Below are 57,671 nucleotides of genomic sequence, written 5' to 3'. Positions count from 1 at the left end.
ACGTAATCTGGTGGGTGGTATCACGGCAAAATTCATTACTTCTTACATTGGTAGTTATAATTCTATGGCGGTGGGCGTAGACCTTGGTCTCAACTGGTATGAACCTGAAAGAGAGTGGTCGGTATCCTTAGTTGCCAAGAACCTCGGTGGACAGATTAAGGCATACGAAGAGGAGTATGGTAAGATGCCGATTGATGTGCAGGTGGGTGTGAGCAAGACTTTTGCTGCCCTCCCTGTCAGAGTGTCTGCTACGCTCGTCGATCTTACGCATTATGACTATCGTTTTATCAATCACCTCAATCTCGGAGCAGAAGTCTTACTGTCTGAAAGTATTTGGGTTGGTGGTGGTTACAACTTCCGTAAGGCAGACGAAATGACCATTGGTAAGGATGAGAACGCCAGTGCGCATGGGGCAGGATTCAGTGTCGGAGCTGGTATCAACCTTGAACAATTCAAACTCAACCTTGCCTACGGTAAGTATCATGCAGCCAGCAACTCAATATTGGTGAACTTGGCGTACTCTTTTTAGAAGGCGTTGGTAATTCAGAATTCATAATTCAAAATTATTCGAACGAAGTTCTCATCAGTACGTCATAATTATGATTACCATATTAGCTTTGAGCTTTGAACTTTGAGCTTTGAGCTTTATGATATGTGCAAACTCTATCTCACTTTTACCTACTACGAATTTCGCTAATTATGCGAATCCTTATTACAAAAGATTTCGTGTCATTTGCGTAATTCGTAGTTGACGAGATAACACGTTACTTGTAGCGATAAACCACAGTTAACATTAGTATTCATAATTATGACGTACTGATGAGAACTTCGTTCGAATAATTGTGAATTATGAATTCTGAATTATTACAGCGTCTATTCTCCCCTCTTATCACATGAATAGCATGCCCACTTGGAAGACCACAGCACTAACGATCCAAGCTAATGCTGTAGTGTAACCTGCAGCAAAGAGAGCCCAACCCCAACTGCCTGTTTCGCCTTTAATAGCTGCTATCGTGGCTACACAAGGGAAGTAAAGCAGTACAAAGAGAAGGAACGAGAAGGCTGTCAGCGTTGCAATAGGCTCTGCTTCCTCGTAGCTGATGTGATGCATAGTTGCTACATCCTTTGTAATCAGATTATGTAGCTTTGAGTATTTGCCTATCTCACTACTATAACCATTGTCGTCAGAGAAGCTATCATCATTAGAATAGAGTACGCCCATTGTTGATGCAACAATCTCTTTTGCACCCATACCAGACAACAAGCCAACATCCAATTTCCAATTGAAACCCTGTGGACGGAACACTGGCTCAACGGCTTTACCGATTCGTCCGATATAGCTTTGTTCCTGTCGTGCTTGATTATCCATGTTCGGATCGTCTGGAAGAGGGAAGTAGCCTAAAGCCCATACGATGATAGAAGCAACAAGGATAATACCTCCCATCTTTTTAAGATACTGCTTACCTTTCTCCCATGTATGGCGACCAATTGCCTTCCATGTTGGGAAACGGTAAGGTGGTAGCTCCATCACAAATGGCGTATCCTCACCTTTGACCACAAAAGCTGAGAACAAACGACTCATTGCCACTGCCATCAATACACCTATTATATATAAGGAGAGCATGGCAAGCGAACGATATTTCAGCGCAAAGAACGAACCCGTAATCATTACGTAGATAGGTAGACGAGCCGAACAACTCATCAAGGGGAGAATCAACATTGTTATCAATCTACTCCTCCGACTCTCAATCGTACGTGTTGCCATCACCGCTGGCACATTACAACCGAAGCCCATGATAAGTGGGATAAATGACTTTCCATGCAGTCCCATCTTGTGCATCAGTCGGTCCATGATGAAGGCGGCACGTGACATATAGCCGCAGTCCTCCATGTAGGAGATAAAGAAGTAAAGTATTAATATCTGAGGAAGAAATACAATAACAGCTCCTACACCGCCGATAACACCATCGACGATCATATCTTTTACTGGTCCGGCAGGCATATTCTTAGAAATAAACTCGCCTAACCAACCCACACCAGCCTCTATCCAATCCATTGGATACTGACCAATGACGAAGGTTGCAGTGAACATTACCAACAGTACAAAGAAAAAGATTGGGAAGCCAAAGTATTTGTTTGTCAAGACATGGTCGATGACATGGGTGGTCTGATAGGTGTCTTTCTTATCACCTGTCGAGAAGTTCGCTTCCTTCAGCGCACCATTAATAAAACCATACTTGGCATCCATGATGGCTGTTTCGCTATCATTACCCGTCTCTTCCTTTACACGAGCAGCTGCTGTATCACGATGATTAAATATCTCAATCGAATCACCTAACGGACTAACGAGTTGTTCTACGTCCTTGTCATGCTCTAACAGCTTGATGGCAAGATAGCGGGTAGAGTAGCGATGGCAGAGTTCAGGGTATTTCTTCAAATGCTCCTGCATCTCTTTAATACCATTCTCTATCTCATGTCCGTGGTTGATATGGATATGGCGGAACTGCAACGACTCGTCTTCTTTTCCTTCATAAACGGCAATAATCTGGCGGAAGAGTTCCTTCACACCTCTACCATTGGTGAATACTGTTGGTATCATCGGCACTCCGAAGAGCTCAGAAAGCTTTTGTGCATCAATATGGTCACCACGCTGTTCTGTCTCATCAAACATATTTAGCGCACAAACCATACGTATGTGCATGTCTATCAGCTGGGTTGTAAGATAGAGGTTGCGCTCAAGGTTAGACGAGTCTATCACATTGATGACTACGTCTGGTGTCTTGTCAACCAACTGCTTACGCACGTAGAGTTCTTCAGGACTATAGGCTGAAAGGCTATAGGTACCAGGGAGGTCTACAAGGTTAAAAACATAGCCATCAAACTCAGCACGTCCCACCTTCGCATCAACCGTCACACCCGAATAATTACCTACTCGTTCGTGTGCTCCCGATGCAAAGTTGAAGAGCGATGTCTTACCGCAATTAGGGTTACCGACAAGTGCCACATTGATTGTATGGTCCTTACGGCGCACAGCATCTGATTGTTTCTCGGGCGTTAGCTCCTTGTCCGTGCTGTCGTATGTGGTTGAATCCATCTCAACCTGATTGTCTTCCTGCTCCTCCTCATTCCCAACAGAGTGAGTCTTCACATCCGACAATACCTCAATCTGGTCAGCCTCGCTATGACGAAGACTAACCTCATAACCCATAATCTTATATTTAACGGGGTCTTGCAAGGGTGCATTGAGCAATACCTCAACGGTCTTACCCTTGATAAATCCCATCTCTATGATTCGTTTACGAAAACCACCGTGTCCCGATACCTTTACGATAACACCAGTTTCTCCAGTCTTTAATTCTGATAGTTTCATATTCTCTATAATTCATAATTCATAATTAAAAATTCATAATTATGATTACTACTATTTGCTGTATTTATTGCTGCAAGCAACTTGCTTACTCGTTAACTCGTTCACTCGTCAACTTTTCAAAGTCCCTTTGTCTTTTTATCAAGCAACTTGTTTACTCGTCTACTCGTTCACTCGTCAACTTGCCCATATCTTAACGAACAAAGGTAATGAAAAAAAATAGAATAGGAAATGTTTATATAGTAAATACCTAATAATGGGGATAGGTAACGGCAAGAAAAAAGGCTATAACAGGTATTTTTCTTCATGTAATAATAACAATACACTTGTCAGAGGTATGAGGTACTAAAAGCTTCCTTACACAAAGAGCTACTATCACCAAACCTACAAGAATAGTTTTGTTTTAGTTTGCTGTCACTTTTAACACTTTGTGTAACAATACTGTAAATTAATGAGTTAAGTGGTGATTGCGGCTGACAGAAGTGACAGCAACTCTGAAATACACAGAAGACAAGATGTCTACTATCAATTTATAAACAAGGCGTTTATCCTCAAAGTTATTAGGAATCTGTACGCTATACCTCCGTCGCTCTTAGTTTCATCGTTCTCTCCGTGCCATTTCCTTATCTCCGTTCTCTCCGTTTCACCGTGTGACTTATTATATAAGTTTGTAAATAAAATTCACTACCTTGAAAATTAAAGAGCATCTTTTAGACTTGAATTAACGCCCTTTTGGCTTGCAAAAGATGCCCTTTAAGAACCTTACTAACGCCCTTTTGAAGTCTAAGTAAGCACCTTTTGCTTTCTTGTTCTGTAACTTGTTGATTATTATAGAGTTGTGAGGGTGATGAGAAATACTGTTTTTTGTGTGAAAAGAGGTGTTTTATGGGGTTGCTTTGTAAATATATTTCTGAGTCTGAAAACGGTAAATGCTATCTTTATTATCTCTTTAGAGACGAGTGCAAAATCATTCTATGCGATGGATTCATTGTTTTACAGATATGAAAAGATAAGAATTGTTGCATAAATAATCGTTGTAAGTCAATACCACATATATGGTATTTTTCGTCGCTTTCGATAAACCTTTTGGGGTATTGTTAGGATAAAATGGGAATTTATCTCTATCTTTGTAATGAATTAAAGATATGACCGCAGTGCTATTCTTCACATAGTCACGCTTATATAATAAGGTAGGGCGACATGGCACCGTAGGTAAAACGTATAAATATAAAAGATTGTAAGATATGAAATGTTTAGAATTACTATTTCCAAAAGCTGAGAGTACAAAGGCATCACTTCTTTTATTGGCATCACGCCTTGTGTTCGGATTGACATTTGCAAGCCACGGACTCGACAAGTTACAGCACTTCTCAGAAACGGCTACACACTTCCCTGCACCCTTCGGAATGAGTGGTGAGGTGGCAGTTGGCTTGAGTATCTTCGGCGAGTTAGTATGCGGTTTGGCTTTCGTTTTTGGTTTCCTCACACGTTTAGCACTCTTGCCAATGATTTTCACCATGATAGTTGCCTTCACAACTGTGTTTGGCGGATCTATCAGTGCAGGTGAATTACCTTTCCTCTATCTTATCATCTTCGTTCTTTCATGGTTTGCTGGTGCTGGCAAGTTCTCAGTTGATGGCATCATCAGAAGCAAGATAAGCCGGGGTAATTGATAATTCACGGTTGTAATTCATAATTCATAATTCACAATTCATAATTATGATTACCATTATTAGCTTTGAACCATTAACTACGAACTTGAGATTTGAACTTTGAGCTTTATGATATGTGCAAACTCTATCTCACTTTTACCGACTACGAATTTCGTTAATGCTTATTGTAATGTAATTCGTGTCATTTGCGTAATTCGTAGTTGGAGAGATAATACGTTACTGTAGCAATAAACCACAGTTAACATTAGTGTTCATAATTATGAATTGTGAATTTTGAATTATGAATTGAGGCTTATAGCCCCCAGCATTCAATATCTTTCTCAATATCGGGCATTGTCTCACGTTTGAAGACAGGGCTCTTCACGCCTGCGCGCTTCTGTTGACGATAGTCATCGAGTAGGCGGAAGGCATATTTACCAAGTGTTAAGATAGCAACGAGGTTACAAATCGTGATGAGAGCCATGAAGAAATCACCAATACTCCATACAAGGTCGAGGCTGGCAATGGCACCAAACATCACCATTACACCACCTGTTATCACACGCAAAGCGAGAATGGCTGAAGGCTTTTGAGTAAGGAATCGTACGTTTGCCTCACCATAATAATAGTTTCCGATAATACTACTAAAAGCAAAGAAGAAGATGGCTATCGCTATAAAGATTGGACCAGCTGCACCCACTTCGCTCTCTAAAGCAACCTGAGTAAGGAGAATTCCTGAGTCAGAATTGTTGACATAAAGTCCACTGATGATAATGATAAAAGCCGTACAGCTACAAACGAGGAGCGTATCTGTGAATACACCGAGCGACTGGATGAGTCCTTGTTTCACGGGATGAGTAGTAGATGCGGTCGCTGCAATATTTGGAGCAGAACCCTCACCCGCCTCATTACTGAATAGTCCACGCTTAATACCGTTCATCATCGTAGCACCTAAGCCACCACCTGCAACCTGTTCAAAGCCAAAAGCGTTCTCAACGATAAGGCGGAAGACGTGTGGAATGAGTTGAATATTCATTACAATAATGACCAAAGCAAGGAGCACGTAACCCACTGCCATCAGCGGAACGAGTACGCTACTGACCTTGGCAATACGCTGAATACCACCGAAAACTATTGCTAAAGAGAGTATAGCGAGGGCGGCACCCATCCATGTCGGATCAATAGAAAATGCCTTTTGCATTGCACCACAAATCGTATTACTCTGTATGGAGATATAAGCCATACAGAAAGTCATCGTAATCAGTACGGCAAAGAGTTTCGCCATCCATTTACAATGCATACCATGTAGAATGTAATAGGCTGGTCCACCAATGAAGGAGTCGGCATGACGACGCTTATAAAGTTGGGCAAGTGTAGACTCTATGAAGGCTGTCGCAGAGCCTAAGAGGGCAATAACCCACATCCAAAAGACAGCACCAGGACCACCAATAGCTATCGCACTTGCCACACCAGCAAGGTTTCCAGTACCTACACGTGAGGCTATTGAGACGGCAAAAGCTTGAAAAGATGATACATGTTTCTCACCTTCGTCATGTGTTCCTGTCGATTCTCCTAATAGGCGAACCATCTCGCCAACCATGCGAAACTGCACAAAGTGCGTCCGCCATGTAAACCACAAAGCACAAATAACGAGTCCTGCTACGAGGATATATGTCCATGTAAAATAATTGATAGATACTATGGCTTGATTCAGCCAGCCGTCTGCGGAAAATAATTCTATCATTTAATATAAGGCTAAAAATTATGCGCAAAAATAATAAAAACATCTGAAAGATATAAGTTTTGTGCGCAAAAATTTTCGCTATTCACTTGACTTTCATAATTATTTCACTAACTTTGCAAAATGCTAATGGTTGACAAACACAATGGTAAGAAAAAGAAAAAACAAGTTTAGAGATGTACGCGAATTCCTGATGATTGCATTGGCAATGATCATCGGCAGCTTTGGCTGGTGTGCATTCTTATTGCCACATCATATTACGATTGGTGGTATTGCGGGTATTGCATCGGTTATTCAGTGGGGTCTTGATATCCCAGTGCAGTATACCTACCTTACTATCAACGGCATACTGCTCTTTGTCGCGTTAAAGATATTGGGTTGGAAGTTCTGTGTCAGGACGATTTTTGCCGTACTGGTGTTCGCCTTTTCGACGTCGGTATTGCGTGAGGTCTTTGCTGGACATCCGTTGTTTTCAGACGAACCTTTCCTCGCCTGCGTTGTAGGTGGTGTGTTATTAGGTGTCGGAGTCAGCATCGCCTTGCAGTATAATGCCAGTTCGGGCGGGTCGGATGTTATTGCAGCCATGATTCACAAGTATCGTGATGTGTCACTCGGACGTGTCATTCTTGCTTGCGACCTATGTATCATTACCTCCAGTTATCTGGTTTTAGCGAATTGGGAAAAGGTTATCTATGGTTACATAGTTCTCTTCGTAATGACCTATGTAGTGGACTACCTTATTAATGGTATGCGTGGTTCGGTGCAGTTCTTTGTTATCTCTGAACACTGGGGAGAGATTGGTTCTGCCATTAACAACGATGTTGATCGTGGCTGTACGGTGATTGAAGCACGCGGATTCTATACAGGTAAGAAGGTGGGAATGCTCTTTGTCATCGCACGCCGTTCTGAAGCCCACTCCATCTATCAAGTGATTGACGAAATAGACCCGAATGCCTTTGTATCACAAGGTGCTGTCAATGGTGTCTATGGCATGGGATTTGATAGAATGAAAGTAGCACATAAGAAGAAAACAGCTGACGAGAAAGTCAGAACAAAAGAATAAGAAAGAAGGAAAGATTGTAAAGATGAATATTCAGGAACTCGAAGGTAAGCGTATTGCCGTTCTCCTCTCTGGCGGTGTTGACAGCTCGGTTGTGGTTTATGAGTTTGCACGATTCGGGCTGCATCCCGACTGTTTCTATATAAAGATAGGACCAGAAGAGAAGGAAGACTGGGACTGTAACTCTGAAGAAGACCTTGAAATGGCTACACTTGTGGCACGCCGCTTTGGCTGTAAGTTGGAAGTCATCGACTGTCATAAGGAATATTGGGACCAGGTGACACGCTATACCATGGAGAAGGTGAAGGCTGGTTTTACGCCTAATCCAGATGTGATGTGCAACCGACTGATAAAGTTTGGGGCTTTTGATGAGAAGATGGGACATGACTATGACCTCATCGCAACGGGCCATTATGCACAGACAGAATGGATTGACGGACGTAAATGGCTCACTACAAGTCCTGATCCAGTCAAAGACCAGACCGACTTTTTAGCACAAATTTACGACTGGCAGCTGAAGAAAGCAATCTTCCCTATTGGCCACTACGAGAAGAATGAGGTGCGAGAGATTGCCGAGCGAGAGAATCTTATCAATGCGCACCGAAAGGATTCGCAGGGAATCTGCTTCCTTGGAAATATCGACTATAATGAGTATGTACGCCGCTATTTAGGCGAAGAAATAGGCGACGTCATCGAACTTGAAACGGGAAAAAAGATTGGCGAACACAAAGGACTATGGTTCCATACCATCGGGCAACGGAAGGGACTCGGTCTTGGCGGTGGCCCTTGGTTCGTTATTAAAAAAGATGTAACTAAAAATATCCTGTATGTAAGTCATGGCTATGACCCTGCTACAGCCTACAAAAAAGATTTCCCGCTCCATGACTTCCACTTCCTAACAGAAGGTATCACAACTTTACCTGAGAAGATTACCTTCAAGATTCGCCACACACCTGAGTACCATCCAGCAACTGTTGAACAGTTGTCGGACGGTAGGTGTATTATTCACTCTACCGAAAATATCCATGGCGTTGCCCCTGGACAATTCTGTGTTGTCTATGATGAACAGCACCATCGCTGCTTTGGTTCTGGAGAAATAACTTTGTAAAGTTGACGAGTCTACGTGTTGACGAGTAAACGAGTTATGTGTTGAGGAGTTGACGAGTTAAGAGTTGACAAGTAGACGAGTTGTGTGTTCTGTTTGTTGAGTTAGCTTGAAGAACTTTTATTTTGCCTTTGCTACAATGATAAACAATCGTTGTCGGGTTGTTTTTTCATACAAAAAGAATTGATAAAGATAGGCTATAACAGCTTTTCTAAGTATTGCCGTCAGGTAAACATTCCCTATATCCGTTAGAAATTAGTGGCTTATTATCTTTATTACCATAATCTTATCGTCCCTTTCTTTTTGTCTTCAAATGATGTGTTGACGCCCCGCACATGTCGTGCTGATGCTTAGCACCAATGGTGCTGAGTACTAATTACGTTGTAATATATTAGCGATTTGAGTTTAATTTGTTGTAAGAAATGGGTCATACTATTTAACCCAAATCGGTCATTAGACCACAATATGTATAATTCTTCTTGTTTACTTCGTTTTCTAATATCTTTTATTTTCTTAAACTAATGTCGTATACTTTTGTCTACTTATTTACATATTCAAATGTGTCCTTTTTACAACCACATCCCGTTCTCTTTTATCTAAATATCTGCTCAACCCTTTTGTAGCTTACAAACTACGAGGTTTTTATAATTATAAGTGTTTTATGTACTCTTTTGTTTGAAATAGAAATTAATAATACATTTTATGATTTAAAGTATAATTTTAATCGAAAAAAGATTGCTTCTTTTATAAATAATATTTATATTTGCACCAGATATGTTATAGAACGAATAACCTGTAAGAGTATTTACTCATCATTCGTCTAAAAAACTCTTCAAATAAGAGTTAAGATACCATAGAGATAAGAGTTGCATCTGATATTTGGTCACTAATAAATATGTATATATGAAGCAGGTTTACTATTTTATTTTCTTAATGCTACTGGCGTTCTCGTCAGTAAACGTAAAGGCTGACACTACTGTAAAAGTCAAAGTTGATGATATCAACAGAGTTTCTGTCAAAGTAAATTACATGCCCGTTGTCAATCTTGCTAACGGAACAAATGAAATAACTGTGCCTCAATATGGTGCCTTAACCATTGAGGCGAAACAGGGTTATTACTTAAAGAGCGTTCTCAAGACGATTGATGATGACAACTCTGCACCACAGACTATTAATAATCTAACCAGTTGCAACATCTATGTTTCGGATGCAGACAATAATAAGCTCTTCACTGTTAAAAGTGCTGATTTAGCTGCTGCTCGCACTGGTTCATGTACTGTAAACGTTGATAATGCCTCAAAAGTGAGGGTATCTCGCTATGAATCACACACGTCGGTAGCGTTGCAAAATGGTGAAAACACGGTTAAATGGATTCCTAATACCGAGAAAACGCTTGTAATTACCAATGCTAATTATGGCGATGCCCCTATATATAAAGTGACCATCGACGGTAATGACGTAGCTTCTTCAGGCGGTCAATACTTTGTAACGTTGACTGCAGGCTGTGTTGTAGATATTAAAGCCGATTATCCAGACGTATCTTATCCAGTGAAGTTCAACTTTTCTAACGAGGCTGCGAAGGGTGTTATCTCAAAGGTAATGGCTGATGGTGTGGAAGTTAAGAACTACAATGACGCTGATTTCAAGCTGAAAGCTGGAACAAAATTGTCATTAACTTTCGACCAAAGTAACTATGCCTTAGATGCTTTTAAGGTCAATGGAACTGCCGTTACGATATATGGTAACTACGAATGTTACGTGAAGGACAATCTTGTCTTTGATATTCAAGCACATAAATATGCTACTGTAAAGGCTGTGTTGACTGTTGATAACGCAGCAAATATTACCGCTTATGAGGGACAAAGCTATAATAATAAGGTGATAACGCTACAGAATGGCAGTAATAATATTGAGTTAGGCGAGAAGAACAACGTTATCCAAATAAAGCCAAACAGCGGTTGTAAGGTTGAATCACTGAAGGTAAATGGAAATCCCGTAACCGCCAATTACGAAGGAGCATACGAGATAAGATTAACCGATGGTATGACGATTGAGGTTAAGACATCAGCCATTGTACGCGACCAAAAGGCAACGGTTTTCATTGACGACATCAGCCTTGCGAACTATGGATTCAACTTCTACCGCTCTGATCACTCAACGGTAAAGATGCAGACAGGCGAAAACACTGTTATGTTCTCAGCCGACGATCATCACTTCATGCTTGGTGCATACGGCAACGACTTGAGTAAGATGGTGGTTAAACTCAATGGAACGAAACTTAACCCATCTTATCCTGGCGGCACAAGCTTTGAGTTTGATTTGAAGAATGGCGACCGTCTGGAGGTCCTTCTCAAGGGCGAAACAAATGGCATTGAAGCCATAGAGTCTGTAAAGCAAGGCAAGGCTGTAGTCTATCGTCTTGATGGGAAGCGCATAGAAGACACACAACTGCCTAATGGAGTATATATTATTAACGGTAAAAAATTTATAGTCAACAAGCGATGAGAAAAATTCTACTCACTGTATTTTGTTTATGTTCGGTAGGATTAGCTTACGGTCAGTCGAAGATTGACCTACAAAGTCAGTTGGAACTGTTCAAACTCCGTAACACTTCCATTCCTACCTACAACAGTCGTACACGTTCGTTTGAACGTCCAAAAAGTGTACCAGAGAACACAATGGCAATGGTCGAACTGAAGGATCAGAACGGCCGTGCAGACTTAGAGGCACAAGGAGTAAGGGTGCTGCGAGTACGTGGTAATATTGCCATTGTCGTAGCTCCAATAAAAGACATTGAGCGTATTGCAGACTTGAAGTGCGTTCGTCGTATGGAACTCCCACGTCGTGTCTATCAGAAGATGGATGTCGTTCGTAAGGAGATTGGTGTGGATAAGATTCACCAAGGTCTCGATCTCCCACAGGCTTACACTGGTAAAGGCGTTGTAACGGGTATTGTTGATGGTGGTATTGACCCTAACCATATCAACTTCCTCAAGCCAGACGGCAGCACACGTTTCGGTTATATCAGTAAGATCACAGCCAGTCAGTCGAATAAGGATGGTTATCAATTTGATAACTATTACCCTCGTGCCGTGCTTGACACCATGACTAACCGTGATAATGCATACGCTATTGAGGACTTTACGACCGATTCCTACACTACGTTCCATGGTACTCACACTACTGGAATCATGGCAGGTGGATATAAAGGCGATATCACCTATGCTAAGACTAACGATAACGACAGGTCTTATAAGGTGATTGGTCCTAATCCTTTCTATGGTTGTGCGACAGAGTCAGAGCTTGTTGCTTCGTGCGGTGATTTGCGTGACCAGTATATTGCATTTGGTGTTGATGATGTCGTACAGTATTCACTACTATCAGGAAAGAAGCCAAAGCCATGTGTTATCAACCTTTCATTAGGTAGTAACATTGGTGTACACGACTCTACAAGTGTAATGAATCGTTTCCTTGCAGAGGAAGGAAAACACGCTATTATCTGTGTTGCTGCAGGTAACGAAGCGAACATGGGCATCGCATTAAAGAAGGATTTTAAGGATGCGGGAGAGATAGTTAAGACTTTTCTCACGCCAATGCAGCCAGATACTTTGCGTTCTGGAGGTAAGACCTACTTTAATCTTCGTAACGGACAGATAGCAGCTTATAGTAATGACTCTACAGAATTCGAGTTACAAATCGTTGTTACTAATGCAAATCGTCGTAATCGTGCTGTAGCCAGAATTCCTATTTTAAAGAATACAAATGGTCAACCTGTGACCTATGCATCAGGTGGTAATGACTATTCAATGTCAGGCGCTGTGATTGACCCAAACTTTGCGAAAGCGTTTGATGGTTACGTCACAGCAGCTTCTGCTATAGATGCTGAAACGGGCCGTTACTATGCTATGGCGCAGATAATGACCAGTGATAACCAGAAAGAAAATCAGGATGGGCACTATAAACTGGCGTTGGAAATAAAGAGTAAGAAGCCTGGACAGCGTGTTGAAGTTTATAGCGATGCACAGTTTATCTACTTCGATAGTAACAAGCAGGAGGGTTTCGTAAGCGGAACACGCAATGGTTCTATCAGCGATATGGCATGTGCTGCAAACATCGTTACTGTTGGTAGCTACAATGTACGCAACCACTGGTCATCTCTCGACGGCTTTGTTTATGGTTACAACAAGCGAGGTGACGAAGATGACTTCCCTGAAGGTGAGGCTTCACGCTTCTCTTCTTTCGGTACATTAGCCGATGGTAGAAACCTTCCACACGTATGTGCTCCAGGTGCATCTATCATCTCTTCTGTCAATACATACGCTGTAGAGAATCAAGAGTTAGGATATAGTGACATGGCATTGCAGGGTAGATTGGAGAAAGGTGGTAAGAAATACTACTGGCATCAATCACTCGGTACATCTATGGCTACGCCTGTTGTGGCTGGTGCTATTGCCCTCTGGCTTGAAGCCAACCCTAATTTGACAGTCAAGGACGTAGTCCGTATCATCCAGCAGACCGCTCGTAAGGATAAGTATGTTACTAATACGGGCGACCCAGTACAGTGGGGTGCAGGTAAGTTTGACGCTTACGCAGGTTTGAAGCAGGTACTAAAAGAAAAGGAAACCAATGGTATTAATGGCGTAAGATACGCTGAGAGTCAAGCAGTACCTGTCATCACAATGACTGGCGAACGCTCTTTCTCAGCCTTCCTTGCTGGTGCAAAGCAGCTGAATCTACGTGCTTACTCACTCAGCGGACAGTTAGTTCACTCGCTCTCTGCACAAGGTGACGAACTTAACGTTAATGCTTCTTCATGGAACAAGGGCGTTTACTTGATTCAAGTAAATGGCGGTAAGGCACAACGTATCGTTATCTATTAAGACTTGATACACATCGAATAATATTCCCAAAGGATAGGACTAACACTCCTAACCTTTGGGAATACGATAAGTAAACATAAGCTATAAAATCAGAACACAATAATATTTATATTTATATGAAGCACAAATTTACTTTTTTTCCATCATTCCTCCTCTTAGTGATGGCTATGTTGTGGAGTTCGCTTGCTGCCCATGCGCAAGACGAAGTTTTGATTCGATTCCACACCAATGTGCCTGAAAAGGCAAAAAAATCTGGTGTGGCAGCACAGGTTTCTTTTGTGTTGGGCTCTAAATCTGACAAGGCCGATGTTTCTATCGACTATGGTTCTGGTGATACCGAAGTTGAGATTAAGAAAGCTATTGTTGAGAATGATAATGGTGAACAGACCATTAAGGGTACTCTCTGTACAAGTGCTGTGACAGATGCAGGCTGGGTAACGATTTCTGGTGACCCAGACGACCTCTATTTCTTCAATGCTTCTGGTAACGAGATCGACCAAATTCAGTTTAATGACAACTTGAAACTCCAAGTCTTGAACTTAGAGCATAACAACTTAAAGTCACTCAACATAGACCGTTTACAGAGTCTGAACATTATCTATTTACAGGATAATCCTTTCTCTGCTACAACTCCATTGATGATTGGTCGTATGCCTAATCTTATGGTGTTGGAGGTTCCACAGATTGGACATATCTCTCCAAACTTCACACTGAAGAACTTCCCTAATCTCCGTTCGTTTGATGCTTACCACACTATCAGTCTCAAGATAGCAGATCCAACAGGCTGTCCATATCTGCAGCGTTTGAGTCTTGACATGACAAGTGTTGAAAGTGTAGACCTCTCAAAGAATCCAGAATTGCAGATTCTCAACGTGGGTGACTCTCGTGTAAAGACACTTGATCTCAGTCATAACCCTAAGATTACACAGCTCTATATCTCTCACTCTTCTGGAACTGTCAATACTGACGTGAAGTTTGAGACCATTGATGTATCTCATTGTCCTGAACTTTACTACTTCTATTGTGGTGGTAATAACTTGAAGGAACTTGATTTAAGAAGCAATCCAAAGCTCTTTACACTCTCTTGTGACCGTAACCTCTTGAGAAAGCTCGACGTTAGTCAGAACCCTGCACTCTATAGTGTCAACGTACGTTATAACTATATGGACTTTGCTACACTGCCAGAGCCAGGCAACTGGTTTGAGTATTACCACGAGCAAAACCCTATGGAGCTGAACGATACATATAAGGTAGGTGATGTTATCGACCTTAGCAAGCGTGTGCTTCGTGCAAATACAACAACTCAGGCAAGACTCTATCGTGTTCCAAAGGCTGACCCAACAAAGCCAGTAGAGTTAGATGACAGCTATTATTCTTACGAGAAAGGTAAGGTTACTTTGAAGAAAGCTCTTGATGAAGAGGTCTTTGTTCAGTTCACTAATAGCCGACTCAGAGACTATCCTATCCGCACAGAGAACTTCCGTGTGAAGACTGTTGCCGAGTTCGGTAAGGATGTGAAGGCTGTTGAAATGTCAAGTCTTGGATCAGAGGGTTCTCCTGTTAACATGTCAGTGGGTATCCTTGGTGCTACAGCAGCTAATCCTGTAACAGTAAAGGTTGACTTAGGTGATGGAGAAACAAAGCCATTCCAGATTAAGGAAGAGCGTCCTGCTACAGCAAATATTGCTACTACACGTACAGGCGCAGGTAACATTATTATATATGTTCCACAAGATAAGTACGTAACAAGTCTTGAGTCTGATGGTCAATACATTGATAACATCGACCTCTCTGCACTTACAGAACTTCGCATATTGACGTTGAAGAATGCAGGTCTTACTACTATTGACCTCTCTTACAACAATAAGCTTGAGAAGCTCGACCTCTCTCATAATCAGCTAAATCGTGTTGATCTTCGTGGTCCATCTTCTTATTTTAATAAGAGTAAGTTGACTGATATCAACATTAGTCATAACCAAGTTGACTCATTGCTCTTCCATAGCATCTATGGCGTAACTAAGCTGAACGTAAGTCATAACAAACTGAATAAGTTGGATCTTAAGGATGCCGACAACTTGCGTATGCTTGATATCTCTTACAATAAGTTCACTCGTCTTCTCCTCAACCACAGCGAACTTATAGAGGATATCAATGTGGCAAACAACGAACTTACTGAGGTGAAGATTCCACCTGTAGCACCAGTTAAGAAGTTGAATGTTAGTGGTAACTACTTCACATTGGCTAATATGCCTAACGACTTCGGTCTGACTCGTGGCAATTTTATCTATGCACCACAGCATGTACTGCAGATTTCAACCTCTTCACCAGGTATCGACCTCTCTGAGCAGTATATAACAAAGGATGGTTCAACAACTAACTTTGTATGGAAGAAGAAAGATGGTACACCGTTACAGTTGGGTACAGACTATACCATTACCAATGGTTCAGCTAAGTTCACCAACCTTGCGCTCGACTCTATCTATTGTGAGATGAGACATCCTGCTTATCCTGATTTCGACGGAAAGAATGTCTTTAAGACTACTTATGTTCATCCTATTGCCTTCCCTAAATATGAGTTAGCATCATTTACTACTGTCAACCAGACCGATAGCGTAGTATTGTCTCTTGCAAGCTATGTTCCTGGTAAGTCTGTTTACTTCGAGTGGGGCGGCAATGGTAATGTTACACAGTATACACTTGGAGAGACTTACAAGATCTTCCGAGCTAAGTCAAAGCCGAATACAAAGGTACGTGTGCTTGTTGCTGAGGCTGATGATAAGGTGAAAGTCTTCAGTGTTTCAAACGTTAATATGACTGATGTAGACCTCACTGGTTTGAAGGAGGCAAAGCTCATTTCTATAACTCATGCAGGGCTGACATCTGTTAAGCTCCCTGCAGCACCAAATCTTACTGATTTGAACCTTGAAGCAAATGAGTTGACTGACATTGATTTGTCAGCTTTCCCAAAACTTAATTTTATCTCGTTAACGGGTAATAAGATTAAGAACTTCGACTTATCAAAGGCACCAAACCTTGGTATTGCTTATCTCTCAAGCAATAAGATGAAGGAAATCAAGCTTGACAACCCTAAGCTTTGGAACCTTGACTTGAGCGATAACGACCTCGAAAGCGTGTCACTCGACAAACTTCCTCAGTTAGAGCAGTTGTGGTTGAATGCTAATAAGCTGACAAAGGTTGACGTATCAAAGAATACCAACCTTAGAGTTCTCAACGTTGTTGGCAACCGTCTGAAGTTCTCTACAATGCCATTGCCAAGCAATAACGGCAAACGATTTGATAGATACTCTTACAACCTTCAGGCACCAATCGATGTTAAGTGCGTTGATGGTAAGGTTGACCTCAGTTCTGAAGCTGTCGTTGGCGGTGAGATGACAACCTACCACTGGTTCATCGGTAATGTGACCTATAAAGATGGCGAGTTACAAGGTGAGAAGTTAGAGGTCAATGATGAGTATACCGTTGAGAATGGTGTAACTACATTGAAGCTCACTCAGCCTATCACCAACCTTGTTTGTGTGATGTCGAACGATAACTTCCCTAATGCACTTATCTATACAAACTACATCGCGTTTACACCTGACCCAACAGGCATTGATGCTGTTACAGCTGATAAGGATGTTAAGATTCAGTTCTTCGATGGTGCTGTTAATATCCTTGGTGCAAAGAATGCTACAACAGCTATCTACTCAATCGATGGTAAACTCGTTTACCAAGGTAAGGTTGCTGACGATAGCACACGCATCTCTCTTGCTCGTGGTACCTACATCGTACGTGTAGGAAACAAGGCAGCAAAGATTAGCGTAAAGTAAATTAGTAGTTAGTAAATAGTCATTCCCCTTGTTTGTTGTAGAATACTTATTCGGCAACAAACAAGGGGATTCTTTTATTTATGTAGCCTTATCGCAATCTTTTAGCACCTAACACCATTGGTGCTCACCATCAGCACGATGTGTGCTAAGCATCGACACGTTAGGTGATGAGAGTAGGAGAGGGACTTTATAATCATTAGAATGAATAGAATAGGTCATGTCCAGAATAGCAACAAAAAAGATTTAGAGGTCCTTAGCATGAAGATGAAAGTAGACAATTACTTCTTTGGCTATCTTAATCTCTCATAGGTTATTATACTACAATGCCTTTCATCTTTATTTGTCTACATTGAAAAGAATATCTCATCATTTCATAATCCCGAAGGCTCAATAACATCTTACGAACAGTTTTTACATAGGTAAATAAGAAAGTAACGTATACAAAAACAGACACATGGTTAAAATTCGTCATAAAAGATTAGATTATATGCCTTTTAATCCTTATCTTTGCACACACTAAATAATACTTATGGACTGGTTAATTGATATTTTTTCGGCAGCGAAACAGGATACGGTAGCCCATATTATGCTATTGTATTCTATTGTCATTGCCTTGGGTATCTACCTTGGCAAAATTAAAATTGGAGGTATTTCGCTTGGCGTTACCTTTGTGTTGTTTGTGGGCATTCTTGCTGGTCACATTAAATTTACAGGACCTATCCCCGTATTGACCTTTGTACAAGACTTTGGATTGATTCTTTTCGTCTTTATGATTGGTCTGCAAGTCGGACCAGGCTTCTTTGAAAGTTTCGGTAAAGGTGGTCTGAAGTTGAACATTCTTTCGACGGTGGCAATCCTGCTCAACGTCCTTGTGATGTTTGCTTGTTACTACATTTTCTTTGACACGCAGGACAAGACAAATCTTCCTATGATGGTCGGCACGCTCTATGGTGCTGTGACGAACACTCCTGGTCTTGGTGCTGCGAATGAAGCACTCCACAGTGTCTTCAAGAATGGCATGGACTTCGACATCGCTTCTGGTTATGCTTGTGCTTATCCTTTGGGTGTGGTTGGTATAATCAGTGCGACGATTGCTATCCGTTATATCTGCAAGGTAAACCTTCAAGAGGAGAATGAAAAGCTGAATGAGGAAGAAGCTGAGAATCCTCATGCAAAGCCTTACACAATGTATTTGAAGGTACAAAATGCGTATATCGCAGGTCGTAAGCTCGAAGAAATATCAGAATTCCTTAATCGTGACTTCGTTTGTACACGTCTTATGCACGAAGGTGTATTGTCTGTTCCTACCTTAGATAATATTTTTGAGTTAGGCGATGAGATTCTCGTTGTCAGTGCAGAGGGTGACGCAGCTGCTATCCGTGCTTTCATCGGTCCAGAGATTGAAGTAGACTGGCACGAGGAAGACCAGCCACAACAGTTGGTTAGCCGTCGTATTGTTATCACCAATAGCAAGATTAACGGAAAGACTTTGGGCGATATGCATTTCCGTTCAGTATATGGCGTGAACGTAACACGTATCAGCCGTCAGGGTATGGACCTCTTTGCTGGTCGCAATCACCGTTTTATCGTGGGTGACCGTATCATGGTTGTTGGTCCAGAAGAGAACGTAAACCGCGTTGCTTCTATGATGGGTAACTCTGAAAAGCGCCTTAACGCACCAAATATTGCAACCATCTTCGTTGGTATCATCGTCGGTATCATCTTCGGTACGTTGCCAATTGCGATTCCTCACATGCCTGTACCAATGAAACTCGGTCTTGCAGGTGGTCCGTTGGTTATCGCTATTCTTATTGGTCGTTTTGGTTATCGAATGGGACTTGTGACCTATACTACAACGTCAGCGAATATGATGCTCCGTGAAATTGGTTTGGCACTCTTCTTGGCTTCTGTAGGTATCAAGGCAGGAGCAACCTTCTGGGACACTGTAGTACAGGGTGACGGATTGAAGTATGTGTACACAGGTTTTATCATAACGATTGTTCCAATCCTTATTGTCGGCACTATTGCTCGTTTGAAGTATAAGTTCAATTACTTCACAATTATGGGTATGCTTGCCGGAACCTATACCGACCCACCAGCCTTGGCTTATGCTAACTCTATCTGTGCAGGTGAGGCTCCAGCTATAGGTTACTCAACAGTTTATCCGCTCAGTATGTTCCTTCGAATCTTCCTCGCGCAGGTAATTGTACTATTCTTCTGCCAGATTTAGGAAAGAATAAGTTTAAAATGAAAAATAATTAGGGTGTATCAAATTTCTGATGCACCCTATTTTTATTGGGTTTTCAGGATTTTGAAGTGATAAGGTTTGCCACTTGTGTTTAGGGTTTGAAGTAATGTCACACGGAGAAAAGGAGAAGACGGAGGATTATTAAAACAAAGCAATGGGGTAACGGAGGCACCGTCGGTGCATAGAGCGACAGAGTTTGTTTGCCAATTTTATTAGCAATTTATATACAAAGCGTTTATTCCAAAATAGTTATTAAGAATCTGTACGCTATACCTCCGTCGCTCTTTGTGCCGTCGGCACCTCCGTAACGTTGCATTATCTCCGTCCTCTCCGTGACTCCGTGTGCCTTATAATATACGAATTTTACTTTATCACTCCATGTTTCGGAAGAACCTTTTTATTCTCCTAAATGTGTGAGAGAATGTTTTTACTCTAAATACAAGCCCTTAGCTATCTGTTATCTTACCACAAAGTTTCTCCTTAAGCCTCTGAATTTACTTTACATTATTTCGTTGTTTATTTGCCCCAAATGGCTCTAAAACCTCTTTTTGAATAGCCTTTGTAACTTCTTTAATATCAATCTATTGCAAAGTAGCTTTTTAAAAGGTGCTTAGTAAGGTTTCAAAAGGGCGTTAGTTAGCCCTCAAAAGGGCATCTTTTACAAGTCAATTGGGCGTTAATTGCAAGCTAATTTATGCTCTTCTCAATTCGAATATTAGATTTTTCTTTACATTATATCATTGTTCTATGGTGTCTGTGATAGGGGAGTAGGGATTAAGTAGTAATTCATTATGCTATTACTTTGTTCCATATTATTTTGTTATTTGGTCTTTGTATACTTTGTTACCTTGTCTTTTTTACCTTATCTTTATTCTGTCTCCCCTAATCTCTTGTCTTCTTTTAAATCAGCAATTTTGTTCATTTACACGCCCATTTACATGTAAACAAAACTTATCAACTTGTAAACAAAATCATATTCTTCTTTTATAACTAATACCTTGTTCAGATGTTCACTTGTCAACTTGTCAAGTAAAACCTGTTTACTTGTCTACTAAACACCCTTCTGTTTATAATTATAAGTGTTTTATGTACTCTTTTGTTGAAATCAGTAAGTATTCAACTAAATTTTAATAGAAAATGTAATTTTACTCGAAAAATGCTTGCAACTTATATAAATAATATTTAAATTTGCATCCCATGAAAGTAATAATCTTTTTATATTGTGAAAAAGCAGCAATATATTTAGGTTTGAGACTCATCTCTAATAAAATGTTTCAGAAAGGAATAAAATCGTAAAGTTTAGCGAAACAGTTACACAATAATATTTTAATAATCAAAAGAGATCTATGGAGAAAAGAATTACTCTCTTTTTGTTTGGTCTTATCCTGTCATTAGGAACAGCGTTTGGTCAGGCAAAGATTAATGGAACCGTAGTTTCTCAGGACGATGGAGAAGCCGTTATCGGTGCATCTGTCATGGTACAAGGTACTACGACGGGTACAGTTACCGATATTGATGGTCACTTCACTATCGACGTTCCTGCAGGAAAGAAACTCGTAGTCAGTTACATTGGTATGGTCACTCAGACCGTAACAGCAAAAGATGGCATGAAGGTTGTCCTCTCTAATGACAATCATCAGCTTACTGAGGTCGTCGTAACGGGTATGACCCAGCAAGACAAACGCCTCTTCTCTGGTGCTGCTACCAAGATTGATGCTTCAAAAGCTAAGCTCGATGGTATGGCGGACGTGAGCCGTTCACTCGAAGGTCGTGCTGCCGGTGTGAGCGTTCAGAATGTGTCTGGTACGTTCGGTACTGCTCCTAAGATTCGTGTTCGTGGTAACACGTCAATCTTCGGTTCATCAAAACCTTTGTGGGTTGTGGATGGTGTCATCATGGAAGACATTGCCAATGTTGATGCAAGTTCGTTGTCATCAGGTGATGCAAAGACTTTGATTTCTTCTGCTATTGCAGGATTGAATGCTGATGACATTGAAAGTTTCCAGATTCTGAAGGACGGTTCTGCTACATCTATCTATGGTGCTCGTGCTATGGCAGGTGTGATTGTTGTAACAACAAAGAAAGGTAAGGCTGGTCAGAGCCATTTGAGCTATACCGGTGAGTACACCCTCCGTTTGAAGCCAAGCTATAAGAACTTTAATATCATGAACTCACAGGACCAGATGGAGGTTTATCGTGAGTTGGAGAAGAAGGGCTATTTGAATTATGCTGAGATTGCTAACGCCTCTACAAGTGGTGTTTATGGTCGTATGTATCAGCTCATCTCTGAGTATGACGCTACTAAGGGACAGTTCGGTCTTGAAAATACACAGGATGCACGTAACGCTTATCTGCGTGCTGCTGAGTATCGCAATACTGACTGGTTCGACCAACTTTTCTCAAGTTCAATCATGCACAACCACTCTGTAAGTGCTTCTGGTGGTACAGACAAGGGTCAGTACTATGCTTCACTCTCTGCGATGTATGATCCGGGATGGTATAAGTCAAGCCGTGTTCAGCGTTACACAGGTAACATCAACACGACTTACAACATTAATAAGCAGGTAGGTTTGAACCTTATCGCTAATGCTTCTTACCGTAAGCAGAGAGCTCCAGGTTCGTTGAGCCGTACGATTGACCCATCAACTGGTGCTGTTAGTCGTGCTTTCGATATCAACCCTTACTCTTACTCTCTGAATACTTCACGTACACTCGACCCAACCGAGTCATATACACGTAACTATGCTCCGTTCAATATCTTCAATGAGTTGAACAATAACTACATGGACTTGAATGTACACGACTTCCGTATACAGACAAGTATTGACTATAAGCCAATAACAAAGTTGAAGCTTACTGCTTTGGTAGCTGTTAAGAGTGCTGCTTCAACGATGGAGCATATCGTTCGTGAAAACTCTAATCAGGCTTTGGCTTATCGTGCAATGGGTACAACAACTATCCGCGATGCCAATCCTTATCTTTATACTGATCCTGACAACCCATTTGCTCTTCCAGAGTCAATCCTCAAAGAGGGTGGTATTCTTGACAGAACAGGTAACCACTTCTTTGGTTGGGATACCCGTCTTTCTGCTGCTTACAACGATGTATTCAATGATACACACATCGTGAACCTCTATGCCGGTGTTGAGAGTAATAGCGTTGACCGTAAGGCTACTTTCGATCGTGAGTGGGGTATGATGTTTGATGCTGGTGAGATTGCTAAGCTCAACTACCGTGCATTCAAGATGTTCCAGGAGCAGGGATCAGACTACTATGGTTTGTCAAATACCCACATCCGCAGTCTTGCTTACTTCGGTACAGGTACCTATTCTTATAAGGGTCGCTACCAGATGACTGGTACTTTCCGTTATGAGGGTACTAACTATCTGGGTAAGGCTACATCAGCTCGATGGTTGCCAACCTATAACGTTTCTGGTGCATGGAACGCACATGAGGAAGAATGGTTTAATAAGGTGTTTAAGCAGGCGTTGACACATGCTACATTCCGCTTGAGCTACTCACTTACTGGTGACCGTCCTCCTGTAACTAACTCATTGCCAATCTTCACAGCAACAGTGCCTTGGCGTCCATTCACTTCTATTCAGGAGACTGGTTACGATGAGCAGTTCGGTAACAAGAACCTTACCTACGAGAAGAAGCGTGAGTTCAACCTTGGTTTCGACTTTGGATTCCTTGACAACCGTATCAATCTTACAACTGATTTCTACTGGCGTCGCAACAGTGACCTTATTGGTTACGTGAACCATCCACAGTTGGGTTCTTATAACCTTGCTAACGTGGCTTCAATGAAGTCTAATGGTATGGAGCTTTCATTGAATACACATAACATCAAGACAAAGGACTTCAGTTGGGAATCTAACTTTATCTTCTCATGGACACACAATGAGATTACAAGTCTCTTTACCCATGCACGTGTTATCGACCTCGTACAGGGAACTGGTTATAGTCTTGTAGGTTATCCTGTAAACTCTATCTTTAGCATCCCATTTGCTGGACTCAATGGTGAGGGTTTGCCTACATTCATGAACGAGGATGGTAGAAGAACAATCTCTGGTCTTAACCTCCAGGAGCGTGATCAGGAGAAGATTAAGTATCTGAAGTTCGAAGGTCCTGCCGACCCAACTACAACGGGATCATTCGGTAACGTCTTCCGTTATAAGAACTGGGACCTCAACGTATTCGTTACTTATAGCTTTGGTAATAAGGTTCGTTTGAACCATATCTTCAGTAACCGCTATGACGATATGGATGCTCTGCCTAAGGAGTTCCGTAATCGCTGGACATACAGTGGCGATGAGACTATGACTAATATCCCAGTAATTGCTTCACGTCGTCAGAACCGCAACAACTCACAGTTGGATGTAGCTTACAATGCTTATAACTATTCTGATGTTCGTATCGCAAAGGGTGACTTCATTCGTATGAAGGAAATCTCATTGGGTTACACTTTCCCTGCAGCAATGATTAGAACTATTGGCGTTAGCAGTTTAGCTTTGAAGCTTCAGGCAACTAACCTCTTCCTTTTCTATTCAGATAAGAAGCTGAACGGTCAGGATCCAGAGTTCTTCAATACAGGTGGTGTGGCTGCACCAGTTCCAAAGCAGTTCACCTTGACATTGAGATTAGGTCTTTAATATTTTAACGGAGGCTTCAGATTCAGCTGAGAATATCCAAATGTTGATAGTACATTGGAGTTCCTAACAAGGCAAATGGTTGTAAGATGATACAGCCTTTAGGCAAGAAAGAGATGCTGAATCAGAACCAGAAGTAATTTAATATAGAACGAATATGAAAATTAAGAATATCATATATAAGGGCAGCTTGATGCTTGCATCAGTAGCGATACTTGCATCTTGTTCTGACCAATTGGATACGTTGCCAGACAACCGTACGACTTTGGACACACCAAAGAAGATTGCGGGTCTGCTTGTGACAGCCTATCCTGACCGTACACCGACGCTCTTTAACGAGTGGATGTCTGACAATACCGATTACATGGGAGCACAGAATAGCCAGGGTAATCGTGGTGGTGATCAGTACTTCTTCTGGCAAGAGCAGACAGAGGGTGGTAATGACTCTCCTGAGCAGGTGTGGATGCTTTATTATGAGGGTGTCTATAAGGCTAATGAAGCTTTGGCTGCCATTGAGGATCAGGGCGGTCCAAAGAACGATATACTTCGTAATTCAAAGGGTGAGGCTTTGCTCATTCGTGCCTATGACCACTTTATCCTTGCTAACGAATTCTGCCGTCCTTATAATGGCAAGACCAGTACAAAGGATGCTGGACTCTATTATGCAACAGGAATTGCAGACTTCTCTGCAGCTGCAGAACAGAGTAATCGTGGTACTGTAGCTGATGTCTATGCAAAGATTGCTGCTGATATTGAGGCTGGTATCCCATTGCTTAACGATACATATGAGGTGCCAAAGTATCACTTCAATAAGCAGGCTGCTTATGCTTTTGCAACTCGTTTCTACCTCTATTATGAGAAGTGGGAGAAGGCAAAGGAATATGCTGATAAACTCTTAGGTAGTAACCCTGCTGCTTCTTTGCGTGATTATAGAGCTTTGCAGGCTATGCCACTGAGTCAGTCTGATCAGGCTGTGAAGATTGCTGAGGCTTATTGTAGTGCTTCTGCAGACTGTAACCTCCTTGTTCAGACCAGTGTCAGCAATGCTGGTATGGCTCTTGCACCATGGTTAATAAGTAAGCGTTATACACTCACTAACTATTTGGCAGAGACAGAATTGTTCCTGAGTAATAACATCTGGGGTACATCGTCAAACCTCATTTGGAAGCCATTTACTGTTAATTCAGGTGAGAGTAACTTCGCTTTATTGATGAAACTTCCACGTGAGTTTGAGATTCGTAATACTACGACAGGCTCTGGTTATCTCCGCACATTGAACGTTAACTTCACGATGGATGAGGCTTTACTCAATCGTGCAGAGGCTGAAATCATGCTTGGTCAGAATGATGCTGCTTGTGCAGATATGACTATTTGGATGAAGAACTTCTTCAATACCAATGTGACCCTTACCCCAACAAGTGTACAAACTTACTTCAAGACAGTTCCATATGCATACGCTGATGCTGCTAAGATGGTACCAAGTTTCAAGAAACACATCAGCCCTCGCTTCAAAATTGACGTTGAAGGCTCAGTGCAGGAGTCACTCTTACAGTGCTTGCTGAACTTCCGTCGTATCGAAACTGTACACCAGGGAATGCGTTGGATGGACATCAGACGTTATAACATCGAGATTCCACGTCGTCTGATTGGTGCTAATGGTAGACCTTCAAAGAACCTTGATTGGTTGGAGAAGGACGACCCACGTCAGGTGGTACAGATTCCACAGAGTATTCGTGAGGCTGGTGTTGCTGGCAACCCAGCTAAGGCTCTTGTAGCAGGTGCAAAGCTCGTTGACCTCTCTCAGTACAAATTACCAGTACTTTCAGCGGTCAATCAGTATTCTGCTCCAGTAAGTGCACACTCTTTTTAATAGCTAATTAAAGGATTAAGAAATGAAGAAAAACATATTAGCTTTATCGCTATTGGCGGCAGTGGCAGCAGGCTTCACTGCTTGTTCAGACGATAATTTGTCAAGCGAGAGCGTTATCAAGCCTTCTAAGACGGCAAATACTGTCTTTGACAAGTGGCTGTACAAGAACTTCGTAGTACCTTATAACATTCAAATACAGTGGCGTTATGAGGACAATGAGTCGGATATGTCTTACTATGATGTACCAGCCGATTCAGCTCAGTCTGTGGAGTTAGCGCATATTGTGAAGTACACTTGTGTAGAGGCTTATACCGAAGCTGCAGGTATTGATTTCACACGTCGCTTCTTCCCAAAGCTCTTCAGCTTCTTGGGTGAGTTCGAGTATGAGAACAATGGTAATATAAAACTCGGTACTGCTGAGGGTGGAAAGAAGATTCGTCTCTTGGGTGTTAACCATCTTGATAGATTCAAGAACAACCGCACCTACTTGGATGAATACTACCTCAAGACGATTCACCACGAGTTTGTTCACATCGTTAACCAGACAAAGGACTACCCACGTGAGTTTGGTAAGGTAACCCCAACAGGTTATGTTAATGACTCATGGAGTTCTGAGAAGTATGGAACAGGCTATGAGAAGCGTGGTTTCGTTACAGCCTACTCACAGAAGGAAGAGCGTGAGGACTTTGCTGAGGTGGTAAGTACTTACATTATCTCTACCGATGCACAGTGGAATGCTCTCCTCAAGAAAGCAACCATTGTGGATGCGAAAGGTGCAGAAGCAAAAGAGCAGCCAGGTGTAACAGCTATTGAGAAGAAGCTCGAGATTGCTAAACGTTACTATAAAGAGACCTTTAATGTCGACCTTGATAAGGTGCGTGATACTGTCATCGAGCGTGAGAACAACGTTGTTAGTGGCAGTTACAATCTGACAAATCTTAATTATTAAGAAAGGATCATTATATGAAAGCAAATAAATTATTTATATATCTCCTACTTGCCTTGCCAGCCTTTTTCCTTCAGTCATGCCAGACAGAAGAAGAGAATGTCTTTGGAAAGCCTTACTCTGAGCGTATGGACGAATTCCTTCAGAAGGCACAGGAAACGTTGGTTGCATCGCAATATGGTTGGGTTTTAGACTATTATCCACAGAGAAACCAGGCTTATGGTGGTGTGACTTATACCATCAAGTTCACCCGTGACAATGCTATTGTACGCTATGAAAACAATCCTGATGATGGCGAAGTAAAGTCATTATATAAGATGAAGGAAGACGACGGCCCCGTTTTGTCGTTTGATACTTACAATACCTTCCTCCACATTTATGCTACTCCAAAGAATGGTGAGTATCGCGGTAAGGAGGGCGACTTCGAGTTCGTTATCGATAGCATTGGTGCTGACCGTATCAAGATTCACGGAAAGCGTTCGTTGAATACTATGTATCTCAATAAACTCTCTGGCGAAGCTTCAGAATATATAGAGAAGGTAACAGAACTTACCAACCTCTTTGTTTTCTCTGATGTTGCTCTTAACATTGGTGGAAAGCCTTACACACTCGTTGTCACCGATAAGAACAATCGTCAGTTGGCTATCTATGATGGTGATAAACTTGTTGCTGAGTCTGCTTACGCCTTTACAGATAAGGGAATCCGTTTGTATGAGCCTATTATGTTGAATGGCGTACAGTTGTACGACTTAACATTCGATAAGGCTACTGCTAAGTTCTCTGGAACTGGTGTGGAGTCTACTGCTTCTAATGTTGATGTAAATCTCATTGCGAAGATGATAGGTGCTATCAACGCTTCTAATGGTGAGAAGACTATTACGAAGACCATTCCATATCTTAACAAACTCGATATCACTTGTGATGCATCATGGGTTCACCTCTCTAAGGATGGCGATAAGCTCACTATTAAGGTAGATGCTAATCCAATAGCAACGAATGCACGTGGTGCAAAACTTAAGATTTCAAATGGTATAAAAGAGGCGCAGGTACAGATCTTGCAGTTTGACCTTTCTGCTCTCATGGGTACTTATGAACTCACGATGACCTCATATGTATCAAAGGATGGAAAGATGGGCTTCTTTGAGAATACTCGTACAGCACGATTGAGATATGTAGGTTCTGGTGCGAACCGCAAGTTCTACCTCAATGTTCACAGTGCTTATGGCTCAGACTATGTATTCCCATTGACCTATGTGGCTTCTGCTAATGCATTCTTGATGCAGGGTGGTCAGAAGGTGATGACCTTCCATGGAAATAATGTAAGCTATAACATCGGTAATGCCTTTAACATCGATGAGAAGAGAGGTACAGGTACGGGTACGGGTGCTTACAACCTAATTTCCTTCACAGTAGCAGACAATGGCGATATCAGTGCGTCACTCTGTGGACCATTGTTCAGCATCATCAATGGACAGGCACAGTATACTGGTCTAACTACTGAACGTATCATCCTCTGGGCTTATACAGGCGAACCATTCACCTCTCAAAACCTTGCTGGTTGGTGGGATTACTGGATTAACCCAGTAATGACCAAGAAGGCTACCGCTTCTCCTGCCAAGCCTTCTATCTTGCCAGAGGAGTCATTCGACAATACTGAGTCAGTATTGATGCCACAGTATCTACCAAACCGTATTGCGCGCTTCGATGTAGATTGGAACTCATTCCTCACAACATCTGCTGCGTCTCAAGTAAAACTAAACAAGTAAATGTTTTATGAAAAAGATATTTAATATTTGTCTTCTCCTTGCTGTTACTGCAGGCTTCGTTGCCTGCAGTGACGACAACGATGCAGGTAGTAGTTACTTGCGTGAGAATCCTGTGCAGGTGGTAAACTCAAAACTCACCTTTACTGCTGCGGCACAGAAGGGTGGGGTGAAGTTTACTGCACCAGCTGGCTCAACCGTTTCTGTCAGTGATTCATGGGCAACAGCTCAGCTGCAGAACGATTCTATCGTAGTCAGTGTTACTAACAACCCAGCTATTGACAGTCGTTCTGCTGTATTGACAATCAAGAATGGTAATGATTCTACTAATCTGCCAATCTTGCAGGCTGGAGCTCTTTTCAAGTACAAAGGTGCTAAGTATTACGCTGTGAGTGATAAGGATACAACCCTCACTCTACCTTATACCGCATTAGGTGCTGAGCCTTCTATGGAACTTGCTGATGCTGCCGATGCTTCTGGTGTGACATCAATTGAGAATAAGGACTCTGCTTTCGTGGCACATATTGGAGCTAATACAACAGGTGAGATTCGTACTTTCTCACTCGTTTTGAAGAACCAAGAGCATCGTGATACGATCACTGTAACACAGGGTAGCATTGACGACCTCGCAGGTAAGACCTATAGTCTCTATGGTTACGACCTTCTTAAGATGACATCATCTACAACTGATATTAACACATTGGTAACACAGATTGTTGGTACGCTTGAGAAGAAATCTGATACCGAGTTGACCTTTAATTCAAGTGACACTGGTATGAAGATGACGCTTACCTTTGACCCTGCTAACGTGTCATTGACATTGAAGGGTGGTGAATATGTTCTTTCAAAGAGAGTGAATGATACCACTTATTTCTACAGAACTGCTATTTGGGACATCAATCATTACGGTACATTCATGAAGCTAATTCGTCAGCAGACTGAAGCACATAGTACTGGTCAGGTGAGTGATGCTGATTTTGCTAAATTTCAGAAGGTCGTTCCTGGTATTTATAACTATTATGCATCAAATCAGTTGACAATGACAGCAAGAATGTCTTACTCTAAGGCGGATAAGATGGTTGCTGGTATTCTTGAGGATAGTGGTAAGAATGCCGCTTACATAAAGAGCTTAACGTATTTAGGACCTTTAGGTTTCCCTCTTAATTCATTTAATGGAAATGTCTTTGCAATCTATAAGTACAACCAGCAGGGAAGCCAGTTATATCTTAATGGTCCTCTGTTCCTGCTTCAGCCTGTGATGCTTTTCCATCCTTTAAGCACAAGGGCTAAGCCTGCTGCGTTCATGAAGAAGAGATAATGAAAGGTTTGAGAAGGCTTTAAGAGGGCGACTCTTTTTAAGTGGACGAGTCTTTTTATGTAGACAGAGTACACAAGTAAACGAGTTGACAAGTTAATTGTTTTGAGGGGTATGGCTCCTTGGGATAATTAACTTGTCAACTCTTTTTTTGTGGTTTTGCATTCCTTGATGGAGACAGGGTAATGGAAGACATGGTAACAGAGTACCAAGAGACATGGTAACAGGGGATTCAAGACATGGTAACAGGGTAATAAAAGACATAATAACATAGTATTTCACTTTAAAGTAACAGGGTTATGTTTAGCTCATTATGCTATTATTATGGGTCTTCAGCAATTTGGAGTGATACCATTTGAGATTAGAACTTTGAAGAAAGGTCACACAGAGCAAAGGAGAACACGGAGGTTTTATATAGTTGTAATCGTTAGGCACAGAGGCACCGTTGGTGTGTGGAGGAACAGAGGATATCTGCGAGTTTTATTAATACTTTGGTCTACTTCATTACAAAGCAGTGGTTTGCAAGATTATTACTAAAGTTATCAGCAACACGTACACTACGGCTCTGTTGCTCTTTGTGCCTTCGGCACCTCCGTGAGATTGTCTGCTTTCACCTCCGTGTTCTCCCCCTCTCTGTGTGACTTTTATATGTAGTAGGCTTAATTTATCACCCCATATTTCGGAAGAACCATTATTATGTCCAAAAATCAAAGAGTGTGGCGTGAAATTTATTTACAATAATTCCGCTTCCAAGGCTTAAAAGCGGTATGAAAAACGTGTATTTTACAGCCTTTGTAAGTTTCCTATAATCAGACTGTTACAAAGTTGGTTGATAAAAGGTGCTTAATTGGGTTCTTAAAGGGCGTCTTTAAGAGGTCAAAAGGGCGTCTCTTGGAAGCCAATTAGGCGTCTTTTTGAAGCCAAAAGAGCATCTTTTGAAATAGGGATAGTGAAATTTTATTACAAAATGAAGGGTAAAGGGGGATTTCCCCAGCTCCCATTGAGTTAATAATTAATCTCAATGGAAGTTGGATAAACTCTGTAAGGATCGAAATACTCGGTACAGCTATTAATCATGTCTTGGAGATTTGCCTTCACATTCTTTCGATAGAGCTCTTTTCCGTTGACGATAACTGTCACAGGCTTGTTCATGTCTATGAGTTCGCTATTCAGATAAATACGTAGTCTACCACCCTTTGCATCTGTGTAGCTGCGGTTAAATCTCATTTCAATACCCCAATGTTTGTCTCGTTCAACAGCGGTATATTCCACCTCTTTGATATTAATCGTCACCACATTGTTGTGAATATTCATATCATAGTAGGTGCGATTTTCCGATGGAGAGGCTAACACTTGTAGGTTGTAGAAGCCCGAACGATGTCGCCCATCCATGTCATAATCTTCCCAGAGAACCGTCTTTGGATAGGGATTACGAACGAAATTCTTGAGCCATGGAGTAGTGAGGTCGTATTTAATATGATGCTGCATGCCAGGCAGTAGGTTGATGCGATGAACAAAGAGTGGACGCTTGTCGGCATCAAGCGGTCGTGCCAGCTGAGCAGAGTCAAATGCAGTCTGCGTATAATGAGTTAGAATATTACGGTAGAAACCAGTGTCATCCGCCCCTGTGAGAAATGAGAAACCAATGTTAGCACAGTTTTCTACAGGTGCATTTTTCAATGGTTCGCCACCAGCCATTGGACCCGCTGCAGCCCAATAGTCGGCATAGAAAGAGGCAAGACGCTGACTGCCATAGCCACCTTCAGATATACCGAAGACGTAGAGGCGGTTAGCATCAACATTACCCTCGACCAATGCTTGTCGGATAAGCTTCTCCCAAGCAAACTGTTTAGCTACTTGCCACCAGCGATAGTAGTCGCCTTCATTAGGAATCTGTGGAATGAAATAGAGAGAAGGGCCATCTTGGAATCTGTTTCCTAAGATAAGTCCGGTCGCCCATTCATGTTCCTTTGGACCAGAACCATGCAGGTAAAGGAACAACGGAAGCTTGCCTGCTGCGCTTCCCTTTACACCATAGTAGTAAGGCATGACGGCATTCTTTTCCAATGTTTCAGGCAAATTCCACGATGCTTTTATGCCTTTCTGCAAGTCTTCAGGCTTTGCGAGCTTCTGTTCATTTAGTTCGCGATTCGCCTCACACCATGCATCCCACACCATCTTTTGGTTTTGAGCGATATCTTTGTTCTTTATCAGTTGCTGTATATCCGTCGTATAAGTCTTGTTACGTTGAAAGGCATCCTTGCTTTTCTGTTCTTCATTCTGCTTCTTTTTAAGCGTTTGAAGGAAGTAGTTTTTCACTTTCTCCTGCATATTACTTCCCTGTGCGTACACGTTGTTAGTGATAGCAGAGAGTGCGAGCGTCAAGCCCACAGCTACGATAAAGTTATTGATATGCTTCATTGTCTGTCTTTGTCCTTTCAATGTATTTGTTTATTTGGGCTTAACCCCTTGTATTATTTAGATTTGTAGACAAAGGTAAGCATTTTTAGAGAACTGTGCAAGAGTTGCAGCCTCACCCCCAACCCCTCTCCGAATGGAGAGGGGAGTAGTCACCGATATACCCTACAAGATTGATTGGTATTATAGATTAATATTATACCTTTTAGCATCTTCTATAGGGGTGTCACGGTAATCACTCCCCTCTCCTTTCGGAGAGGGGTTGGGGGTGAGGCTTCTTCTTCCCATTCGGAGAGGGGCTGGGGGTGAGGCTTTATTAGAATCCACCGCCCATTGGTGGACCACCTGAAGGACGATCACCGCCAAAGCCTTTCTTTCCACCTTCACGTGGACCCATACCGGGACCATTACGGTCGAAGTCAGGACTATCCTTTGGTTTAGGCATAGCGTTCTTACCACCAAAGAGGTTCAGACGGTAGGTAGCACGCAGCATGATATAGCTGTTAATACTATTGTATTCAGTATCTGTACGGCTCATAGAGTTGATGACACGTGAGAGGTTGCTCTGCTGACGTAAGATGTCATAGAACTGCAAACTGAAGGTCAGTGCATTGCCTTTCAACATACTCTGTGAAATTTGCGCATTCCAAAGCAACTCATTGGTGTTCAATGAAGCATCGCTATATCCACGACGACTGTTCTGGTGAAGGTCGGTCGAGATACTCATGTTCCAAGGGAGGTTAAGACTCAACGTACCACCGTATGCAAACTGCCATGTACGTAGATTGCTCATACTCTGAAGATTATTCTTCGTGTTCGTATAATCTACTGAACCGTCTAACTCCAATTCTAACCAAGAGGTGCGATAGCTGGCAGCAAGTCGTTCACCTAAGGTCAATGACTTCGTTATATTCTTCTCTAAGTTGCTTGTTCTGTTAAGCTGCAGATAGCTGACGTAACGATTGAAGTTAGCACGCGTAAAGGTGTGGAGATTCCATACGCCAGCAGAGTCGATACTTGTGTTATACATCAATCCAGCATCAGCATCCCAGTTACCATTTACGTTCACTGGCTGAATCGTACGAGCACCTGTAATCGCATCGTAGGTCACACTGTTGCCAATTGCATTTCGTGTCGTTGAGAAGTTCGCAAAGGTCATCAGCGCCTGTGAATGACTCTGCTTGTACGTGTTATAGAACAAGCGGAAGTTATTGGTGAAGGCTGGTTTCAAACCAGGGTTACCAATAGAAATATTCTGTGGGTCAGTGTTGTCGACGATGCTCAGCAGCTGACTCATTGTAGGTTGAGTGATCGTACCCTTATAATTGATACGCAGATTGCTCTGCTCACTGAACTTGTAACGGAAGTCGAAAGTAGGACCCCAGTTGAATACTGTGCGTGCTGTGTCAACGTGTACACCAAGGTAATCCTGCATATAGGTAGAATGCTGTGGCTGGAGCATCACACCCACGTTCATTTTCCACTTGTCACGAATCATTCGCATCATTACCTGCATGTCGTGTGTATATGTGCGATACTCAGAGTAACGGCTCAAGTTATCATCGAGATAGCTTGCCAAAGGATTGGTCAGCAGTCCGAGATAATTGTCCCATGAACGGTAAGCTGGTTGCAGACTACCGAATGTTCCTGATGGCATAGTAGAGAGATCGTAGGTGTCACGGTCGCTCTTTGAGAAGCCATACTTAAATTGATAGCTGAACTGCAGGTAAGTCTTGCGGGCTATTGGCTCGCTATAAGTTGCCTGTAGGGCATAGTCCCAACTCTTTGTTGGCATAAGGTTGTAACGATAGGCACGATAAGTAGAGTCGTTTCCGAGTGCATCTTGCAACTGGAAATACTGAATATCTTGCGTTGAGAAGGTCTTTGAATCCGAATCACTATAGTTACCATCTACGCGCAAAGTAACGTTTCTTCCGTTGCTTGAGAGCTTGCGATTCACCTGCAGCATAGCACCCAAAGCGGTTGTATTGCCATAGCTTATGGTCATATTACGCTGTGTATTCACCATCGTTCCCAATGCTTTCAGCTGTGCGATAGAGGCTGCTGACAATGGATCATCCACTGTTTCGTATGGGTCAGCGTTATAGGCAGCAGAAGAACTAACCACCTGTCCGTCGTTCTTAGTGAGTCTGAAGTTTGGTCGGAACATAATATTCCATACAGAGTCAGGTCGCCACTCCAAGCGGAAACGGCCGTCCCAAGAGTTCGTTCTGGTGTATTCTTGTGAAAGACGGTTGGCAAATGAGCCCTGACTTGCTACGAAGTTCTCACTTGATACACGTGTGTTTAAGTCGCCATTAGAGTGGTTCCAACGCACACTACCATCCCACTGCAGGGTGTTTCCATTGTCATAATTCATGTTCAGACCCACCATCTTGGTCGCATTCAATCCCTGTCTTACGCCACCGAAACCGCCACGTGGACCACCACCGAAGCCCATGTCGTTGACATTATTGGCTGATGCAAAGCCCATTATACGGAACTTATTATTGAAATAAGCGCCCATCGCCTTCTCTGAATAGCGGTTATGCGTACCGATACCGAGGTCAATATTAGAGAATAAACCCTTGTTCATTCCCGCTTTGATACCAAAGTCGAGAACAGTAGACTCGTTACCATCATCGATACCAGTCACACGACTCAAGTCACTCTTTTGATCGTAAGCCTTAATAGTTTGTACGATAGAGGTTGGGAGGTTCTTCATAGCGGTTTTGGTGTCGCCCACCATGAACTCCTTTCCATCAACAAGTATCTTCTTAACTTCCTTTCCATTAATCTTAATGGTTCCATCACTCGACACTTCCGCACCAGGTAATCTCTTTACAAGGGCTTCAATTGTCGAACCTTCTGGCACGCGATAAGCCGAAGCATTGTACTGGAAAGTGTCGGCTTTTACGACAACTTTCGGAGCACTTGCTACAACTTTCACCTCTTTCAAAGTGCGTGAGTCTACTTGGAAGTCTAACTGACCCACTGCCACATCCTGCTCATTGGCAATGGTAATGTTCTGAAAAATAGTCTTGTAGCCTACATAAGACGCTTTCAAAATGAATCGTCCGTTTGTTGGAGCTGTAATCTTAAAGTTTCCCGCTTCATCTGATGTAGCACCAATAACATAACTGCTGTCCTGCTTCAACAGCTGAACAACAGCAAATGGCACTTTCTCCTTTAGTTCCGTATCATAAAGCGTACCCGTAATGGTTCTGTTCTGTGCCAGCATCACAACAGCGCTGGTCAGCAGTAGAACGAAAATCAACAATCTTTTTGCCATAATAACCTTTTCTAATTCATAATGGTATATATGACGCTAAGAATTTCAAAAAGTTTAATAGGCAAATAGATTTTTATTTAAAGATGAGAATATGGGTGCTTGTAGGAAACTTTAGAACTAAGTCTTATTTTATTCCTACTTGTTTAAGTTGATTCTGACACCCATATTAAGATTGAAGTTGGTAGGCTTGTCCTTGTAAATATTCTCAACGTTGCTCCCATTATTGAAGTGATGGCTTATTCCGGGCTCAATATATGCACTAACATCTTTGCTAATTCTGAATTCTCCTCCAATGGAAAGAGCAGTTGAGAATACTGGTCTACCCTCTTTAATAGTTGTATGTGTCGGAGTTATTTGTGACGTGGCTTCGGCAGATAAGTTGGCTTCACCTTTCACGAGTTTCTCTATTTCAGCACCTGTAGTCGCATAAACATTTAACCTTTTGGTCTTGATGAAACTGTAACTTGCATTTACAGGTATGCCGACGTATTGCAGTTTTTGTTCTACGGCATATTCTGTTCCTCTCTTTTCATAAGAGAAGTCGGAAGCAAGTCGGCTGTAATTGAGACCTGTCTGTATGCTCCATCGATTGTTGATATTATACCTTATGGAAACACCTAACTTTATTGGTTGGTGGTGTTTAGTCCCCGTTCTTCTATCTTTTGTACCTATTGGGCTGTCTTGTATGTTTCTTCCAGAGAATTCTGGGTCATAGTCACCATAAGGGTTTGCTACTGGCAATAGAATCTTGTCAGAATTATGGGAAGTTCCTGTACCATAATTATAGGAAGTCCCTATGCAGAAGCGAGATGATGGGTCATTCTTCTTCGCATTTGTTGCGTAGATTCTTTCCGAATTCCCCCACGACTGTGGTTTTGTAGTCTGTTGTTTATCAACATTTTCTATCTTGTCTTGTCTTGTATTATTGGTTGTTTCTTGAGTTTCTGTGACATTATTATTATCTGTAGTCGTTTCTTTTTCTTCTTCTTTATTGTAGACTGTATTACCAGACAAGTTGTTGTCAACAAGTGGATTCTGTATACTTTGATGGGTAGCGATAGCCAGCTTTACGGAGTTTGTTACATAGTTCTCTGGAGTTGTAATTGTGGTTTGAGAAGGCAGAGTGTTCTTTATCTTATTGTTTATAATCATTGCGCACTGCTTCGGGAGAGATGTGTGGTCAAAAAGCAAGTGACTTAGAAAAATTCCGATACCTATTATAGCTGCAGCAGAGACAGCACGGTAGGTCCACAAAGGTACTACGCTTGCCTTCTGCCGAGTAGAGCGTATAGGAGTAACTCCACGACGGTTCATCTCCTGTTTGATATCATTGAGAAGACCATCTGGTGCCTTTACATCACATTCATTCTGAATGCGTGTACGCAATGTGTCAAGCCAATCTTCTTTCATACTTTTAATTCAGTTTGTTTTGCGCTTTCAGCATCTTTGCAAGCATATTCCTTGCTTTGTGGAATTGTGATGCAGATGTGTCTGGTTTTATGTTGAGTATTTCTGCTATCTCCTTGTGGCTTTTGCCTTCTACCACATATAGGTTGAAGACAGCTCTGTAGCCTGGTGGTAGTTTAAGTATTGTCTCTGTTATCTGTGTTATCGACATACTGTCAATATCAGGGTTCTCAGTACTACAATCAGGTATGTCAGTTGCCTTGTCTATAAAAATAGCCGGGTCATTGTCCCTGAGAAAGTGAAGAGATTCGTTGATTACAATCTTTGTGAGCCAAGCCTTTAATGACCCCTTCCCTCGATATTCAAAAGTATGTATCTTAGTGAATATTCTGATGAAAGCCTCTTGTAAAACATCATGTCTATCTTCTTGGTTTCCAATATACCTCGAACACACTTTTGCTAAATAATCAGCATACTCGCCATAGAGTTTATCCATGGCGAGCGCATCACCTTTTTCAAAAAGGCTTATAATATACTGTTCTCTATTATTCCCAAATAATCCCATTGACAAGCAGTGGATTTTCCTCTATACTATTTACGGCTTTTGTATTTGAATTTGACTGTTTTTACGCCTGAGAATGATTGCCACTTCAATGTCAGGTCCACTGTTTTCCCTTGTGTGTCAGGAAGATCACTAAGTCTGAATGCTACAAGTCCGTCACGAATCAAACCCTTTGTATCACCAGAAGCATTATGATGGAGTACAACTTCATATGGATTATCTCCTTTGACGAGATTCACCACATGTGTTTTTCCATTACCGAAGTAAGTTCTGAAGCGTAAAGTCAGGTATCCGTCCTCTACAACAGTTGTCCAGTCTTTGACTATTTCTACAGGGTCTTTTCCATATACTGTTTCGTTTTGTTTACCAAGAGTTGGTGCCATATTCTTGGTAAGTATAGTGTCGAGCCGGTTTACATATGCACTCTTTGAGTATCCTTCAGTCTTTCCGTCCTGAACTTTGATGTTCGTAAGTGCTCGTAGTTCCTTTTTACCATAAGGAGAAGTCTTCATGTTCGTAGGAAGAATTGTGGTCTCATCATTTAACTGGAAGTAGACCTGTCCTGTGGAACTATTTGTCTTGATTGTCACAAGTGCATTGGGAATATTGGTAGGATAATCAGTATCGTCATCGTTTAAACAAGATTGCAAAGAGAATGTACCTAACACTATTCCAAGGATGAGGACAATATAAAATAATGGATTCTTTTTCATATTTATTCCTTTTTAGTTAATACTGCAAATTTACTAAATCATTTTCATTTTTAAGTTGTTGCTTGAATTTATGTCTAATCTGCTTTATAAAATCAAAAGTTGAAATAACTTGCTTCTTTAAAAGTTAAAATAGTGTTAAAGTTTGACGGAATGAATGATAGAGTATTCTTTTTATTCGATTATATTTTATCTTTTGATTTATTGCACATAGGGAAAGCAATGTGCGCAATATTTGAGTTATCAGTATTAAAGAGTGTGAAATATAGGTTCTGTTTCGTCTGTTAGTGGTAGGAAAAACCGTATTTTTGTATTGAATATTAAAGGAGAAAGCTTATGAGACAGAATATTATTATATCAAAACAGTTCAAGTGTGAATTGGCTACAGCCATCTCTGAATGTGAGAAAGATAAAATCTTCGTACTCGTTGATGAAACGACACGTGATAAGTGCTGGGAACTTGTCAAGGATGACTTCTGTCTGAAAGGAGCACAAGTAATTACGATTGGTACGACTGACAGTAGTAAGACACTTGAAACGGTAGCTCATGTATGGGAAGCATTGCAACAGGGAGGTGCTACGCGCCACTCTTTGCTTATCAATCTTGGTGGTGGTATGGTGACCGATCTTGGTGGCTTTGCGGCTTCAACTTTCAAGCGTGGTATCAACTTTATTAATATTCCAACGACACTCCTTGCGATGGTAGATGCCAGCGTGGGTGGTAAGACGGGTATCAATTTCGGCGGATTAAAGAATGAGATTGGTGTGTTTAGTGAGGCTGATGTCGTCCTCCTTAATACCGAGTGGCTTAAAACACTCGATACGGCAAACATCAGAAGTGGTTATGCTGAGATGTTGAAACATGGTTTGATAGCTGATGAAGCTATGTGGGCAGAGCTGATAAACTTTAATCTTGCACAGCCAGACTTACAGCAATTGAGCGAAATGCTTGCTAAGAGTGTGCGTGTAAAGGAGTGTATTGTTCAGGAAGATCCACATGAAAAGGGTATTAGAAAGGCATTAAATCTTGGACATACTTTTGGTCATGCGTTTGAGTCATGGTCATTAGAAAAGAATCCAATTCTTCATGGCTATGCAGTAGCTTTCGGTTTGATAGCAGAGCTTTATCTGTCTGTTGTGAAGACTGGCTTCCCTACTGAGCGTATGCGCCAGACGGTCAACTTCATTCGTGAGTATTATGGTACATTACCTATTACGTGTAATGATTATCCTAAGCTCATTGAGTTCATGCATCATGATAAAAAGAATCGTGGTAATGAAATCAATGTCACGCTCTTAGGTGGTATTGGTGATGTCCGTATCAACCAGTCTGTCAGTGAGGATGAAGTTAAGGAAGCCCTTGACTTTGTAAGAGAAGGGTAAGCCTTTGAACTTTGAGGTTTGAACTTTGAACTTTATGATTTGCGTTTAACCTTTGAACTTTGAGGTTTGACCTTTGAGTTTTATCCTTATCTATTTATCAACTTCACTGTACCCCACTTTAATCTATTTGGGCTCCCCTCCTTTCGGAGGGGTTGGGGGAGGCTTTTTACACCCCCTCTTCCTCAGCCTTCTCCAACTCACTCTTTGGTTGTTGTTGTGGTTGGTCGCTTGGTGTATCAAGTTGTGTAGCCTTGTTGATACGCATGCGGCTCATATTATCAATGGTTACATCCAATGGTACATACTCATCGCTCTTTGGATCAGGTGAACCCACACTTGCACCAAAGTAGAGTTTGTTACCCTCTGCACGGTCGAACATGAAACCAATCAGTGCACCATCCTTACCATATTGGTTATCAGTGTATTCTCTGAAATCATCTTTCGTAAGTGTACGCTCATAAAAAGATGAACCATCTTGACGAAGAATCTGTACTTGGAACTTGTTATCGTAGTATTTACGTCCGTCTTCATCACTGACGATTGACAATGACTTGTCTGCAAAGCGGTGGATACGAATCGTATAGGTACTACCCATCCATTCTATCTTCTTCTCATATTTGAAGTCGGTCATTGGCTGAGGTCCGCTCGGCACCTTTGGTTTTGGTGATATCTTTGTGATAATATCGTTTGATTTCTTTTCTTGCTTGCAGGCTGTGATACCAAAAAGTATCAAACCCAAGCTTAATATGTGAAATACTTTTCTTGTCATAATACGTGATTCTTGTTCGCAAAAGTACGTATTTTCTTTGAACCCTGCAAGAATGAAGTGTAAAAGATAGCTTTTCAAGTGGGGTAACGATACTGGATTATAAGGATACGGATAGGATATAAAGAGGTAGATTCTCTATTCCCTGAAATCGCTAATCAAACATGATTCTCTCATTAGTATGCTCATCATAAAGTCACTATTAAAATGGTGTTGACCCTGCGCACCAATGGTGCGGACGCTCCACACCGTTGGTGCGCAGGCGTTAACACGTAGCTTATCGATGCTAATAAGTTAGGATGAAAATGCTGAAAATAAAGGTGCATTGTAGGAGCACACAACCTAAAATCTTTTATTATGCTTTCAAACATTCATAGTAGATGTTATTATATTCATTCTCGATAGTGTCTAATACCTGCGAAACGGCCTGAATATACTTTGGCTCATTTGGAAAACGCTGTTTTAATCTTTCTACGACTTCTGTTGCTTTCATAAATAGTTGTTTTTATTTTTTTCTTGATTTGCTTTGATATTTTAATCTTTTTTGTTACTTTTGCGTCCGAATTCGAGATTAATAACGATGATACAAGCAATAAATTTTAATTTTAATAAGCGTAGCGCCTCATTCAACGAAGGTGTTCGCCACGCTATTGCTGTATCTAATTCATTGATGGACGAGAGTAAGAAAGTTGAAAAAAAGTTAGCTAATTATTTGGTAGTTCCAAATAATTTTGTACTCTCTCTCTCTCTCTCTCTCTCTCTCTCTCTCTCTCTCTCTCTCTCTCTCTAGTAGAGCAGGCTTAACCAACTTTTTAATTTCTTGCGTACGCGCGCGAGGCTCGCCGTGTACAATCATAGGTAAACAAAGGACTTTTAGGAGTTTCCTTTGTTCTTTTTTGTATTTTTATTTAAACCGAAATATAAAATATTTAAGCGATAAATTTTACTATTAAAAAGCAGATTATGAAAAAAACAAGGAAACAAGACTATTTACAACCAACGTGTTGCGTATTCTTCGTTGAGGCAGAAAGCCCTGTCTGCACTTCCGTTTACCACAAAGTGTCAGGTTCTTTTGAACCAAAGAATAACACCTATTTCGAGGAGAATAGATGGGATGCTCATGCCAGTGATACAGATTGGAAACGTGAAGATGTAGAGAGTGGAACAATAGAGTTCTAGAATTACAGAATGAGAGTTATAAATTTAAAAAGACATCAAGAATGAAAAGTAATTATTTAATATTGAAAACGTTTTTAAAACCGCTTGCTTTCGCCGTATTGCTTATTATGGCAGCTGCTTGTCAGCAGGAAGATAACATAAGTACAGGAGAAAGTACTAACGGCAAGGTGGTCATAACACCAACAATGCTTAAATTTGCAGAAGCACCATTCAGTGAAGATGATGGAGCCATAACGAGAGGGGCTGCAGAAGCACCTCAAACAAAGTCTGTAGATTTAGGTAATGGTATTGAAGCACAAATGACTCTTGAGGCTGATGCCAAGAGTGATACTATCTTCAAGAAGCCACGCACGCGTGCCTCACAACCTTTAAGCAATGGTTTCTACACTATCCGTGCTTTTCAAGGTAATACACTCAAAGGTGAGATGAAAGGTTATATAAACTATGGAGTCTTTACGCCTGCTACAGGTTCAAAGGATTGTATTATTCTTGATCCAAATCAGAATTACGACTTTGTTTGTTTCAATGACAAACTAAGCCAGAATTCTGATGGGACACTTTCTGTAACACAAGCAAATGTGAAGACTGCATACGTAGGACGTTTGGATAATACTTATGTCACAGGCAAAACTCAATATATTTCGTTCTATATGAAGCATGTTGGTTCGCGCGTATATCTTGAGTTACATAGTTTCCTCCCTATAAAGCATGCTGTCAGTGCAACGCTCACTTCACCTAACAACAATGTACCTACTAGCGTAAAACTTGATGAGAAAGGTTATAACCCTGTTGCTACATCTGTTACGACTGTTAATAAAACGCTAACGGCTAATTTTTGGCAGGATTTTATGTATGGCAGCTCTACAGATATAGTATATTTTGCTGCTGAAGATTCTAAGAATGACATGGAGTGGCACTATATCAACAGAGATACTACTTACACATGGTTCCTTCCTGGAACTCCACTTCGCCATATGCGTCTAGATTTACCTTCACTGACGCTCTACGGAAAGACAGCTGCACCAAGTACACATCTTTATTCTACAGATCCTGCTCTCTCAGGTTTTGTTACCAAAGAAAATACAACTTACAAACTCAAAATTCGTCTTGTCTATATGGGATTCAAATATCTATTCTCTGATGGCACTGTAGGAACGCTCAAAGCTAATCGAAGCAAGACTCCGATAGCCTTTGTTGTAAAAGACAATGACGGAACACCGAACTCTGGTGTAGCTATTGCTTTGAAAGAAGCAGATTTAGGTAGTTCTTGGTCGCCTTCTACTGGCAATGTGAAGAATACAGATTGTCAATGGACAACACAAAGCCTTTATAGTGTCCCTGGCTCTAATCCTGTTTATATGACAACAAACTTTCTACGCTTAGGGTCAGGACTTACTGACAATGTCTCTGACATGAACGGATATAACTGGACATGGGATCCTACGACTAATGCAATGCCTGACTCACCTGGTGGTCAGCCCAAAGGGAACAATCAATGGGCTTTCCCTGCTTTCTATTATGCCGCTCATTATGATCCAGGTGTTACTTTAACAGGTACTATTGCTAATCAGAAGTGGTATCTCCCTGCATCAGGTGAATGGAGAATCGCTATGGACGCTATGTGTTTGGGTCAGATTAATAATAGTTGGAGTTATAATGGTGGTAAAGGTGCAGCAGGTGGTGGACGTTTTGACCCAGTAATTCTAAATTATGCACTCACTGCCCATTACAGCAATAATGGTGTACTTGTCGGAGGTCAAAATTCTAATAGTTATGGTGCTTTCATGGATTATTTTACTAGTTCCTTTGAAAATAGCTCAGGAACTGTCTCCCCAGACCTAATTACCATTAGCCCTAGTTTAGGTTGGAGTGGAAATGATGGTACAAGCTATCCGAGTATATATTATATCCAATATCGAAGTGGGCAACAAATGTGGAATCAAGTAACGGATGTAAGAGCAAAGGTACGCGCTTTCATTCATTTCTAAAATGTTATAGTCAATGAGGATATTATAGCAAGCAATAATATTATTAACAAACGCTCCGTGGGCTAAAAGGTTTCGAGCCTACGGAGTTGTCACAAAGAGAGACCACCTTAAAGATGATATGGCAAATAAACCAATCCAGTTCTTCTTAAAAGAGCAACTCCTTTGTTTAAGAGTAAGGCAGTCTTGAAAGGCGAACAGTTTCGTGCGCAGCAGCACATTGAGAAGCCTGTTGTGAAACTTCTTGCCTCTCGTAAGTATTTCACGCTGAACGATGTTACCTTTGAGCAGGTGACACCAGGGGAAAAGAAAGCAAAGACGGAAAAGAAGACAGAGAAAAAGAACGAAAATCCTGGTCCTGTTCCTGCGGATTAATAAAGGCACAATTCGTCAGTCTAAGATATTCAATGTAAAGTTCGCGAACAAATTCAAAAAAGTTCGCGAACTTTTTTGAATTTGTTCGCGAACTTTTTTGTGTTTGTCATAGTAATATTTTAGGGCATTCAGCAATTTGGAGTGATACCTTTTGAGATTAAAACTTTGAAAAAAGGTCACACAGAGAAATGGAGAACACGGAGGTTTTATATAGTAGCAATCGTTAGACACAGAGGCACCGTTGGTGCGTGGAGGAACAGAGGATATTTGCGAGTTTTATTAATGTTTTTGTCTACTTTATTACAAAGCAGTGCTTTGCAAGATTTCTTAAAATGTTTATTACCAAAGTTATCAGCAATACGTACACTACGCCTCTGTCGCTCTTTATGCCTTCGGCACCTCCGTGATATTGTCTGTGCATTCACCTCCGTGTTCTCCCCCTCTCTGTGTGCCTTTTAATATGTAATAGGCTTACTTTATCACTCCATATTTCGGAAGAACCATAAAAAAAGGATGCACGAAATGTGCATCCTAAAGAGATTCTATTGAGAAACAACCTGTTACACAATGAGTGATAAGCCCACTTTAGGCGTCTTTGATGCACTCCTTTAGTAAATTGATAAACTTCTCTTCGCCTAATCCTGAACGCTCTGAAGCGGTGCGGACAGTAGCTTTCTTGAGAATCAACTTACCCAATGGTGTGTTTAGCATTTTGAAAGATGGATAGCGAGAAGCAAGTTCTTTCTTCAGATTAGGATAAGCTGCAAAGAGGTCTTTCAGACGGGTGTCTGGTGTTATCTCAATAGGAGCGCCTGATTGTGCAGCAGACGCTTCGTCGTCCTCATTGTCAGAAGGAGTAGTGTTTGCAGTACTTTCCTCTTCTTTTCCAGCCCATGTCAGCAAGGTCTGTGAACCTGTCAACTCACGGATATGTGTACAGTCCTGCATCATTTCGAGTACGCCACGGAAGCGGCCTTCTGCATCGCGCACAGCAAAGTAAACGATGTAGATAAATACTTCTGGCTTGTTAATCCAGAACTCGGCTTTATCTTGTTCGCCACTACGGAATTTCTCTACGATTTCCTCAACGATGTGTACACTCTTACGTGGGTGGCAGTTAGACACCTGTCGCCCGATAACATTCTTCGATCTTGGGAAGATACGATGGTCGGTATCTGAATAGAACTTCACCAATTCGTTCTCGTCCACGAATGAGATGTCTACTGGCAGATGCTTATAGATAAGGTTTATCTGCTCTAAGGTCAGCTTACCTGTTGCCACATCCAACTCCTGCTGTGGTCCTGCAGAGTAGCCATACTTGCTGAGCAATGCCTGCAGGTCTTCTGCAAAGCCCTTTTGAGGTGTTGAGTGTTGAGTGTTGGGTGTTGATGGTGTGTCTACTTTGAAGAAGGCAAAACCAATCTCTTGGTCGCCCGACTTCATATCTTCAAACTCCTCTGCAGAGATAAGGGCGTATGAAGTAGGGTAGAGGATAGTCTCCTCCTTTTCCATCAAGTCGCGTGCATAGGCGATAAGCTCATTTTGTTTAGTGATGAAAGCTTCATCTTCGCCAGCCTCTAAGAGTCGGAGTGAATCCTTAATCTCATCACGAACGATGTCGTCAAAGTTCCACATTGTTGTCGTTGGGCGGTCGAATCCTTTCTTCTCCAAAAGTGGATAGAGCTGATTCTGCTTACGGTGATAGTGAATAGGATACTGACGAATCTGGTCGTAGAGTTCTAACCACTGGTTTTTAATGACAGGATATTGTACAAGATCCTCGACCGCAAGGAGCAGTCTTCGCATCTCGTCATTTTCTTTATAATAATGTGAGAGTGGGTGATCCTCTGGTACATCAGGACGGCTGTAGTCCATGAAACCTTCAACGAGTTCAATAATCTTGCGCATGTCTGCACGGATACACTCGTCGTCCTCACGCGACTTCATATTCTGTTCGATGAAGGCAAGGTGATAAGGGCGAATCTTTCCTACCTTTGTCTTCATCACTTCGCGTGCCTCTTCTAATGAGAGCTGTCCTGTTTCATACTTTTCTTCAAGCTCAAGCATTGCCTGCATTTTCTCCATCTCAATTGCTGGGAGAAAGTCTTTCATCTTATTTGCCATAACTTTGTTACTGATTTTTATTATTTCTAATGCAAAGATACTGAGTTATTGGTAAATAGTAAGATAACAAATGTGACCATGTTAAGTTAAATAATGGTAATTTATTGCTTAAATTAATGTGATGTTTTTGGCTGATTAATGTTTCCCCTTCTATCATTTCTTTTCTTCCTCATAATTTATTATCTTTGCCATAGTTTCATTGGATAGATCATTTTTCACGGACAAATATGACCTTCTAATTTTCGAAGGGTATATATAACTTGTAGATATGATTTATCTTAGAAAGGGTTTATAACAATGGGGATAGATAATGTCTTGAACAAAATACTGTTAATAGAACATGGTTTTCAGCATATTATTGATGGTGCTGATGGAATCCTTTCGACATACTCAAAGGAACAGTGCTTTGAATTTGCTCTTGAATTGTTAAAGCGCGAAGCCTATCAAGCCCGAATGTTGGCAACAACGATTTTAGGCAGATTGGCAACAGAAGATAATAACGCACTTCGTTTTCTGAAAGAGCGAGTAAGCACTGATGAGAATTGGCGAGTGCAGGAAATGCTTGCAAAGGCTTTCGATGAGGTTTGCCGACATAGAGGGTATGAAGTTTCTTTACCTCTCATAGAAGAATGGATAACAGACGATAATCCAAATGTTATCCGTGCTGTAACTGAGGGACTGAGGATTTGGACAAGTCGCCCGTATTTCAAAGAAAATCCATCGGTGGCTATTGCTCTCATTGCTAAGCATAAGGCATACGAAAGCGAATATCTTCGGAAATCCGTAGGAAATGCTTTAAGAGATATAAGCAAGAAGCACGCAGAATTGGTGTGGCAGGAAGTGGAACGATGGGATTTATCCAATCCTCGAATTTCGTTTACTTACAAACTTGCAGCCAAGCTGCTAAAATGAATATTACAATGGGCAAAGCCATTCTTTTTATTTTCTCTGGGCTACCAGCAGTTGGCAAATCCACACTTGCAAGATTTTTAGTAAAAGAGTTTGGAGCTGTTTATCTGCGCATTGATACCATTGAACAAGGTTTGAAAGACTTGTGTCGTATCAATGTTGAGGGAGAAGGCTATCGGTTGGCATATCGTATGGCAGCCGACAATTTGCAATTGGGCAACAATGTCGTGGCTGATTGTTGTAACCCTATTGAACTGACAAGGCAAGAATGGGAAGAGGTTGCTGTTAATAACAACTGTCGTTTTGTAAATATTGAGGTTATATGTTCGGATAAGAAAGAACACAAAAAGCGTGCAGAACAGAGAAGTACAGAAGTAGCAAATATGAATCTCCCTGTGTGGGACGACATCGAAAACCGAGAATATCACGAGTGGCACAAAAACCGCATCATCATTGACACAGCAGGAAAGACCATTAAACAATGCCAAACCGAACTAAAAGAAAAGGTTGCCGATAGTCTTTCGCAAAAAGGAGATGGTCAAGAATATGAAAGCATAGACGATTCGCTGAAAGCAACCATCATAGAAAAGCTCTGTTATACAAAATTTGTGTATGACAGAATAAACCGAAAGCTCGGACTTTATCTATCGCCACAAGAAATAGAAAGTTTTATTTCAGACATTATCATGCATACAGATACGAATCATTTCCTGAAAAAAGGAAAGAACTATTATATAACTAATGATACAGAACATATCCGTATCACCGTTAACTCTTGTACATTCAGAGTTATTTCAACTGATAAAATATAAAAAAAACAATGGCACGAGCAACAACAAAAGTGGATTTAATAACATCTGCTAATGGACAATTTGAGAAGATGTGGAAGCTCATAGACAGTATGAGCGAAGAGCTACAGACAGCAACCTTTGCAGAAAAAATGGCTGCAATGGGCAAAGAAGCACATTGGAGCAGGGACAAAAATCTGCGCGATGTACTTATTCATCTGTATGAATGGCATCAGTTGTTACTGAATTGGATAAACTCCAATCGTGAGGGAGAATGCGAATCTTTTCTTCCTGAGCCTTATAATTGGAAAACATATCCAGTAATGAACGTGGAGTTTTGGAAGAAACATCAAAACACATCGCTATCAGATGCAAAGGCAATGTTAAAAGAAAGCCATCAACAAGTAATGGAATTGATTGCAACTTTCTCTGACAACGAACTCTTTAACAAGGGCATATTCGATTGGACGGGTACCTCTACGCTTGGTTCTTATAGTGTTTCAGCAACTTCAAGCCATTATGATTGGGCGATAAAGAAAATAAAAGTACATATTAAAACACAATAAACAAACAATAGAAATCTTATAATAAGGCTAATAAAGAAACGTGGAAGATAAGAAAAAAGTATGGAACTACAAACAAAATGCCTGCTATTGAGAGCATGGAAAGAAAGCGATGCTGAAGCATTATACAAGTATGCACAGAATCCAAACGTTGGTCCGATTGCTGGTTGGGCACCACATACAAGTGTAGAGAACAGTCGTGAAATTATAAAAACAGTACTCTCTGCTCCTGAAACCTATGCAGTTGTGTTGAAAGAAACTGGTGAAGCTGTCGGCAGCGTTGGAATAATGACTGCAAGAAGTGAAATCAAAAGCGCACAAATGACAGACAATGAGTGTGAAATAGGTTATTGGATTGGTGAACCCTATTGGGGACAAGGCTTGATACCCGAAGCCGTAAACGAATTGCTTCGGTATGCGTTTGAGGATTTAGGGAAAACTACAGTTTGGTGTGGGTACTACGATGGCAACGAGAAATCGAAACGAGCACAAGAGAAATGCGGATTTGTTTACAGTCATACAGAAGATAATAAGCCTGTTCCACTGTTAAATGAGGTTCGCACAGAACATTTTACTAAAATCACTTTAGAGGATTGGAAGAAACAGTATGGTAGTTTGAAATAAATAAAAAGAGAAATTATGGCAAAAATAAACTTAATAATGATGCTTCTTCCTTTCGTGTTTATGGTTCATGATTACGAGGAAATTATTATGTTTAGGCGTTGGATTGACAGAAATAGGGAAGAATTGAGAAAACGATTCCCTAAAATAGAATCGTTTTTTACTCGACAAGGATCTTTTGATTATTCCACTTCTACCTTTGCCGTTGGTACTGCTCACGAGTTCATACTTATTTCTGTTGTTTCGTTTTGCTCGGTTTGGACAGGTCAATATCAATGGTGGTTTGCTGCATTGACAGGATATTCCGTTCACTTGTTAATGCATATCGTACAGTGGATTGTATATCGAAAGTATGTGCCAGTTATCATTACAAGCCTCCTAACATTGCCTTACTGCATCTATTCTTTTGTTGAATTCTCAAAAGTAACAGTTCTATCCTTCTCACAAATGGTTTTATGGGCAGTTATTGGTATTGTGCTTACCATACTAAGTGTGTTTTCTGCATTCTTCTTTATGGATAGGTTTCAACGTTGGGAGAAGGGTAATAAATAAGAAATACATGATGGAAGATTATTATAAGATAAACAAAGAAGCGTGGAATGCAAGAACAAAAATTCATTTGTATTCTTCATTTTACGACTTGGACAAGTTTAAAAGAAAGGTAAAGTCTGTTCCTGACTTGGATTTGTCTCTATTAGGAGATGTTCGAGGAAAGTCTATTCTGCATCTTCAATGCCATTTCGGCATGGATACGCTTTCCCTGTCAAAGATGGGAGCTAATATCGTTGGTGTGGATTTCTCGGAAGAGGCTATACAAACAGCAAAGTCGTTGAATGAGGAGTTAGGGCTGAATGCACAATTCTGTTGCTGCAATATCTATGATGCGCCTACTATGTTGAAAGGGCAGAAGTTCGACATTGTATACACATCTTATGGTGTAGTTAATTGGTTGCCAGACTTAATCCAATGGGGACAAGTAATTTCACAAACGCTGAAAGACGGTGGAAAGTTTGTTATCGTGGAATTCCATCCCATATTGTGGATGTTTAATGAAGAATTCTCGCAAGTCCGATATGCTTATTCACGCAAAGAGCCTTACATTGTGGAAGAATCTACCTACACTGATTCGGAAAATGACAATCGGCAAAAGACCGTTACGTGGAATCATGGGTTAGCTGTAGTGCTGAATGGTTTGCTCAATAATGACTTACAGGTCCAGTCTTTCGGGGAGTATGATTACTCACCTTTCAACCTATTTGGGAATATGGCTGCTGAAAAGAATGGAACATTCAAAGTCGCAGGAAAGAATGGCGAGATACCATTGCTGTTTTCTGTTGTTGCCGTGAAACCTTCAAAGTGAAGGAAAATTTTATAAAGAAGGAACGGCATGGCTATTGAGAAAAAGTCTTTCAGTTTGAGGCTACGGTGTTCTTGGTAAATGGTATGATAGCAAATGTTTATTAAGTTAAATAATGATAGTTTATTGCTTATGTTAACGTGATATTTTTGCTTGAATAATGTTTTTCCTCCATTATTTTTTCTTCCTCATAAGTTTATTATCTTTACCATAGTTTCTATGCAATATTCATAGCATTATGATTAAGTTTCGCAAAAACATATATGTATTGGGATGACAATAATACTAAAAGGATAGGAAAAGAATAGGAGAGTGGGTATCGTTTAGAACTAATGACTTCAGAATTTTATTAAGAAATACATGATTTTATGATTTGTAAGTTACAGAAATGCAGATAATAATCAGATTATTTGTAACTTTGCAAACAGATATATCAAAGTTGATAAAGTTATGAAAGGATTAGGAATTAGTGAAAGGAACTGCTATCTACTTATTAATTGTAGGATAGGATTAAGTCCATCTAAATAAACTTGCTAAGATTATTATGAAGCAAAAGAAACATTATGAAGGATTGACTGACACAGAGGTGTTGAAGAGTCGTGAGCAATATGGGGCTAATGTGCTAACGCCCCGAGAGAAGAATCCACTATGGAAACAGTTCTTGGAAAAGTTTGAAGACCCACTGATTATTATTCTGCTTATTGCGGGTTTTCTCTCTATTGCTATCTCTTGTTGGGAGTATTGGGGCCTTCATGTTGAAGATGGCACAGCCGTTTTCTTCGAACCAGTCGGTATATTCCTCGCTATCTTCTTGGCTATGACGATTGCTTTCTTCTTTGAATTAAAAGCGGATAAAGAGTTTGCTATCCTCAATCAAGTGAACGATGAAGAGGAGGTGGAGGTCATCAGAAATGGAAATACAACGACTGTTGCTAAAAAAGATATTGTAGTTGGCGATATTGTTATTATCAATACAGGTGCTGAGATTCCTGCTGACGGTAGGTTGTTGGAGGCAATCTCATTGCATGTTGATGAGTCTACACTGAATGGAGAGAGCGTACCTGCTTATAAATCGGTAAAAGAGGAGGAGTTTGAAAAGGATGCTTCATACGCTACGAACCAGGTGTTACGTGGTACGAAGGTAATGGAGGGGCATGGTATCTTTCAGGTTGAGGCTGTAGGCGATAGGACAGAAAATGGTAAGGTGTTTGAGGCTGCACAAATTGATGATAGCGTTAAAACACCTCTTAGTGAGCAACTTGATGGACTGAGTGTGCTTATTACGAAACTAAGTTATGTCTTTGCAGGACTTATCATTGTAGGTAGATTAATGGTGTTTTTCCATTGGAGTCCTATTGTTTGTACTTTAACCATTCCTACTATCATCTTCTTTTGGCTTGTTATCAGGAAGTTTGATGGCTGGAAGTGGTATTCGAAAACAATCAGCACTGTTGCTTATTTCTGTATTTTGATGGCGTGTGTGATAGTTTTTCATGATTGCCTCATGCCCGATAAGAGTATGGCAGGATTGCTTTCTCATGTGCTGAATACAATGATGATTGCTGTTACATTGATTGTTGTTGCAGTGCCAGAAGGTCTTCCTATGGCTGTGACATTGAGCTTGGCTTATAGTATGCGCCGAATGATGAAGACCAATAATCTTGTACGTAAGATGCATGCTTGTGAGACAATGGGTGCTACAACGGTTATCTGTACGGATAAGACGGGTACGCTGACACAGAACCAGATGCGTGTTTATCAAACTCAATTCTATGCTTTAGCTAATCAGGCATTAGATGATGGTCTTGCTTCTTGTTTGTTGAAAGAGGGGATAGCTGTCAATTCTACTGCTTCAATAGATTATACCGATGCGTGTAATCTTAAGGTTTTGGGTAACCCTACTGAAGGTGCATTACTTCTTTGGTTGAAGGATAATCAGGTTTCTTATCAGGAACTGAGAGAGGCTGTGCAGGTTATTGATGAGCTTCCTTTTACCACAGAACGGAAGTATATGGCAGTGCTTGTCAACTCTGCTTTGATAGAAGGTAAGCAGATTCTCTATGTGAAGGGTGCGCCAGAGATTGTCTATGGCCTTTGCAAACAAACTGATTGCAATGTGCCGAAAGAGGAGATTGAGCATCAGTTGGAAGACTATCAAGAGCAGGCTATGCGAACGTTGGGCTTTGCTTATCAGATTGTAGATGGTAAAGCGGAGGTCTTTAAGGAGGGAAGAGTTGTCGCTGATAATCTAACGTTCCAGGGTATTGTCGCAATTAGCGACCCTGTGAGAAGTGATGTGCCTGAGGCTGTCGCTGAATGTATGAAGGCGGGTATTGACGTGAAGATAGTAACTGGAGATACCGCAAGGACGGCTAAGGAGATTGGTAGACAAATTGGCTTGTGGACAAGTAGTGATACGGATAAGAATATTATAAGTGGTCCTGACTTTGCTGCGCTTTCTGATGATGAATTGGATAAGCGTGTGAAGGATCTGAAGATTATCTCTCGCGCTCGTCCGTTGGATAAGAAACGTCTTGTGGAATCGTTGCAACGTTGTAATGAGGTGGTAGCTGTTACGGGAGATGGAACCAACGATGCACCTGCGTTACAAGCGGCACATGTGGGACTTTCGATGGGTGATGGTACTTCTGTTGCTAAGGAGGCTTCGGATATTACGATTATCGATAACTCTTTTAGTAGTATTGGGAAGGCTGTGATGTGGGGACGTTCGCTTTATCAGAATATACAACGTTTCTTACTCTTTCAGCTAACCGTCAATGTTGCAGCTTGTTTCCTCGTACTTGCTGGTGCGTTTATGGGTACGGAGTCTCCGCTGACAGTAACGCAGATGCTGTGGGTAAATCTTATTATGGATACCTTTGCGGCAATGGCGTTGGCTTCTTTGCCTCCATCAGAGAAGGTGATGAAGGACTGTCCACGTGATAGGAATGCCTTTATTATCAATCGTTCTATGGGTTGGAATATCATTGGTGTGGGTGGTTTCTTCTTTGTGCTGCTGTTGGTATTGCTTTATATCTTCGAACATGCTGATATTACTGCATTGAGAGATATTCTTCATTTGCAGCTTGGTGAGGTTAATGGACTTAGCCCATACGAGTTGACTTTGATTTTTACTATCTTTGTAATGACGCATTTCTTCTATCTGTTCAATGCGCGTGCTTTTGAAACTGGACGGAGTGCGCTTCATTTCAAGGGATGTCGTGGATTGCTCTTTATTATCTCAATTATCTTTATAGGACAAATTGCGATGGTGGAACTTCCTATTCTGCAAAAGTTCTTTAATATCGTTAAGGGTGGATTATCTGTTGAGGATTGGGCAATTATCTTGATTGGTTCCTCTTTAGTCTTATGGGTTAGAGAGGCTTGGCATCTGATAAAATCGTTTAAAGAATAAGTGAATGGGGTGTTATAAGTCTCTTTTGTGAGTGGTTGAGTACCTTGAAGGGGGATTACTCATAGTGATGTGATTACAAAAAAGTTTTATCATGGTCTTATATATATAATAAGGTGAAATAGGGTTTATCTTCTCTCTAACGAAGAAAAAACACTTTTTTGATAAAATTTTCCTTCAAAACATTTGGAGGTTACACGAAAAGTCTATACCTTTGCACTCGCTTTACAAAACAAGCCACCTGGCAAGTTGCTTAAAGCGGTTAAAGAAAGAGTTCTTTGAAAAGATTTACATAAACAGAGAAGTAGTACAAGAAGCGTCTGTTTGGTTTTATATCAAATGGATGGGTAAAAGAAACGAACCGATCAATTCGTTGTCCCTACTTTTGAGGCACCGCCTCAAAATAATTAAGGAACAAAAGAAAAGGTGCTTTTTACTTGATACTTTTAGGATAAGCGTTCTGAAACAGAGATTACTCGGTGAAGCGTTTGGGTTAACATGGTATTCATTATCACTTATCACCTATCACTTATCACCAAAACATATTTTACAATGGAGAGTTTGATCCTGGCTCAGGATGAACGCTAGCTACAGGCTTAACACATGCAAGTCGAGGGGAAACGGCATTGAGTGCTTGCACTCTTTGGACGTCGACCGGCGCACGGGTGAGTAACGCGTATCCAACCTTCCCATTACTGTGGGATAACCTGCCGAAAGGCAGACTAATACCGCATAGTCTTCGATGACGGCATCAGATTTGAAGTAAAGATTTATCGGTAATGGATGGGGATGCGTCTGATTAGCTTGTTGGCGGGGTAACGGCCCACCAAGGCGACGATCAGTAGGGGTTCTGAGAGGAAGGTCCCCCACATTGGAACTGAGACACGGTCCAAACTCCTACGGGAGGCAGCAGTGAGGAATATTGGTCAATGGACGGAAGTCTGAACCAGCCAAGTAGCGTGCAGGATGACGGCCCTATGGGTTGTAAACTGCTTTTGTATGGGGATAAAGTTAGGGACGTGTCCCTATTTGCAGGTACCATACGAATAAGGACCGGCTAATTCCGTGCCAGCAGCCGCGGTAATACGGAAGGTCCAGGCGTTATCCGGATTTATTGGGTTTAAAGGGAGCGTAGGCTGGATATTAAGTGTGTTGTGAAATGTAGACGCTCAACGTCTGACTTGCAGCGCATACTGGTTTCCTTGAGTACGCACAACGTTGGCGGAATTCGTCGTGTAGCGGTGAAATGCTTAGATATGACGAAGAACTCCGATTGCGAAGGCAGCTGACGGGAGCGCAACTGACGCTTAAGCTCGAAGGTGCGGGTATCAAACAGGATTAGATACCCTGGTAGTCCGCACAGTAAACGATGGATGCCCGCTGTTGGTACCTGGTATCAGCGGCTAAGCGAAAGCATTAAGCATCCCACCTGGGGAGTACGCCGGCAACGGTGAAACTCAAAGGAATTGACGGGGGCCCGCACAAGCGGAGGAACATGTGGTTTAATTCGATGATACGCGAGGAACCTTACCCGGGCTTGAATTGCAGAGGAAGGATTTAGAGATAATGACGCCCTTCGGGGTCTCTGTGAAGGTGCTGCATGGTTGTCGTCAGCTCGTGCCGTGAGGTGTCGGCTTAAGTGCCATAACGAGCGCAACCCCTCTCTTCAGTTGCCATCAGGTAGTGCTGGGCACTCTGGAGACACTGCCACCGTAAGGTGTGAGGAAGGTGGGGATGACGTCAAATCAGCACGGCCCTTACGTCCGGGGCTACACACGTGTTACAATGGCCGGTACAGAGGGATGGTGTAATGCAAATTGCATCAAATCTTGAAAGCCGGTCCCAGTTCGGACTGGGGTCTGCAACCCGACCCCACGAAGCTGGATTCGCTAGTAATCGCGCATCAGCCATGGCGCGGTGAATACGTTCCCGGGCCTTGTACACACCGCCCGTCAAGCCATGAAAGCCGGGGGTGCCTGAAGTCCGTGACCGCAAGGATCGGCCTAGGGCAAAACTGGTGATTGGGGCTAAGTCGTAACAAGGTAGCCGTACCGGAAGGTGCGGCTGGAACACCTCCTTTCTGGAGAGTTCGCTTATTAGTTGATTTAGTTGATAAGTATGTAAGTATACAAGTCAAGAAGTTAACGGTAATCAAGATAAATAAAAGAACCTTTGGTTCGTTTTTCTTCTTGTACTCACTGTACTCTGTATTATATAAATGTAGGAGTTTAGAGTTTAAGGCTCACATAAAGGTTCAAGCCCTTATTCTCCACTTCGCTGTCTTCTGCTTCTGAGGCACTGCCTCAGAATACACAGAGCAACAGCATAAGATCTTTGACATATTGACACAAGCAAGACTGTAATGTAGAACTATTCTTTCTATAATGGGAAGAATTAGCATTCTAATTATTGAAGAAACAACTTCAAATTCTTTAGAATCACACAACAGCTGAAAGTATGAGCTACATTCTTTGTAAGCAATTACAGAGAAGGCGAAGAAAGTAAGAAAGGGCGCATGGCGGATGCCTTGGCTCACGGAGGCGATGAAGGACGTGATAAGCTGCGATAAGCCTTGGGTAGGTGCAAATAACCTTTGATCCAAGGATTTCCGAATGGGACAACCCAGCAGGTTGAAGACCTGTTATCACTACAGACGTAGTGAGGCGAACGAAGGGAACTGAAACATCTTAGTACCTTTAGGAAGAGAAAATAAATAATGATTCCCCTAGTAGTGGCGAGCGAACGGGGAATAGCCCAAACCTGCTTTGTGGCAACGCTTAGCAGGGGTTGTAGGACCACGCTGTCGTACTTAGATTGTGAGAAGAATGTTCTGGAAAGAACAATCATAGAGGGTGATAATCCCGTATTCGAAGCATGACGAGACGTAGTGGTATCCTGAGTAACGCGGAACACGTGAAATTCTGCGCGAATCCGCCGGGACCATCCGGTAAGGCTAAATACTCCCGTGAGACCGATAGTGAACGAGTACTGTGAAGGAAAGGTGAAAAGCACTCCGATGAGGAGAGTGAAATAGTTCCTGAAACCATGCGCCTACAAGCGGTCGGAGCCGCGTAAGCGGTGACGGCGTGCCTTTTGCATAATGAACCTACGAGTTACCATGTCTGGCAAGGATAAGCGTCATGAGACGCGCATCCGCAGTGAAAGCGAGCCTGAATAGGGCGTCGAGTCAGATGGGGTAGACGCGAAACCAAGTGATCTACACTTGCCCAGGTTGAAGTCCGGGTAACACCGGATGGAGGACCGCACGGATAAGCGTTGAAAAGCTTCCCGATGAGGTGAGTGTAGGAGTGAAAGGCCAATCAAACTTGGAGATAGCTCGTACTCCCCGAAAGGCATTTAGGTGCCGCGTGCGACGATTTCCATAAGAGGT

Annotated in this window: 35 protein-coding genes and 2 rRNA genes (2 of these 37 running past the window's edge); 27 read left to right on the top strand and 10 right to left on the bottom strand. The window is 41.6% G+C overall.

What is annotated here, in order from left to right; all coding sequences use genetic code 11:
• Positions 1-529, top strand: the 3' portion of a protein-coding gene (gene porQ / locus J4861_RS00190; RefSeq protein WP_211816192.1) for a type IX secretion system protein PorQ. 416 nt of this gene lie to the left of the window's left edge; 529 of the gene's 945 nt are visible here — the last part of the coding sequence; its start codon lies beyond the left edge, outside the window; its stop codon occupies positions 527-529.
• A 360-nt stretch (positions 530-889) separates the two neighbouring features.
• Here porQ and feoB read toward each other — a convergent pair whose 3' ends face one another.
• Positions 890-3,370, bottom strand: coding sequence for a ferrous iron transport protein B (feoB, locus tag J4861_RS00185; protein ID WP_211816190.1), 2,481 nt, complete (start codon positions 3,368-3,370; stop codon positions 890-892).
• A gap of 1,241 nt (positions 3,371-4,611) precedes the next feature.
• Between feoB and J4861_RS00180 the strand changes: the two genes are divergently transcribed.
• Positions 4,612-5,040 (top strand): DoxX family protein, encoded by a 429-nt coding sequence (locus tag J4861_RS00180; RefSeq protein WP_211816188.1) that lies wholly within the window; start codon positions 4,612-4,614, stop codon positions 5,038-5,040.
• A 292-nt stretch (positions 5,041-5,332) separates the two neighbouring features.
• Here the strand turns inward: J4861_RS00180 and J4861_RS00175 are convergent, their stop codons facing one another.
• Complete coding sequence (locus J4861_RS00175; protein WP_211816186.1) at positions 5,333-6,763, bottom strand: alanine/glycine:cation symporter family protein; 1,431 nt, start codon at positions 6,761-6,763, stop codon at positions 5,333-5,335.
• 142 nt (positions 6,764-6,905) lie between these two features.
• Here J4861_RS00175 and J4861_RS00170 point away from each other — a divergent pair, with 142 nt between their 5' ends.
• The 11 genes from J4861_RS00170 to J4861_RS00120 all read left to right on the top strand — a co-directional run bounded on the left by J4861_RS00170 (position 6,906) and on the right by J4861_RS00120 (position 30,432).
• On the top strand, positions 6,906-7,823 hold the full coding sequence (locus J4861_RS00170; protein WP_211816185.1) for a YitT family protein: 918 nt from the start codon (positions 6,906-6,908) through the stop codon (positions 7,821-7,823).
• Positions 7,824-7,845: 22 nt separating this feature from the next.
• Positions 7,846-8,928: a tRNA 2-thiouridine(34) synthase MnmA gene (gene mnmA, locus J4861_RS00165; RefSeq protein ID WP_211816183.1), complete on the top strand. Its 1,083-nt coding sequence runs from the start codon at positions 7,846-7,848 to the stop codon at positions 8,926-8,928.
• Positions 8,929-9,828: 900 nt separating this feature from the next.
• A complete protein-coding gene (locus J4861_RS00160; RefSeq protein WP_211816181.1) occupies positions 9,829-11,430 on the top strand; it encodes a hypothetical protein in 1,602 nt (533 codons plus the stop codon).
• Positions 11,427-13,805: a S8 family serine peptidase gene (locus J4861_RS00155; protein WP_211816179.1), complete on the top strand. Its 2,379-nt coding sequence runs from the start codon at positions 11,427-11,429 to the stop codon at positions 13,803-13,805. Before J4861_RS00160 ends, J4861_RS00155 begins: the two co-directional genes overlap by 4 nt.
• Before the next feature lie 116 nt (positions 13,806-13,921).
• Positions 13,922-17,635 carry a DUF6383 domain-containing protein gene (locus J4861_RS00150; RefSeq protein ID WP_211816178.1) on the top strand — a complete coding sequence of 1,238 codons (3,714 nt, stop codon included), beginning with the start codon at positions 13,922-13,924 and terminating at the stop codon, positions 17,633-17,635.
• Positions 17,636-18,164: 529 nt separating this feature from the next.
• Entirely contained in the window at positions 18,165-19,865 is a 1,701-nt protein-coding gene (locus J4861_RS00145; protein WP_211816177.1) for a putative transporter, read from the top strand.
• 1,364 nt (positions 19,866-21,229) lie between these two features.
• Positions 21,230-24,538: a SusC/RagA family TonB-linked outer membrane protein gene (locus J4861_RS00140; protein ID WP_211816176.1), complete on the top strand. Its 3,309-nt coding sequence runs from the start codon at positions 21,230-21,232 to the stop codon at positions 24,536-24,538.
• Positions 24,539-24,692: 154 nt separating this feature from the next.
• A complete protein-coding gene (locus J4861_RS00135; protein WP_211816175.1) occupies positions 24,693-26,405 on the top strand; it encodes a RagB/SusD family nutrient uptake outer membrane protein in 1,713 nt (570 codons plus the stop codon).
• Positions 26,406-26,427: 22 nt separating this feature from the next.
• Entirely contained in the window at positions 26,428-27,354 is a 927-nt protein-coding gene (locus tag J4861_RS00130; protein WP_211816174.1) for a zinc-binding metallopeptidase, read from the top strand.
• 14 nt (positions 27,355-27,368) lie between these two features.
• Positions 27,369-29,117, top strand: a complete 1,749-nt coding sequence (locus tag J4861_RS00125) for a DUF4302 domain-containing protein (protein ID WP_211816173.1) — start codon at positions 27,369-27,371, stop codon at positions 29,115-29,117.
• Between the two features lie 7 nt (positions 29,118-29,124).
• Positions 29,125-30,432: a BACON domain-containing protein gene (locus tag J4861_RS00120; RefSeq protein ID WP_211816171.1), complete on the top strand. Its 1,308-nt coding sequence runs from the start codon at positions 29,125-29,127 to the stop codon at positions 30,430-30,432.
• Positions 30,433-31,434: 1,002 nt separating this feature from the next.
• Here J4861_RS00120 and J4861_RS00115 read toward each other — a convergent pair.
• From J4861_RS00115 to J4861_RS00095, 5 genes are all read right to left on the bottom strand, one after another.
• Positions 31,435-32,850, bottom strand: a complete 1,416-nt coding sequence (locus tag J4861_RS00115; protein ID WP_211816170.1) for a hypothetical protein — start codon at positions 32,848-32,850, stop codon at positions 31,435-31,437.
• A 313-nt stretch (positions 32,851-33,163) separates the two neighbouring features.
• On the bottom strand, positions 33,164-36,139 hold the full coding sequence (locus J4861_RS00110) for a TonB-dependent receptor (protein WP_211816169.1): 2,976 nt from the start codon (positions 36,137-36,139) through the stop codon (positions 33,164-33,166).
• Positions 36,140-36,274: 135 nt separating this feature from the next.
• Positions 36,275-37,549 (bottom strand): porin family protein, encoded by a 1,275-nt coding sequence (locus tag J4861_RS00105; protein ID WP_211816167.1) that lies wholly within the window; start codon positions 37,547-37,549, stop codon positions 36,275-36,277.
• 4 nt (positions 37,550-37,553) lie between these two features.
• The gene (locus J4861_RS00100) at positions 37,554-38,111 is read right to left on the bottom strand and encodes an RNA polymerase sigma factor (protein ID WP_211816165.1); all 558 of its coding nucleotides are present in this window, start codon (positions 38,109-38,111) and stop codon (positions 37,554-37,556) included.
• A gap of 26 nt (positions 38,112-38,137) precedes the next feature.
• Positions 38,138-38,821 carry a NigD1/NigD2 family lipoprotein gene (locus J4861_RS00095; RefSeq protein ID WP_211816163.1) on the bottom strand — a complete coding sequence of 228 codons (684 nt, stop codon included), beginning with the start codon at positions 38,819-38,821 and terminating at the stop codon, positions 38,138-38,140.
• 333 nt (positions 38,822-39,154) lie between these two features.
• Here J4861_RS00095 and aroB point away from each other — a divergent pair, with 333 nt between their 5' ends.
• Positions 39,155-40,201, top strand: a complete 1,047-nt coding sequence (gene aroB / locus J4861_RS00090; protein ID WP_211816161.1) for a 3-dehydroquinate synthase — start codon at positions 39,155-39,157, stop codon at positions 40,199-40,201.
• Between the two features lie 166 nt (positions 40,202-40,367).
• On the opposite strand, the gene J4861_RS00085 is transcribed toward aroB, so the two are convergent.
• Entirely contained in the window at positions 40,368-40,970 is a 603-nt protein-coding gene (locus J4861_RS00085) for a DUF4738 domain-containing protein (protein ID WP_211816159.1), read from the bottom strand.
• Between the two features lie 352 nt (positions 40,971-41,322).
• Positions 41,323-41,460 (bottom strand): hypothetical protein, encoded by a 138-nt coding sequence (locus tag J4861_RS00080; protein ID WP_211816658.1) that lies wholly within the window; start codon positions 41,458-41,460, stop codon positions 41,323-41,325.
• An 87-nt stretch (positions 41,461-41,547) separates the two neighbouring features.
• Here J4861_RS00080 and J4861_RS00075 point away from each other — a divergent pair, with 87 nt between their 5' ends.
• The 4 genes from J4861_RS00075 to J4861_RS00060 all read left to right on the top strand — a co-directional run bounded on the left by J4861_RS00075 (position 41,548) and on the right by J4861_RS00060 (position 44,506).
• Positions 41,548-41,757 (top strand): hypothetical protein, encoded by a 210-nt coding sequence (locus J4861_RS00075; protein ID WP_211816157.1) that lies wholly within the window; start codon positions 41,548-41,550, stop codon positions 41,755-41,757.
• Between the two features lie 173 nt (positions 41,758-41,930).
• The gene (locus J4861_RS00070; RefSeq protein ID WP_211816155.1) at positions 41,931-42,146 is read left to right on the top strand and encodes a hypothetical protein; all 216 of its coding nucleotides are present in this window, start codon (positions 41,931-41,933) and stop codon (positions 42,144-42,146) included.
• A gap of 41 nt (positions 42,147-42,187) precedes the next feature.
• Positions 42,188-44,134, top strand: coding sequence for a hypothetical protein (locus J4861_RS00065; RefSeq protein WP_211816154.1), 1,947 nt, complete (start codon positions 42,188-42,190; stop codon positions 44,132-44,134).
• Between the two features lie 162 nt (positions 44,135-44,296).
• Positions 44,297-44,506, top strand: a complete 210-nt coding sequence (locus tag J4861_RS00060) for a hypothetical protein (protein ID WP_428842158.1) — start codon at positions 44,297-44,299, stop codon at positions 44,504-44,506.
• Between the two features lie 585 nt (positions 44,507-45,091).
• On the opposite strand, the gene J4861_RS00055 is transcribed toward J4861_RS00060, so the two are convergent.
• On the bottom strand, positions 45,092-46,630 hold the full coding sequence (locus tag J4861_RS00055; protein ID WP_211816153.1) for a DUF438 domain-containing protein: 1,539 nt from the start codon (positions 46,628-46,630) through the stop codon (positions 45,092-45,094).
• Between the two features lie 297 nt (positions 46,631-46,927).
• Between J4861_RS00055 and J4861_RS00050 the strand changes: the two genes are divergently transcribed.
• From J4861_RS00050 to J4861_RS00010, 9 genes are all read left to right on the top strand, one after another.
• Positions 46,928-47,542: a DNA alkylation repair protein gene (locus J4861_RS00050; RefSeq protein WP_211816152.1), complete on the top strand. Its 615-nt coding sequence runs from the start codon at positions 46,928-46,930 to the stop codon at positions 47,540-47,542.
• Positions 47,539-48,351 carry a DUF3781 domain-containing protein gene (locus tag J4861_RS00045; RefSeq protein WP_249110750.1) on the top strand — a complete coding sequence of 271 codons (813 nt, stop codon included), beginning with the start codon at positions 47,539-47,541 and terminating at the stop codon, positions 48,349-48,351. Before J4861_RS00050 ends, J4861_RS00045 begins: the two co-directional genes overlap by 4 nt.
• Before the next feature lie 8 nt (positions 48,352-48,359).
• Complete coding sequence (locus J4861_RS00040; protein WP_211816151.1) at positions 48,360-48,893, top strand: ClbS/DfsB family four-helix bundle protein; 534 nt, start codon at positions 48,360-48,362, stop codon at positions 48,891-48,893.
• Positions 48,894-48,953: 60 nt separating this feature from the next.
• On the top strand, positions 48,954-49,514 hold the full coding sequence (locus J4861_RS00035; RefSeq protein ID WP_211816150.1) for a GNAT family N-acetyltransferase: 561 nt from the start codon (positions 48,954-48,956) through the stop codon (positions 49,512-49,514).
• A gap of 15 nt (positions 49,515-49,529) precedes the next feature.
• Positions 49,530-50,063, top strand: a complete 534-nt coding sequence (locus J4861_RS00030; RefSeq protein ID WP_211816149.1) for an HXXEE domain-containing protein — start codon at positions 49,530-49,532, stop codon at positions 50,061-50,063.
• Between the two features lie 10 nt (positions 50,064-50,073).
• Complete coding sequence (locus J4861_RS00025; protein WP_211816601.1) at positions 50,074-50,871, top strand: class I SAM-dependent methyltransferase; 798 nt, start codon at positions 50,074-50,076, stop codon at positions 50,869-50,871.
• Positions 50,872-51,412: 541 nt separating this feature from the next.
• Entirely contained in the window at positions 51,413-54,283 is a 2,871-nt protein-coding gene (locus tag J4861_RS00020) for a cation-translocating P-type ATPase (RefSeq protein WP_211816148.1), read from the top strand.
• A gap of 546 nt (positions 54,284-54,829) precedes the next feature.
• A 16S ribosomal RNA gene (locus J4861_RS00015) occupies positions 54,830-56,360 on the top strand.
• A 415-nt stretch (positions 56,361-56,775) separates the two neighbouring features.
• A 23S ribosomal RNA gene (locus J4861_RS00010) occupies positions 56,776-57,671 on the top strand; it runs 2,006 nt beyond the window's last position.
• Together the 16S and 23S rRNA genes form the textbook arrangement of a ribosomal RNA operon.

Origin of the sequence: Prevotella melaninogenica, from assembly GCF_018127925.1 — a bacterium.
Classification (GTDB): domain Bacteria; phylum Bacteroidota; class Bacteroidia; order Bacteroidales; family Bacteroidaceae; genus Prevotella; species Prevotella melaninogenica_C.
This window is presented reverse-complemented; position numbering and strand designations above follow the sequence as displayed.

What these genes read in the sequence shown, in the direction of transcription:
- J4861_RS00095 (WP_211816163.1), bottom strand. Translation starts at nt 38,821, where the DNA reads ATGAAAAAGAATCCATTATTTTATATTGTCCTCATCCTTGGAATAGTG.
- J4861_RS00065 (WP_211816154.1), top strand. Translation starts at nt 42,188, where the DNA reads ATGAAAAGTAATTATTTAATATTGAAAACGTTTTTAAAACCGCTTGCT.
- J4861_RS00045 (WP_249110750.1), top strand. Translation starts at nt 47,539, where the DNA reads ATGAATATTACAATGGGCAAAGCCATTCTTTTTATTTTCTCTGGGCTA.
- J4861_RS00170 (WP_211816185.1), top strand. Translation starts at nt 6,906, where the DNA reads ATGGTAAGAAAAAGAAAAAACAAGTTTAGAGATGTACGCGAATTCCTG.
- J4861_RS00070 (WP_211816155.1), top strand. Translation starts at nt 41,931, where the DNA reads ATGAAAAAAACAAGGAAACAAGACTATTTACAACCAACGTGTTGCGTA.
- feoB (WP_211816190.1), bottom strand. Translation starts at nt 3,370, where the DNA reads ATGAAACTATCAGAATTAAAGACTGGAGAAACTGGTGTTATCGTAAAG.
- J4861_RS00145 (WP_211816177.1), top strand. Translation starts at nt 18,165, where the DNA reads ATGGACTGGTTAATTGATATTTTTTCGGCAGCGAAACAGGATACGGTA.
- J4861_RS00110 (WP_211816169.1), bottom strand. Translation starts at nt 36,139, where the DNA reads ATGGCAAAAAGATTGTTGATTTTCGTTCTACTGCTGACCAGCGCTGTT.
- J4861_RS00075 (WP_211816157.1), top strand. Translation starts at nt 41,548, where the DNA reads ATGATACAAGCAATAAATTTTAATTTTAATAAGCGTAGCGCCTCATTC.
- J4861_RS00050 (WP_211816152.1), top strand. Translation starts at nt 46,928, where the DNA reads ATGGGGATAGATAATGTCTTGAACAAAATACTGTTAATAGAACATGGT.
- J4861_RS00175 (WP_211816186.1), bottom strand. Translation starts at nt 6,763, where the DNA reads ATGATAGAATTATTTTCCGCAGACGGCTGGCTGAATCAAGCCATAGTA.
- J4861_RS00080 (WP_211816658.1), bottom strand. Translation starts at nt 41,460, where the DNA reads ATGAAAGCAACAGAAGTCGTAGAAAGATTAAAACAGCGTTTTCCAAAT.
- J4861_RS00055 (WP_211816153.1), bottom strand. Translation starts at nt 46,630, where the DNA reads ATGGCAAATAAGATGAAAGACTTTCTCCCAGCAATTGAGATGGAGAAA.
- J4861_RS00025 (WP_211816601.1), top strand. Translation starts at nt 50,074, where the DNA reads ATGGAAGATTATTATAAGATAAACAAAGAAGCGTGGAATGCAAGAACA.
- J4861_RS00105 (WP_211816167.1), bottom strand. Translation starts at nt 37,549, where the DNA reads ATGAAAGAAGATTGGCTTGACACATTGCGTACACGCATTCAGAATGAA.
- J4861_RS00100 (WP_211816165.1), bottom strand. Translation starts at nt 38,111, where the DNA reads ATGGGATTATTTGGGAATAATAGAGAACAGTATATTATAAGCCTTTTT.
- J4861_RS00135 (WP_211816175.1), top strand. Translation starts at nt 24,693, where the DNA reads ATGAAAATTAAGAATATCATATATAAGGGCAGCTTGATGCTTGCATCA.
- J4861_RS00115 (WP_211816170.1), bottom strand. Translation starts at nt 32,850, where the DNA reads ATGAAGCATATCAATAACTTTATCGTAGCTGTGGGCTTGACGCTCGCA.
- J4861_RS00125 (WP_211816173.1), top strand. Translation starts at nt 27,369, where the DNA reads ATGAAAGCAAATAAATTATTTATATATCTCCTACTTGCCTTGCCAGCC.
- J4861_RS00020 (WP_211816148.1), top strand. Translation starts at nt 51,413, where the DNA reads ATGAAGCAAAAGAAACATTATGAAGGATTGACTGACACAGAGGTGTTG.
- J4861_RS00035 (WP_211816150.1), top strand. Translation starts at nt 48,954, where the DNA reads ATGGAACTACAAACAAAATGCCTGCTATTGAGAGCATGGAAAGAAAGC.
- mnmA (WP_211816183.1), top strand. Translation starts at nt 7,846, where the DNA reads ATGAATATTCAGGAACTCGAAGGTAAGCGTATTGCCGTTCTCCTCTCT.
- J4861_RS00130 (WP_211816174.1), top strand. Translation starts at nt 26,428, where the DNA reads ATGAAGAAAAACATATTAGCTTTATCGCTATTGGCGGCAGTGGCAGCA.
- J4861_RS00030 (WP_211816149.1), top strand. Translation starts at nt 49,530, where the DNA reads ATGGCAAAAATAAACTTAATAATGATGCTTCTTCCTTTCGTGTTTATG.
- J4861_RS00085 (WP_211816159.1), bottom strand. Translation starts at nt 40,970, where the DNA reads ATGACAAGAAAAGTATTTCACATATTAAGCTTGGGTTTGATACTTTTT.
- J4861_RS00040 (WP_211816151.1), top strand. Translation starts at nt 48,360, where the DNA reads ATGGCACGAGCAACAACAAAAGTGGATTTAATAACATCTGCTAATGGA.
- aroB (WP_211816161.1), top strand. Translation starts at nt 39,155, where the DNA reads ATGAGACAGAATATTATTATATCAAAACAGTTCAAGTGTGAATTGGCT.
- J4861_RS00180 (WP_211816188.1), top strand. Translation starts at nt 4,612, where the DNA reads ATGAAATGTTTAGAATTACTATTTCCAAAAGCTGAGAGTACAAAGGCA.
- J4861_RS00140 (WP_211816176.1), top strand. Translation starts at nt 21,230, where the DNA reads ATGGAGAAAAGAATTACTCTCTTTTTGTTTGGTCTTATCCTGTCATTA.
- J4861_RS00120 (WP_211816171.1), top strand. Translation starts at nt 29,125, where the DNA reads ATGAAAAAGATATTTAATATTTGTCTTCTCCTTGCTGTTACTGCAGGC.
- J4861_RS00160 (WP_211816181.1), top strand. Translation starts at nt 9,829, where the DNA reads ATGAAGCAGGTTTACTATTTTATTTTCTTAATGCTACTGGCGTTCTCG.
- J4861_RS00155 (WP_211816179.1), top strand. Translation starts at nt 11,427, where the DNA reads ATGAGAAAAATTCTACTCACTGTATTTTGTTTATGTTCGGTAGGATTA.
- J4861_RS00150 (WP_211816178.1), top strand. Translation starts at nt 13,922, where the DNA reads ATGAAGCACAAATTTACTTTTTTTCCATCATTCCTCCTCTTAGTGATG.